The organism is Planosporangium spinosum, assembly GCF_049999945.1.
Classification (GTDB): domain Bacteria; phylum Actinomycetota; class Actinomycetes; order Mycobacteriales; family Micromonosporaceae; genus Planosporangium; species Planosporangium spinosum.
The window spans coordinates 1-56,024 of sequence record NZ_JBLYUB010000011.1; the positions used below are offsets into that span (position 1 = coordinate 1).

53 protein-coding genes, 1 tRNA gene and 1 pseudogene (1 of these 55 running past the window's edge) are annotated in these 56,024 nt (G+C 71.4%); 25 read left to right on the forward strand and 30 right to left on the reverse strand.

Going from position 1 to position 56,024, the window contains the following annotated elements; translation table 11 throughout:
• Positions 1-30: 30 nt before the first annotated feature.
• The 4 genes from ACNTMW_RS16250 to ACNTMW_RS16265 all read right to left on the reverse strand — a co-directional run bounded on the left by ACNTMW_RS16250 (position 31) and on the right by ACNTMW_RS16265 (position 4,894).
• Positions 31-1,698: a substrate-binding and VWA domain-containing protein gene (locus tag ACNTMW_RS16250; RefSeq protein WP_426634460.1), complete on the reverse strand. Its 1,668-nt coding sequence runs from the start codon at positions 1,696-1,698 to the stop codon at positions 31-33.
• A gap of 420 nt (positions 1,699-2,118) precedes the next feature.
• Positions 2,119-2,850, reverse strand: a complete 732-nt coding sequence (locus ACNTMW_RS16255) for a M50 family metallopeptidase (protein ID WP_426634461.1) — start codon at positions 2,848-2,850, stop codon at positions 2,119-2,121.
• Between the two features lie 57 nt (positions 2,851-2,907).
• Positions 2,908-3,840, reverse strand: a complete 933-nt coding sequence (locus ACNTMW_RS16260) for an anti-sigma factor RsbA family regulatory protein (protein ID WP_426634462.1) — start codon at positions 3,838-3,840, stop codon at positions 2,908-2,910.
• 103 nt (positions 3,841-3,943) lie between these two features.
• A complete protein-coding gene (locus ACNTMW_RS16265) occupies positions 3,944-4,894 on the reverse strand; it encodes a cation diffusion facilitator family transporter (RefSeq protein WP_426634463.1) in 951 nt (316 codons plus the stop codon).
• Between the two features lie 234 nt (positions 4,895-5,128).
• On the opposite strand from ACNTMW_RS16265, the gene ACNTMW_RS16270 reads away from it, so the two are divergent.
• Positions 5,129-5,803, forward strand: a complete 675-nt coding sequence (locus ACNTMW_RS16270) for a glycoside hydrolase family 75 protein (protein WP_426634464.1) — start codon at positions 5,129-5,131, stop codon at positions 5,801-5,803.
• A 150-nt stretch (positions 5,804-5,953) separates the two neighbouring features.
• Here the strand turns inward: ACNTMW_RS16270 and ACNTMW_RS16275 are convergent, their stop codons facing one another.
• From ACNTMW_RS16275 to ACNTMW_RS16310, 8 genes are all read right to left on the reverse strand, one after another.
• Positions 5,954-6,997: an NAD(P)H-dependent flavin oxidoreductase gene (locus ACNTMW_RS16275; RefSeq protein ID WP_426634465.1), complete on the reverse strand. Its 1,044-nt coding sequence runs from the start codon at positions 6,995-6,997 to the stop codon at positions 5,954-5,956.
• On the reverse strand, positions 6,994-7,836 hold the full coding sequence (locus ACNTMW_RS16280) for an SCO6745 family protein (RefSeq protein ID WP_426634466.1): 843 nt from the start codon (positions 7,834-7,836) through the stop codon (positions 6,994-6,996). The genes ACNTMW_RS16275 and ACNTMW_RS16280 overlap by 4 nt, the downstream gene beginning before the upstream one ends.
• Positions 7,837-7,881: 45 nt before the next feature.
• The gene (locus ACNTMW_RS16285) at positions 7,882-8,418 is read right to left on the reverse strand and encodes a CHRD domain-containing protein (RefSeq protein WP_426634467.1); all 537 of its coding nucleotides are present in this window, start codon (positions 8,416-8,418) and stop codon (positions 7,882-7,884) included.
• A gap of 114 nt (positions 8,419-8,532) precedes the next feature.
• A complete protein-coding gene (locus ACNTMW_RS16290; RefSeq protein WP_426634468.1) occupies positions 8,533-9,366 on the reverse strand; it encodes an ABC transporter permease in 834 nt (277 codons plus the stop codon).
• Positions 9,326-10,123, reverse strand: coding sequence for an ABC transporter ATP-binding protein (locus ACNTMW_RS16295; protein ID WP_426634469.1), 798 nt, complete (start codon positions 10,121-10,123; stop codon positions 9,326-9,328). Before ACNTMW_RS16295 ends, ACNTMW_RS16290 begins: the two co-directional genes overlap by 41 nt.
• On the reverse strand, positions 10,120-10,536 hold the full coding sequence (locus tag ACNTMW_RS16300; protein WP_426634470.1) for a MarR family winged helix-turn-helix transcriptional regulator: 417 nt from the start codon (positions 10,534-10,536) through the stop codon (positions 10,120-10,122). The genes ACNTMW_RS16295 and ACNTMW_RS16300 overlap by 4 nt, the downstream gene beginning before the upstream one ends.
• Positions 10,537-10,963: 427 nt before the next feature.
• Positions 10,964-11,863 (reverse strand): sulfite exporter TauE/SafE family protein, encoded by a 900-nt coding sequence (locus ACNTMW_RS16305; protein WP_426634471.1) that lies wholly within the window; start codon positions 11,861-11,863, stop codon positions 10,964-10,966.
• Between the two features lie 233 nt (positions 11,864-12,096).
• Complete coding sequence (locus ACNTMW_RS16310; RefSeq protein WP_426634472.1) at positions 12,097-12,897, reverse strand: hypothetical protein; 801 nt, start codon at positions 12,895-12,897, stop codon at positions 12,097-12,099.
• A gap of 255 nt (positions 12,898-13,152) precedes the next feature.
• Between ACNTMW_RS16310 and ACNTMW_RS16315 the strand changes: the two genes are divergently transcribed.
• On the forward strand, positions 13,153-14,106 hold the full coding sequence (locus ACNTMW_RS16315) for a hypothetical protein (RefSeq protein ID WP_426634473.1): 954 nt from the start codon (positions 13,153-13,155) through the stop codon (positions 14,104-14,106).
• On the opposite strand, the gene ACNTMW_RS16320 is transcribed toward ACNTMW_RS16315, so the two are convergent.
• The 6 genes from ACNTMW_RS16320 to ACNTMW_RS16345 all read right to left on the reverse strand — a co-directional run bounded on the left by ACNTMW_RS16320 (position 14,103) and on the right by ACNTMW_RS16345 (position 22,283).
• Positions 14,103-15,566 carry an MFS transporter gene (locus tag ACNTMW_RS16320; RefSeq protein WP_426634474.1) on the reverse strand — a complete coding sequence of 488 codons (1,464 nt, stop codon included), beginning with the start codon at positions 15,564-15,566 and terminating at the stop codon, positions 14,103-14,105. The genes ACNTMW_RS16315 and ACNTMW_RS16320 overlap by 4 nt on opposite strands.
• Before the next feature lie 148 nt (positions 15,567-15,714).
• The gene (locus ACNTMW_RS16325; protein WP_426634475.1) at positions 15,715-16,050 is read right to left on the reverse strand and encodes a GNAT family N-acetyltransferase; all 336 of its coding nucleotides are present in this window, start codon (positions 16,048-16,050) and stop codon (positions 15,715-15,717) included.
• A gap of 31 nt (positions 16,051-16,081) precedes the next feature.
• Positions 16,082-16,945 (reverse strand): NAD(+)/NADH kinase, encoded by an 864-nt coding sequence (locus tag ACNTMW_RS16330; protein WP_426634476.1) that lies wholly within the window; start codon positions 16,943-16,945, stop codon positions 16,082-16,084.
• A gap of 171 nt (positions 16,946-17,116) precedes the next feature.
• Entirely contained in the window at positions 17,117-20,338 is a 3,222-nt protein-coding gene (locus tag ACNTMW_RS16335) for an efflux RND transporter permease subunit (RefSeq protein ID WP_426634478.1), read from the reverse strand.
• Positions 20,339-20,427: 89 nt separating this feature from the next.
• The gene (locus ACNTMW_RS16340; protein WP_426634479.1) at positions 20,428-21,105 is read right to left on the reverse strand and encodes a response regulator; all 678 of its coding nucleotides are present in this window, start codon (positions 21,103-21,105) and stop codon (positions 20,428-20,430) included.
• Positions 21,102-22,283, reverse strand: coding sequence for a sensor histidine kinase (locus tag ACNTMW_RS16345; protein ID WP_426634480.1), 1,182 nt, complete (start codon positions 22,281-22,283; stop codon positions 21,102-21,104). The genes ACNTMW_RS16340 and ACNTMW_RS16345 overlap by 4 nt, the downstream gene beginning before the upstream one ends.
• A gap of 204 nt (positions 22,284-22,487) precedes the next feature.
• Here ACNTMW_RS16345 and ACNTMW_RS16350 point away from each other — a divergent pair, with 204 nt between their 5' ends.
• A complete protein-coding gene (locus ACNTMW_RS16350) occupies positions 22,488-23,258 on the forward strand; it encodes an exodeoxyribonuclease III (RefSeq protein WP_426634481.1) in 771 nt (256 codons plus the stop codon).
• A 170-nt stretch (positions 23,259-23,428) separates the two neighbouring features.
• On the opposite strand, the gene ACNTMW_RS16355 is transcribed toward ACNTMW_RS16350, so the two are convergent.
• Positions 23,429-24,730 carry an MFS transporter gene (locus ACNTMW_RS16355; protein WP_426634482.1) on the reverse strand — a complete coding sequence of 434 codons (1,302 nt, stop codon included), beginning with the start codon at positions 24,728-24,730 and terminating at the stop codon, positions 23,429-23,431.
• Positions 24,731-24,784: 54 nt separating this feature from the next.
• Between ACNTMW_RS16355 and ACNTMW_RS16360 the strand changes: the two genes are divergently transcribed.
• The 5 genes from ACNTMW_RS16360 to trxA all read left to right on the forward strand — a co-directional run bounded on the left by ACNTMW_RS16360 (position 24,785) and on the right by trxA (position 29,164).
• The gene (locus ACNTMW_RS16360) at positions 24,785-25,783 is read left to right on the forward strand and encodes a GlxA family transcriptional regulator (protein WP_426634483.1); all 999 of its coding nucleotides are present in this window, start codon (positions 24,785-24,787) and stop codon (positions 25,781-25,783) included.
• Positions 25,784-26,124: 341 nt separating this feature from the next.
• The gene (locus ACNTMW_RS16365) at positions 26,125-27,336 is read left to right on the forward strand and encodes an LCP family protein (protein ID WP_426634484.1); all 1,212 of its coding nucleotides are present in this window, start codon (positions 26,125-26,127) and stop codon (positions 27,334-27,336) included.
• A gap of 156 nt (positions 27,337-27,492) precedes the next feature.
• A complete protein-coding gene (locus ACNTMW_RS16370; protein ID WP_426634485.1) occupies positions 27,493-28,272 on the forward strand; it encodes a hypothetical protein in 780 nt (259 codons plus the stop codon).
• A gap of 72 nt (positions 28,273-28,344) precedes the next feature.
• Positions 28,345-28,563 carry a hypothetical protein gene (locus ACNTMW_RS16375; RefSeq protein ID WP_426634486.1) on the forward strand — a complete coding sequence of 73 codons (219 nt, stop codon included), beginning with the start codon at positions 28,345-28,347 and terminating at the stop codon, positions 28,561-28,563.
• 166 nt (positions 28,564-28,729) lie between these two features.
• The gene (gene trxA / locus ACNTMW_RS16380; protein WP_426634637.1) at positions 28,730-29,164 is read left to right on the forward strand and encodes a thioredoxin; all 435 of its coding nucleotides are present in this window, start codon (positions 28,730-28,732) and stop codon (positions 29,162-29,164) included.
• Between the two features lie 36 nt (positions 29,165-29,200).
• Here the strand turns inward: trxA and rho are convergent.
• Positions 29,201-30,373, reverse strand: a pseudogene (gene rho, locus ACNTMW_RS16385) (transcription termination factor Rho); the annotation flags it as partial.
• Positions 30,374-31,021: 648 nt separating this feature from the next.
• Between rho and ACNTMW_RS16390 the strand changes: the two are divergent.
• On the forward strand, positions 31,022-32,062 hold the full coding sequence (locus ACNTMW_RS16390; RefSeq protein WP_426634487.1) for an ROK family protein: 1,041 nt from the start codon (positions 31,022-31,024) through the stop codon (positions 32,060-32,062).
• A gap of 59 nt (positions 32,063-32,121) precedes the next feature.
• Positions 32,122-32,982, forward strand: coding sequence for a spermidine synthase (locus tag ACNTMW_RS16395; RefSeq protein WP_426634488.1), 861 nt, complete (start codon positions 32,122-32,124; stop codon positions 32,980-32,982).
• On the opposite strand, the gene ACNTMW_RS16400 is transcribed toward ACNTMW_RS16395, so the two are convergent.
• A complete protein-coding gene (locus tag ACNTMW_RS16400) occupies positions 32,943-33,929 on the reverse strand; it encodes a lytic polysaccharide monooxygenase auxiliary activity family 9 protein (RefSeq protein WP_426634490.1) in 987 nt (328 codons plus the stop codon). The two genes, ACNTMW_RS16395 and ACNTMW_RS16400, sit on opposite strands and share 40 nt — an antisense overlap.
• Positions 33,930-34,065: 136 nt before the next feature.
• Between ACNTMW_RS16400 and ACNTMW_RS16405 the strand changes: the two genes are divergently transcribed.
• A complete protein-coding gene (locus tag ACNTMW_RS16405) occupies positions 34,066-34,653 on the forward strand; it encodes a TM2 domain-containing protein (RefSeq protein ID WP_426634491.1) in 588 nt (195 codons plus the stop codon).
• A gap of 109 nt (positions 34,654-34,762) precedes the next feature.
• Here ACNTMW_RS16405 and ACNTMW_RS16410 read toward each other — a convergent pair whose 3' ends face one another.
• On the reverse strand, positions 34,763-35,530 hold the full coding sequence (locus tag ACNTMW_RS16410; protein WP_426634492.1) for a hypothetical protein: 768 nt from the start codon (positions 35,528-35,530) through the stop codon (positions 34,763-34,765).
• A 265-nt stretch (positions 35,531-35,795) separates the two neighbouring features.
• Here ACNTMW_RS16410 and ACNTMW_RS16415 point away from each other — a divergent pair, with 265 nt between their 5' ends.
• Positions 35,796-36,143, forward strand: a complete 348-nt coding sequence (locus tag ACNTMW_RS16415) for a hypothetical protein (protein WP_426634493.1) — start codon at positions 35,796-35,798, stop codon at positions 36,141-36,143.
• Positions 36,144-36,242: 99 nt separating this feature from the next.
• Here ACNTMW_RS16415 and ACNTMW_RS16420 read toward each other — a convergent pair whose 3' ends face one another.
• Positions 36,243-39,491, reverse strand: coding sequence for a S8 family serine peptidase (locus tag ACNTMW_RS16420; protein ID WP_426634494.1), 3,249 nt, complete (start codon positions 39,489-39,491; stop codon positions 36,243-36,245).
• A 398-nt stretch (positions 39,492-39,889) separates the two neighbouring features.
• Here ACNTMW_RS16420 and ACNTMW_RS16425 point away from each other — a divergent pair, with 398 nt between their 5' ends.
• On the forward strand, positions 39,890-40,765 hold the full coding sequence (locus tag ACNTMW_RS16425; RefSeq protein ID WP_426634495.1) for a diacylglycerol/lipid kinase family protein: 876 nt from the start codon (positions 39,890-39,892) through the stop codon (positions 40,763-40,765).
• A 236-nt stretch (positions 40,766-41,001) separates the two neighbouring features.
• Here the strand turns inward: ACNTMW_RS16425 and ACNTMW_RS16430 are convergent, their stop codons facing one another.
• A complete protein-coding gene (locus ACNTMW_RS16430) occupies positions 41,002-41,232 on the reverse strand; it encodes a winged helix-turn-helix domain-containing protein (protein ID WP_426634496.1) in 231 nt (76 codons plus the stop codon).
• Between the two features lie 334 nt (positions 41,233-41,566).
• Here ACNTMW_RS16430 and ACNTMW_RS16435 point away from each other — a divergent pair, with 334 nt between their 5' ends.
• Both ACNTMW_RS16435 and ACNTMW_RS16440 read left to right on the forward strand, forming a co-directional pair.
• Complete coding sequence (locus tag ACNTMW_RS16435) at positions 41,567-41,728, forward strand: hypothetical protein (protein WP_426634497.1); 162 nt, start codon at positions 41,567-41,569, stop codon at positions 41,726-41,728.
• Positions 41,729-41,991: 263 nt separating this feature from the next.
• Complete coding sequence (locus tag ACNTMW_RS16440) at positions 41,992-42,936, forward strand: threonine/serine dehydratase (RefSeq protein ID WP_426634498.1); 945 nt, start codon at positions 41,992-41,994, stop codon at positions 42,934-42,936.
• Positions 42,937-42,970: 34 nt separating this feature from the next.
• Here ACNTMW_RS16440 and ACNTMW_RS16445 read toward each other — a convergent pair whose 3' ends face one another.
• A complete protein-coding gene (locus ACNTMW_RS16445) occupies positions 42,971-43,648 on the reverse strand; it encodes a hemerythrin domain-containing protein (RefSeq protein WP_426634499.1) in 678 nt (225 codons plus the stop codon).
• Positions 43,649-43,697: 49 nt separating this feature from the next.
• Here ACNTMW_RS16445 and ACNTMW_RS16450 point away from each other — a divergent pair, with 49 nt between their 5' ends.
• Genes ACNTMW_RS16450 through ACNTMW_RS16460 form a run of 3 tightly spaced genes read left to right on the forward strand, consistent with a single transcriptional unit; the run spans position 43,698 to position 45,434 of the window.
• Complete coding sequence (locus tag ACNTMW_RS16450) at positions 43,698-44,465, forward strand: helix-turn-helix transcriptional regulator (RefSeq protein ID WP_426634500.1); 768 nt, start codon at positions 43,698-43,700, stop codon at positions 44,463-44,465.
• On the forward strand, positions 44,462-44,650 hold the full coding sequence (locus tag ACNTMW_RS16455; protein ID WP_426634501.1) for a cupredoxin domain-containing protein: 189 nt from the start codon (positions 44,462-44,464) through the stop codon (positions 44,648-44,650). The genes ACNTMW_RS16450 and ACNTMW_RS16455 overlap by 4 nt, the downstream gene beginning before the upstream one ends.
• A gap of 25 nt (positions 44,651-44,675) precedes the next feature.
• Positions 44,676-45,434, forward strand: coding sequence for a YwiC-like family protein (locus ACNTMW_RS16460; RefSeq protein WP_426634502.1), 759 nt, complete (start codon positions 44,676-44,678; stop codon positions 45,432-45,434).
• A 921-nt stretch (positions 45,435-46,355) separates the two neighbouring features.
• On the opposite strand, the gene ACNTMW_RS16465 is transcribed toward ACNTMW_RS16460, so the two are convergent.
• Positions 46,356-46,874: a SigE family RNA polymerase sigma factor gene (locus tag ACNTMW_RS16465; RefSeq protein ID WP_426634503.1), complete on the reverse strand. Its 519-nt coding sequence runs from the start codon at positions 46,872-46,874 to the stop codon at positions 46,356-46,358.
• 341 nt (positions 46,875-47,215) lie between these two features.
• On the opposite strand from ACNTMW_RS16465, the gene ACNTMW_RS16470 reads away from it, so the two are divergent.
• Both ACNTMW_RS16470 and ACNTMW_RS16475 read left to right on the forward strand, forming a co-directional pair.
• Positions 47,216-48,151, forward strand: a complete 936-nt coding sequence (locus tag ACNTMW_RS16470; protein ID WP_426634504.1) for a class I SAM-dependent methyltransferase — start codon at positions 47,216-47,218, stop codon at positions 48,149-48,151.
• Entirely contained in the window at positions 48,148-48,663 is a 516-nt protein-coding gene (locus ACNTMW_RS16475) for a hypothetical protein (protein ID WP_426634505.1), read from the forward strand. The genes ACNTMW_RS16470 and ACNTMW_RS16475 overlap by 4 nt, the downstream gene beginning before the upstream one ends.
• A gap of 619 nt (positions 48,664-49,282) precedes the next feature.
• Here the strand turns inward: ACNTMW_RS16475 and map are convergent.
• Entirely contained in the window at positions 49,283-50,101 is an 819-nt protein-coding gene (map, locus tag ACNTMW_RS16480; protein ID WP_426634638.1) for a type I methionyl aminopeptidase, read from the reverse strand.
• Between the two features lie 75 nt (positions 50,102-50,176).
• On the opposite strand from map, the gene ACNTMW_RS16485 reads away from it, so the two are divergent.
• From ACNTMW_RS16485 to ACNTMW_RS16495, 3 genes are all read left to right on the forward strand, one after another.
• A complete protein-coding gene (locus ACNTMW_RS16485; RefSeq protein ID WP_426634506.1) occupies positions 50,177-50,443 on the forward strand; it encodes a helix-turn-helix domain-containing protein in 267 nt (88 codons plus the stop codon).
• A 114-nt stretch (positions 50,444-50,557) separates the two neighbouring features.
• Complete coding sequence (locus tag ACNTMW_RS16490) at positions 50,558-50,836, forward strand: hypothetical protein (protein ID WP_426634507.1); 279 nt, start codon at positions 50,558-50,560, stop codon at positions 50,834-50,836.
• 369 nt (positions 50,837-51,205) lie between these two features.
• Positions 51,206-52,000 (forward strand): DUF4184 family protein, encoded by a 795-nt coding sequence (locus tag ACNTMW_RS16495; protein WP_426634508.1) that lies wholly within the window; start codon positions 51,206-51,208, stop codon positions 51,998-52,000.
• A gap of 138 nt (positions 52,001-52,138) precedes the next feature.
• On the opposite strand, the gene ACNTMW_RS16500 is transcribed toward ACNTMW_RS16495, so the two are convergent.
• Positions 52,139-52,211 (reverse strand) — tRNA-Thr (locus tag ACNTMW_RS16500).
• A 277-nt stretch (positions 52,212-52,488) separates the two neighbouring features.
• Between ACNTMW_RS16500 and ACNTMW_RS16505 the strand changes: the two genes are divergently transcribed.
• Positions 52,489-53,580 (forward strand): ABC transporter ATP-binding protein, encoded by a 1,092-nt coding sequence (locus ACNTMW_RS16505; protein WP_426634509.1) that lies wholly within the window; start codon positions 52,489-52,491, stop codon positions 53,578-53,580.
• Between the two features lie 70 nt (positions 53,581-53,650).
• A complete protein-coding gene (locus tag ACNTMW_RS16510) occupies positions 53,651-54,244 on the forward strand; it encodes a LysE family translocator (protein ID WP_426634510.1) in 594 nt (197 codons plus the stop codon).
• A gap of 63 nt (positions 54,245-54,307) precedes the next feature.
• On the opposite strand, the gene ACNTMW_RS16515 is transcribed toward ACNTMW_RS16510, so the two are convergent.
• Positions 54,308-55,504, reverse strand: a complete 1,197-nt coding sequence (locus ACNTMW_RS16515; RefSeq protein WP_426634511.1) for a mechanosensitive ion channel family protein — start codon at positions 55,502-55,504, stop codon at positions 54,308-54,310.
• A 293-nt stretch (positions 55,505-55,797) separates the two neighbouring features.
• Positions 55,798-56,024, reverse strand: partial view of a 23S rRNA (guanosine(2251)-2'-O)-methyltransferase RlmB gene (rlmB, locus tag ACNTMW_RS16520; protein WP_426634512.1) — the final stretch only. The gene runs 874 nt beyond the window's last position; 227 of the gene's 1,101 nt are visible here — the last part of the coding sequence; the start codon falls outside the window, past its right edge; its stop codon occupies positions 55,798-55,800.

Sequence of the window (56,024 nt, forward strand, 5' to 3'; positions counted from 1 at the left end):
GCCCCCCCGCCGTGGGGTTCTACCCGATGGTCACTTCGCGCTCGACCGCAGCGCGATGCCCTTCAGGAAGGTGTCACCGATCTTCGACGGGTCGGGGACGAGGAACGTACCGCCACCGGTGGTGTCGGTGATCCGCTTCAGCGCCGGCTCACCCACGCTGGTACCGATACCCATCATGATGACCTGGATGGGCCGGTTCGGGTCCATCGTCTTCTTCAGCTCGTCGATGAGCTGGTCGAGGTTCAGGCCACCGGCCGGGTCGTCGTTCTCACCGTCGGTCATGATCAGCAGCGAGTTGACCCGGCTGGGGTCCCAGTTGGTCTGGACCGCCTTGTACCCGGCGAGCACCGTGTCGTAGAGACCGGTGGAGCCGTTCTTGTTGGGCTGGATGCCGCTGAGCGCGGCCAGGGTCTGCTGGCGCTGGTTGGCCAGCAGGCCGATCGGTACGAGCTCCTTGTAGTCGTTTGGCCCGTCCATCAGCGTCGAGAACGTCCAGATGCCGAGCGCCCAGGAGTCGTCGAACAGGGCGACGCCCCGCTTGGCGGACTCCACCGTCACCTGCTCTCGGGTCGCGTTACCGGCGGTCGGCACCGGCTCGGCCATCGAGCCCGACACGTCGATGACCGCGAGCATCCGGCCGGGCAGCGTGACGGCCGACCATGTGGACAGCACCTTGTCGACGGACTGCGGGTCGGGAAGCTCGGGCGCCGGCGACGGCGTCAGCGGTGCGCCCTTGGTAGCGGCGAACCCGTTGCCCGCGCTGCCGTCGGCGGCCCGCAGGCCGGCCTGGGCCAGCCGGTCCCGGTACGCGTCACCGGCCAGCGTGACCAGCAGAGCCCGCGCGGCCTCCGACTGGCCGGGCGACACGCCGGGCATCACCGCGAACGGGTAGTCCATCGGCATCGGGGCCGGCTCGATGTACAGCGCGGCCAGCGGTACCGGCGGCTGCCCGCTGTTGTAGTTGATGACCGCCTGCTCCGACAGCGGGGCGGCACCGAGGCTGCTGGTCAGCGACGCGGCGTCGGTCGCCCGGGGGAACTTCGCCACCAGGTCTTCACGCAGCGCCGACCGGCCGGTGGCCAGGGCCCGCAGCGCGGCAACCGTCGTGGCCTGGCCGTTGGCGCCACCGGCGCTGCCGGCCGCGCCGGCGAGCGCGAGCAGGCCGTTCGTGCCGGACGCGTCGCGGGCCGGATCGACGATCCCGGTCCGCATCTTGGCGTCGGCGGTCAGCTTCGGCAGCAGGTCCGCCCAGGTGAGCTTCTTGTTCGGCCAGCCGAGCGTCGCCGCGAGCGGCTGCGGCATCGCGAGCACGACGGGGCTGCGACCGACGGACTGCGCGTCGGCCGGCACCCAGTCCTGACCGCCGCTGGCACGCAGCCGCTGCAGCCAGACACTCGAGTCGGGGATCCAGACGTCGGGGACCCTCGTCTTGCCGCTGGCCTGTCCGACGCCGCCGAGGATGGACTTGTGCTGCCCGGCGATCGCCGCTGCGACGTCGGCGGGCTCCATGGCGGCCACGTCGACCGCCACGCACTTGCCGTTGACCGTCGGCTTGGTCTCAAGCCACTGGTTGGCGGTGCTCTGCACCACCGGGGCGATTTCGCGCGCGGCCCCGACCGACAGGCGCACCGTGTCGGAACAGGACGGCGACGCGAACAGGCGATATCCGCCCCAGCTCGCCACGATGATGGCCAGCACGGAGGCGGCAGCGGCTACGGTCCGCAGTCCGCCGGATGTACGTCGACCGCCAGCATTCGGCATTGGCGCGCCGATGCGGCTCGGGTTTCTATGGCGACCTCCCACGGCTACCCAATGTCCCCGAGTAGACGTGGCGCGCACCATGTACGTTCAGTCAAAGTTACCGCCGAGAAACAGAGGGGTGGGCGGCCCAGTCTACGCACAGAAATGGCTCAATAGGCCAATTGCAATGCGTTACCGTATCAATACGATTACGCAGAGCAACCAGCACTCAGTCTGCACCGCGGCCCGGTTCACCCATTTTTGTCACGCGATGAAAAGTACTCGAGAGTCTTCCCGCCCACCGGAACCGCCCGCATACCGACACACCCGGCCACGGTAGTGATCTATGTCACTACCAATCTGACGCCGATAGGCCGGTCACCACCAGCCGCCGGTCATCTCCCGTACCAACAACCAGCCACCGAAAAGCAGCGCCGCGACCGCACCGAGCCAGAAGAAGGCCACCCAGAACAGGCCGGGTAGCCGGGTCAGACGGGCCAACTGGTCGGCGTCGGAGTTGGGCAGCCGACCACGGCGGCGCATCCGCTGGAGCTCGACGACCGGCCGAACCCCGCCGACCAGCAGCAGCCACACCGCGAAGTACGCGAACGCCGCCTGGGTCTGGGCCGAGCCGAACCACGACACCGCGAAGACGACACCGATCGTGGTGACGACCGAGACGACCCCGAACACGTTGCGGATCATCAGCAGCATCGCCGCCAGTACCACCAGCGCCGCCCACAGCATCAGCGTGATCCGGCCGCCGCTGAGCAGGCCGGCGCCCACCAGCCCCAGCATCGACGGGGCCAGATAGCCGGCCATTCCGGTGGCGACCATGCCGGGCCCGGTCGGCCGCCCCGCGGACACGGTCAGCCCCGAGGTGTCGGAGTGCAACCGGATGCCGGCCAGCCGCCGGCCGGTGAGCAGCGCCGTCAGCGCGTGGCCGCCCTCATGGGCGATCGTGACGACGTGGCGCGAGACCCGCCAGATCCGATACGGACCGACGGCGGCCAGTGCCAGCACGGCGGCGCCCACCACGACGAGGCGCGGCGGTGCCGGTTGCGAGCCGACCAGCCGGTTCCACAGATCGGTCAACGACGACACAGGCACGCCGTAGCTAACCACGTCCGGACAACCGGGGAGGACGGCGGAGGTCCGGTGGTGACCTCAGACGCGCATGTGCAGGCGGACCGTCGTGCTCGCCGCGTCGGTGTGCACCCGCACCAGGTCACACAGGAGATTGACCAGCAGCAGGCCGCGGCCGTGCTCGGCGTCCGGATCCGGCGGGATCCGGCCGGCCAGCGGGTCGGTGAGGTGCCCCGGGTCGGACACCTCGCAGACGACCTGGCCGCGCTCCTGCCAGATCCGCAGCGTGCCCGGACCGCCGCCGTGGATGACGGCGTTCGTGGCGACCTCGTTGACCGACACCTCCAGATCCGCGATCCGGTTGCCCGCCAGTCCCGCCCGGCCGGCGTGCTCGCCGATGAACCGGCGGACCGCCGGCAGGTCGTCGGCGTCGAAGACGAGCGTCGCCGGTACCCCACCGGGGTCGGGCAGCGGCCGGTTGAACGCGGCGACGACGGCGTGCGGGTTCGCGTACGCCGTACTGGGACGTTGTCCGTCCACGGACGCGATCACCGGATGGGTACGTTCGGCGTCGGCGAAGACCGTCGCGGCCAGCCGGCGGGCGTCGTACGGGCACAGGATCATCGCGTCCGTCTCGGCGAACGCCAGGTTGATCAGGGCTTCGTGCAGGACGCAGGCCGGGTACTCGGCGGCCGAGCGGCCGGCCCAGATCGGCTCCCCGACGATGCGGACCCGCCCGGGCGCGTGCCGGCTGACGAACGCGTGCAGCACGCCGGGGATGATGCGGCCGGGGTTGCGGCCGGCGTCGGTCATGTCCAGGAACCGGACCCGCTCGGCGGCCGGGCCGAGCGCCGACCGGAGCGGCCCGGTGGTGGCCGGCGGCGCGGCGACGAGGACCGGCTCGTCCGCGTTCAGCCCGTCCTGCACGAAGGGAACGGTGCAGGTGAGCAGCTCATCTGACGAGCGGTAGACCAACGCCTGGTGCCACAGCGACGGTGGCGTGGCGGCGCTCATGCCGTATCCACGTCACGGATGCGCCCGTCATGGCTCAACACCGCTCGAGACCCCCCTCGGCGAGGAGATTACGCCGACGGGAGGCCATCGACTACCTCTGCGGTCAGGTTGAGGAATGTCGGTCGGATTCCGGCACGAGAGTGATCTCGACGTCACCGATCGCCTCGGCGGCACACAGGTCCGCCCGCAGCGCGTACGCGCGCTCCACGACGACCTCGGCTGGCAGCCGGCTCATCTCGGCGACCGGCAGCAGCTGGGCCGTGACCAGCAACCGGCCTGGTCCGATGTAGACGGCGGTCAGCTTCTCGATCCGGCGCACCCAGGTCTCCTCCCCGATCCGGGCGCGCAGCCGGTCCAGCACGTCCGGCGGGGCGGACTGGTCGATGAGCAGGGTCGCCGACCGGTGGACGATCAGGTAGGCCACGGCGACGAGCAGTACACCGATGAGGATGCCGGCCCCGGCGTCCCAGACCGCCCATCCGGTGAGCCAGTGCAGGGCGATCGCGGCCAGCGCGAGCGCGATCCCGACGAGCGCGGCGCTGTCCTCCAGCAGGACCGTCGCGGCGGTGGGATCGGAGGCCCGGCGCAGGTGCTCGCCGATGGAGCGCCGGCGCGCCCGCGCCTCCTCACGCAGTTGTGCCCGCGCGGTACGCCAGGACACGGCCTCGAGCACGAACGACACCACGAGAACGGCGATCCCGACGGGTACGTCCGTCAGTGGCTTCGGGTGCAGCAGGGCTTCGACGCCCTCGACGATCGAGAAGAGGCCGCCGATGACGAAGATGCCGATGGCCGCCAGCAGCGTCCAGAACCAGCGCTCCTGCCCGTACCCGTAGGGATGGCGGTCGTCGGCCGGCCGTCCGGACCGCCGCAGTCCCACGTACAGCAGGATCTCGTTGCCGGTGTCGGCGAGCGAGTGCGCGGTCTCGGCCCACAGCGCCACCGAGCCGGTGAACGCCGCCGCGACGCCTTTCGCCACCGCGATCGCGAGGTTGACCAGGACGGCGACGACGACCGTGCGCGTGCTCGACTCCGCGGTGCCCGGTTCGGACATGATCGGAGTCTTTCACGCCGATGGTCACCGTGACCACGTACGAACCCGGGCGAGGGTGGACCGGCGTTCGCTCAGGGCGCCGGGCACACGTCATTGCCGCTGACGACCCGCCCGAACTTCCGAGCACCTCCGTGGGAACAGCGGTTGACGTGGGCTTATCGACAGTCGTAAATTGACCTGCGCCGGCAATAGGAAATCATCTTAACAATCCCTGAGGCGCATCTGGAGGTCCACATGCGACGACTGCGACTGGCGCTCGCAACGCTCGGCGTACTGGCGCTGCCGTTGATCGCCACCACCGCACACGCGTCGGTCACCCCGCAGGCCGCACCCACCGCCGCCCAACTGCTGGCCAAGGCCAACTCCTGCTCGGTCGTCTCGAAGAGCAAGTACAAGACCGACAGCGACGTCAGTTCGGCAACGGTCAACATCTGCAAGTCCGGCACGGCGTACTTCTGGAAGGCCGACATGGACATCGACTGCGACGGGATCACCACGAGCAACTGCAACAAGAGCAAGGATCCCTGGTACCAGCCCCAGACGTCGTTCCAGACCTCGAAGGGCAAGTCCTTCCAGGCGGACAAGACGCACTACTTCGTGATCCCGCTGCCCAGTTCCCGGTTCAGCTACTCCAGCGCCGGCATCAAGCCCGGCACCGTCGCCGCGGTGATCTACAACAACAAGGTCGTCTACGCCGTCTTCGCCGACGAGGGACCCAACGACATCATCGGCGAGGCGTCCTACGCCACCGCTCGGGACCTGGGCATCAACCCCGACCCGGCGAACGGCGGCGTCGACTCCGGGGTGACGTACATCGTCTTCACGGGCAACGTCCCCAGCCCGGTCGAGGACAACAACGCCATCACCGCCAAGGGCGAAGCCGCCGCGACCGCCTGGCTCAACGGCTGAGCGATCGATACCCGACCATGATCGTGGCAACTTCCGGGAAGTTGTGGTCTCCAACGCTGCTGAGACGACAACTTCCCGGAAGTTGTGCCGACCTTGGACGGCCGCGCCGGACTCTCGGGTGAACCGGCGTTCTCGAGTGAACCGGCGTTCTCACGTGAACCGGCGGGCCAGCTCCCCGATCGTGGCGGCCGCCCCGGTGGTGATCCATTCGACCAGTTCCGCCGCCGGCAGCTCCCGGGAGAGCGCGTGCGCCTGCCCGGCCCACAGGTTCAGCACCGAGGGATCGCCGGCGGCACGGGCCGCCGCCCGTAGCGGCGCGGTCACGTAGTGGACATGCGGGTACGCGCTCGGGGCGGCGCTGTCGTGGGTGCGCATGAACTCGTTGACCACGCCGCGGGCGCGCCGACCGGTGAACGCCCGGGTCAGCGCGGTGTCGCCGGCACCCGCCACCGCCGCCCGGTGCGCGTCCGAGGTACCCGCTTCGGGGCTGCGCAGGAACGCGGTGCCGAGCGCCGCGGCCGAGGCCCCGGCGGCGAGGACCGCGGCGAGCGCCGGCCCGTCGGCGACCCCGCCCGCGGCGACCATGGGCAGCCGGGTGCGCTCGGCCACCAGTCGCAGCAGCGGCAGGAGCGCGTACTCGTCGGTGTCGTCGACGCCGCCGCGGTGCGCCCCCGCCTCCATACCCTGCACCACGAGCGCGTCGACGCTGACCTCGTCGGCGGCGGTCGCGGCGACCGGGTGCGAGACCGTCACCCAGACCTCGCTGCCCCGGGCGTGCAGCGCGTCGACCACGTCGGCCGTGGGTACCCCGAAGGCGAAGGACACCACCGGTACGGGGTCGGCCAGCAGCAGGTCCAGCTTCTCCGCGTACCGGTCGTCCCCACCGACCGGGGCGCCGAGCACCACGCCCCACCTGCGGGCGATCGGGGCGAGGCGCTCGGAGTACGCGGCGACGGCGGCGAGGTCGGCCGGCGGCGCCACCGGGGCGAACAGGTTCACGCCGAACGGTCGCCCGGTCAGCCGCCGGGTCTCGGCGATGTCCTCGGCCAGCCGCTGCGGCGTCAGGTACGCGCCGGCCAGGAAGCCGAACCCGCCGGCTTCGGACACGGCGGCGGCGAGCGCCGGGGTGGACGGGCCGCCGCCCATCGGCGCGGCGATGACCGGACGGCGCAGGCCGGCGAGGACGGCGCTCATGCCGCCGTACCCGTCGTGGGCAGCCCGATCGGGGTGTCGGCCGGCAGCGCGGCCCGGCACGCCGCCGCGATCGGTTCGAGCAGGACCCGTACCCGGTCGACGTCGACGGCTTCCCACGGCGCGGCCGCGGCCCGGTCGGTGGCCGCCTCGATGTCGCGGTGGGCGGCGAGCGCGGTCGGTGTCGGCCGGCCGTCGGCGTCGAGCCAGCCCCGCTCGGTCAGGCGCCGGGCCGCGGCGTCCCACTCCTCGTCGGTCCAGCCCCGGGCGGGCTGGACCACCGCCCGCGACATGTCGTACGCCGCCCGCCACGCGAGTGCCTCGCGCGGCCCCACCCCGGCGGCGACGAGCGCGGCCACGTGCCCGTCGCCGCGGTGCTCACGCAGGGTGGTGGCGGCCTGCCAGAGTCGGGCGAGCGGCTGCCCGGGTACGGGTAGCGCCGCGTTCGCCGCGCCCAGCACCCGCCCGGCGGGCTCCACCCGGGCGGCGGCGGCCGCCAGCAGGTCGGCGGCCTCGGCGACGGCGTCGGCCGGCTGGTCGGCCAGCAGCCGGGCCAGCGCCGCGGTGGAGCCGTCGATGCGGGCCCGGAGCACCCGCTCGGGGGTGGCCCGCCGCCACACGTCGGGTAGCGCACGGGTCACCATCGCGGGCGCGAAGGTGTAGAAGGCGGCGATCACCGGCGCGGCGCCGACCTCGCCCAGCGGCGCCGCCCGGCCGGCGAAGTACCCGCGCCAGAAGCCCTTCAGTCCGGCCTCCTGGAACGCCGCCAGCGACTCCGGGGTGAAGTACGTGACGGCGTGGATCGGCTCGTACAGCGTCCACATCAGCCGGGCATCGTTCATCTCCGCAGCGTAGCCACGATCACGGAGGTTGTTCGGTGACCCGGGTCACGAAAGGGCGTCCGCGAGCGCGGGGCGGCCGGTCGCCTTGCGTAGCTGGCCGCGCAGCGCCCCGCCGGGGAACTCGGCATTGTGCAGATTGGTGTAGAAGGCGCCGGGATCGGCGGTCAACGAGTCGAGCAGCGCCGGGTCGTCCACGGTCACGGTGCCCGCGACCGCATTCAGCGTGGCGGGCAGCGGCCCGAACATCAGCACCTTCAGCGGGCCGTTGACGCCGGCCGCACCGAGGTGGAGGTGGCCCGCGGTCGGTGCGCCGATCCCGGTCCACCTGATGGCGAACGAGATCTGGTTTCCCTCGATCCGCAGGACCTCGACGGCCCGGCCGTCCGGGTCACCCACCGCCGGGGTGCCGGGCGCCCCGGGTACTTCACTGCTGCCGTCGAGGGTGGCGACGAGGTACGTCACCTCGCTCGTCGGCCGCTGGGAACGAGGGCCATGTGCCGAGGCGGCGGCCGGGACGGCAAGACCGGCCGCGGTGGTGACGGCGAGAGCCAGGGCGAGACGGGAACGTACGGTACGAGACATGCGAGCACTCCCGGTGTGGCCGGCGCCTCGTGCGCCGTGGACGCCTGACACGGTCACCACTGCCGGGCGGTTCAAACACCGACCGTTTCCACTGTGGATTAACGGATTGACCGACTAGCGGGTCAGGCGACCCAGCAGCGCCGAGGACGCCGCGATGCCGGCGATCGCGCAACCGGCCAGGACGACCAGGTCGAGGCCGACGTGGGACCGGGTACCGACGAGCAGCCCGCGCAGGGCGTCGACCTCGTACGACAGCGGGTTGACCCGGCTGAGCGCGCGCAGCCAGCCGGGCATGACGTCCACGGGGTACAGCGCGTTCGAGCCGAAGAACAGCGGCATCGTGATGGCCTGGCCGATACCCATGAGCCGTTCGCGGGACAGGACGAGGCCGGCGATCGTCATCGACAGGCAGGAGAAGAACGCCGCGCCGAGCAGCACGGTGACGAACACGCCGAGCAGGTGCAACGGGTTGGCCGACAGGCCCACCCCGAGCGCTGCCGCGAGCACCAGGATGATCAGCGCCTGGGCGAGCGCCCGGACGCCCGCCGCGAACGCCTTCCCGGTGATCAGTGCCGCCCGGGGCGTGGGGGTCACCAGCAGCTTGGTGAGCACGCCGGCGTCGCGTTCCCAGATGATCTGGATGCCGTAGAAGATGGCGATGAACAGCGCCGACTGGGCGAGGATCCCGGGGGCCAGGTAGTCCAGGTACGGCACATGGCCGGTGGGGATGGCCCGGATCCGGGTGAACGTCTCACCGAAGATGAGCAGCCACAGCGCCGGCTGGATGGCCCGGGTCACCAGCTCGGTGCGGTCGTGGCGCAGCTTCTGCAGCTCGACCAGGCACAGCGCGTACACCCGCGAGGGCAGCATCCGCCACGCCCCGCGGCCATCGGGCAGTTCATCGCGGTCAGCCGAGGCGACGGGCTGTTCGACGGGTGCTGCGGACATCACGGAAACCTCCCTGGGTTTCGGCGAAAGTGTCGCCGGTGTGGTGGCGGAACACGTCCTCCAGCGTGGAGTCCGGTCCGAGCGCCGCCTTCAACTCGTCGGGCGTGCCGAGCGCGCGGATCCGGCCCTGGTGCATCAGGGCCACCCGGTCGCAGTACTGATCGGCCTCGTCCATGTAGTGCGTGGTCACCAGCACCGTCGCGCCGGTCGTGGCGCGCAGTTCGGTGACCTTGTCCCACAGCGCGCCCCGGGCCACCGGGTCCAGCCCGATGGTCGGCTCGTCGAGGATGAGCAGGCGTGGCCGGTTGACCAGCGCCTGGGCCAGTTCCAGCCGCCGCACCATGCCACCCGAGTACGTCCCGACCATCCGGTCGGCGGCCTCGGCCAGGCCCATCGCGCGCACAGCCTCGTCGACCCGGCCGACCCGCTCCCGGCGCGGCACGTCGAACAGCCGGGCAAAGAGGCTGACGTTCTCGCGCCCGGTCAGCGAGCCGTCGGCCGAGAGCATCTGCGGCACGTAGCCGATGGCGCGCCGCACGGCGAACGGCCGCACGGCGGGGTCGGCACCGAAGACGGAGACCATCCCGGGCCGTACCGGCAGCAGCGTGGTGATGAGCCGGATCGTGGTCGTCTTGCCGGCGCCGTTCGGGCCGAGCAGGCCGAAGATCTCACCGCGCAGGACGCTCAGGTCGAGATCGTCGACGGCGACGTGGTCGCCGAAAGCGTGGCGCAGCCCGGTGCAGGCGACCGCGGTCATGATTCTTCCTCCAACTCGCGCAGCAGGCGACGCAGGGCCGGCAGGGCCGTCTCGATGGTGCGGACGTCCTCGGCAGGCAGGCGGGACAGCGCGGTGCCGACGATGCGGTCCCGGCCGCTGCGCCACTGCCGCAGCCGCTGGCGTGCGGCGTCGGTGGGCGCCAGCCGGGCTGCCCGGCGGTCGGCCGGGTCGACCTCCCGCTGCAGCAGCCCCGCGCTGACCAGTTGGTTGACCAGCGTGCTGACCGAGTTGTCGGCCAGGTGCAGCACCCGCGCGGCCGCCTTGACTCCGATGCCCGGCTGGTCGTTGACGACGCGTAGCAGTTCGATGTGCGCGCCGCGCAGGGCCGGGCCGGGCATCGTGGGCCGCAACCGGCGGCGCACCAGTCGGCGCAGTCCGGATGCCGTGTCCATCAACTCGGAGGCCGTGTCCCGCCATCCGGAGGTGCGGTCCGCCGGTGTGGACCCGGCGTCCGCCAGCCCGGCCGCGGGGTCCGCGAGGCGCCCGGACGTGGAGTCCGCGAGGTGCCCGGACGTGGTGCCCACCCGGGGCGCGGCCGCGGGGTCCGCAGCGGGTGGTGGGTTCGGTTGGCCGGACCCGGGGGTCCCGGGTCCGGCGGCAGGCCATTCGGTCACACCGCCAGACTACCTCTTAGTCAGAGGTATTCGCATGCGGAGGCGCACGGTCGCCCGTCACCGTCATCCGGAAGGCCGCTCGCACCCGGGAGGCCGCCCGCCGCGCCATGGAACGCTGCCCCCCGCCCGGACGACCGGGCCCCGGCCCCCGATCGGCCAGCGGGGCCGGGCCCTGGCCACGAGGCCGGGCGCCGTCAGGGCGCCGTCAGCGGGAACTCGTCCCCGCGTAGGTGCGTGAGCCGTCCCGGGATCCGGCGCCGGCGCGGCGCACCGCGAAGGCGGCCGCACCCGCCAGCGCCACGCCCAGCAACGTCACCACGACGACCAGGTTCGGCACGCCGAACAGCTTCAGCGCGCTCGCCAGCAGGACGAACACCAGCGCCGCCCGGACCACACCCGCCGGCGCCCGGGAGGACAGCCGGGCACCGAGCAGCACGCCGGGAATGGAACCGACGAGGATCGCCGCCGAGAGGTCGAGGTGGAAGTCACCGAAGAGCACGTGCCCCAGGGCGGCCGCGGCGACCAGCGGTACCGCCTGGACCAGGTCGGTGCCGACCAGGTCGTTGGCGCGCAGCATCGGGTACAGCACGAGCAGCACGACGATGATCAGTGAACCGGAGCCGACCGAGGTCAGCCCGACGACGAGCCCGCCCAGCGCACCGAGCAGCACGGTGGGTACCGGACGTACCCGCAACGCGGCGGTCGCCCCATCGGACGCCGGCGCACCGCTCGACCGGTACGCCTTCACCACGATCCCCACGACGGCCAGCAGCAGGGCGACCCCCAGCGCCGACTGGATGGCGTGCTGGACCCCGCCGTCCCCGCCGATGGCCCGCAGCAGCAGCACGCCCGCGAACGCGGACGGCACGCTGCCGGCGCACAGCCACCCGACGAGCGACCAGTTCACGGTGCCGCGGCGGATGTGCACGAGGCTGCCGAACGGCTTCATCACCGCACTCGCGACGAGGTCGCTGGAGACCGCGGTGAGCGGCGGAATACCGAAGAACAGCACCAGCACCGGGGTCATCAGCGCGCCACCACCCATACCGGTGAGCCCGACGATGGTGCCGACGCCGAATCCGGCGAGCGCGAGGACCGGGGACATCCGTCGAGTGTTACCGCACCCGGCAACCTTGTCCACCAAACCTGCCTAATTGGTCGGGATTTGGCTGTCAGATCACACGGGCGGACCACCGCCGGTCCCACACCGGGTGGAACGACACCCACAACCGGACACCAACGTCCGCCAAGTGGACGCCGATCGCACGGTGCGCACCCCGGGGGGGGACGCCGCCGACGCCCAGGTCGGGATCCGCTCCGGGCGCCGCCCGCGGCAGGTCAGCCCCGGTATCCGCGCATGTTGCGCAGGAGCAGGTAGCAGTCGTGCAACTGCTTCGAGTCGTCCAGTGAGCGGTAGATGCCCCACTTCGGGCGAATCCGGTCGCCGAGCCAGAGGTCGATACCGCTGCGACTGTCGTCCGCGAGGGTCCTGCCGCCCTCCGTGCATACGAAGTGAGCCGTTCCCTTGTCCCCGATCAGGAACGTCATCTCGATCGAGATCCACCGGTTCCAGGCCGCGCTCAGCGGGACGCGGCCGATCTCACCCCCGGACACGAAGGGCCGCAGCGTCAGGTACTCGGCACTGCCGTTGCGCCGCAGGCCGATCGTGGCGAGCGGTCCGGTGCCGTTCCCCGGCCGCTTGAGCTGGAAGATGTGGGTGAAGCTGGTCGTACCGCGGAGCGCGTCGGGGATGAACAGGTCGTACGTCAGCCGCCACGTCTCCCCGTTTCCCCAGGTGAGCACGGTGCCGTTCTGCTTCATCCCCTTGACCTCGTTACGCTGCCGGTCACTGCCGTCGCGGTCGCGGGTGTGCATGTCGACGCGATAGGTGTCGCCCTGGGGGTAGATGTGCGTGACGCCGGGGTGCGAACCGGATCGGTCGTCCTCCACCCCCTCGAAAGCGTTCAACCCGTCGCGGCTGGGCACCGGGCTCCACACCAGCGCGGCGGCGGCCGACACGTCGGCAGCCTGGGCGTTGGCCAGCCCGCGCAGCAGAACGGGCCCACCCACGGCCGCGGCGGCGAGCGTACCGAGGACCGCGCGGCGGGCATGCTTGCGTGGGACGCCAGAACTTGTCATGGCCGCCTCCTACTGGAAAGTGTCTTGCCTGATCGGTGAGCGTCGATGAAATCACCGATCTGACCTGCCGGTCAACGAATCATGGCGACAATGCCGCGACATTCCGTCGAATGGGAAGAAGCGGCGAAGGAACCCGGGCAAACAACGCACCGATCACGACGGTCGCCGGCAATCGCGTGGCGGGCGCGGACGACACCCGCGTGGCGGGCGCCGGCAACTGGAAGAATGAGCGCGTCCACGACCCGGGGAGAAATCATGTCCGAGCCGTCCCCGCCACCGCCGGAACACGAGCCTGCGCCGCCGGGATACGGGCCGCCGCCGGGATACGGGCCCGCACCTGCGACCCGGATACCTCTGGCGCATCCGGCCGGCGACCCGTCCGATCCGCTGATCAGCGGCGACTACGCCGGCTGGTGGCGGCGCAACGTCGCGATCCTGAGGGCGTACTGGCGACCGCTGCTGGCGCTGCAACTGCTCGGGGCGGCCGTGGCGCTGGTCCTGCGGCTGCCGGCCGACATCGTGATGGCGCTCTGGAGCCCCGACCTGCAGATCATGTCGACCGACGACCGCGCCGAAATCCTCCGTACCCTCACCGCGGCGCTGCCCTCCTTCGGCCTCGGCGGGCTCGGCTCGTTCCTCGAGGCACTGGCCACCACCGTGGCGCTGCTCGCGGGGATTCGCCTGGTCACGGTGGCGGTGACCGGTGGCCGACCGGAGGTCGGTGCCGCCCTGCGCGGTGCCGTACGCCGACTGTTTCCGCTCGTCGGCTGGGGGCTGCTGGCCGGCCTGATCGTGCTCGCCGGCATCTGCGCGTGCTTCTTCCCTGGCCTGTACTTCGTCGCCGTGTTCACCGTGCTCCCCGGGGTGGTGCTGTTCGAACGCGGCGGCGCCGTCCGGCGCTGTTTCATGCTCTTCCACGCCGACCTGGTCGCCGCACTGGCCCGGGTCGCGACCGTCGTGGCGCTCGTCACCGCCGGCTCGCTGCTGACCACGGTGGTCGGCGGGGTGGTCGACGTCGCCGCGGACACCGCCGGGACCACCGGGCCGCTGGTGGCCGCCACGATCGTGGTCACCCTGTTCGACGTCCTGGTCGGCGTCGCCCTGGGGATGCTGCTCACGCCGCTGGTCCTCACCACGTACGCCGACGAGCGGGCCCGCCGGGAAGTGCTGCACAGCGGCATGCTCGCGGCCGAGCTCAGGATGGACTAGTCACCGGTACGCAGCGGCGGCGCCTCCAGCCCGCACTGGTACTCCTCGCACGGGGCACCGGCCGCGGGCCGGCCCGGCTCGCGGCGCCCGACCGTCACGGCGGCGAGCAGCCCGCCGACCACGCAGGCCGCGGCGGCGACGTGACAGGCGACCCGGAACCCGGCGTCGAACGCGGCGGGGTACAGGTACGTCAGCTGGCCGATCCCGGCGACCGCGGGTAGGACCGCGATCGCGATGAGCGCGCCCGCGCGTGCCACGTCGTTGTTGATCGCCGAGGCGATCCCGGAGCGGCCGGGCGGGACCGCGGTGAGCGCCGTCGCGGTGAGCGGTGCGACGGTGGTGGCGAGGCCCAGCCCGAACAGCACGACCGCGGGCAGCACCCGGGTGACGTACCCGGAGTCGGTGCCCACCCGGGTCAGCAGGACCACGCCGGCGGCGACGAGCAGCGGCCCCACCGTCATCTGGGGTCGGGGACCGATGCGGTTCGCCAACGCCCCCGAACGCGCCGACAGCAGCAGCATGATCACGGTCACCGGTAGCAACGCCACGCCGGACTCCAGCGCGCTGTACCCGCCGACCTGCTGCAACTGGATCGGAAGCAGGAACAGCACCGCGCCGAGGGCGCCGTACACGATGAACGTGACCGCGTTGGTCCCGCTGAACCGGCGGTTGGCGAACATGTCCAGTGGCAACAGGGGCTGCCGGACCCGGCGCTCCCACCACCCGAACGCCACCAGCAGGGCGGCGCCGCCGACGAGGGCGCCGACGACCGGGGACGCGCGCCACCCGAGCCGGCCCGCCTCGGTCAGACCGAAGCACAACCCGAGCAGGGACGCCGTGACCAGCAGCGCACCGACGACATCGATGCGGTCGGGCGCGGCCGGGTCGCGGCTGTCGGGTACGTGCCGCAGGCAGACCCACACGACCACCGCCGCCAGCGGCAGGTTGATGAAGAAGATGTACCGCCAGGAGACGGCGGCGACGAGCCAACCGCCGAGGAACGGCCCGATCGCGGTCGCGATGCCACCCAGCCCCGACCAGGCCCCGATGGCGCGCGAACGGTCGTCGGGGACGTACGTGGACTCGATGATGGCCAGGCTGCCCGGCGTCGACAGGGCGGCACCGACGCCCTGGAGGGCCCGGGCGACGATGAGCGTCGTCGGGTCGGGCGCCGTCCCGCACAGCAGCGACGCGAGGGCGAACCAGATCACGCCGACGACGAAGATCCGGCGTCGCCCGTACCGGTCGCCGAGCGCACCGCCGAGCAGCAGGAAGCCGGCGAGCGTCAGGGTGTAGCCGGTCACGATCCACTGGAGTCGGTCCAGACCGACGTGGAAGTCACGCCCGATGGTCGGCAGCGCGACGCCGACGGCGGTCGCGTCGATCGCCGCCAGGCCGGACCCGAGGACCGTCGCGAGCAGCACCCAGCGCCCCCGCGTGCTGGTGTACCGGATCGCCATCAGGTCGCCGACGGCGAACAGTCACCGGCGGCGACCCGGCCGTGGTACGGGCCACGGAAGCCCGTCCGTGCCCCGGCCCGGGGCGCCGCCAGCACTGATCGTCCCGTCGTGTTCCCGCCGTCCGCGTCAGCCGACCGATGTGGCGCGGTCAGCCGGCGGACGGTACGCGTTCACCACTGCGGGCGGTACCCGACCCTGCCGTCCGGTCGGGTCCGGCCACCAGGTCGGCGTACTCCGGGTGGCGCTTGATGTAGGTGGAGATGAAAGGGCAACTGGCGACGGCCCGATCGCCGCCGGCACGCACCGCGTCGAGGGCGCCGGCCGCGAGCTTGCTGCCCAGCCCCTGCCCTTCGTACTCGGGGTAGACCTCGGTGTGGGTGAAGTCGACGGTTCTGGGAGCCCGCCGGTACTGGGTGAAGCCGGCCACCCGGCCGTCGATACGCACTTCGTAACGCGACAGTTCGGGATTGTGGACGATTGACATGTCGGACACGTTGCCGCCTTTCGCGAAGGGCCTACTCGACTTCGGCGCTGCCGTTGACCCGCAGCTTGCGTCGGGCGCGTTCGTAGAACGTGGTCCTGCCGAGCCGGACCACCCGCGCGGCTGCCGGCAGCGGCTGGATCAACAGGCTGTCGCCGGCCGTCACGTACCCCCGCACGGCGCCGTCAACCTCCACCGCGAGCCGGCCGCTCGTGGACAGCACCTCGAGGACCAGTTTCTCGTCCAGGGACAGCAGTAGCGGCCGGTTGAACGACGAGTGCGCCGAGGACGCGCCGACGAGCAGTCCCTCCACATTGGGCGAGACGATGGGCCCGCCGGCGGAGAAGCTGTACGCGGTGGAGCCGGTCGGCGTGGAGACGATGACCGCGTCGGCGGCGTACTTCACGAACCGGTGGTCCTCGACGTCGATGCCCACCGCCGCCATGCGTTCGCCCGGTATCCGTGCCAGCGCGATGTCGTTGAACCCGGTGACCGGGTCGCCTCCGGGCAGCGTGGTGGAGACCGCCAGCCGGGGCTCGACCGTGTACTCGTGCTCGTCGATGGCGGTCAGGGCGGCCGGCAGCTCCGGCACGTCGATCTCGGCCAGGAAGCCCAGCCGGCCGACGTTGACGCCGAGGATCGGCGTCTTCCGCCCCTCGGCCAGGCGCATCGTGCGCAGCATCGTGCCGTCGCCGCCGAGGCTGACCAGCAACTGGGAGCGATCGGCCAGCTCGGTGGCGGCGACGGCGACCGCGCTGCAGCCGATGCGGTCGACCTCGTCGCGCAGGCCGAGCACGGTCACGTCCCGCTCCCGGGCCCAGCGGATGATCGTGTCGATGGCGGCGACCGAGTCCCGGCGCGGATGCAGCACCAGCCCCACCGTCTGCACCAGCCCCATTCCGTCACTCTACGTCCGGGCCGGTTCAGGCGCGGATGTACGAGGGTGCGTTCTCACCGTCGAAGCCACACGGTTCTGGGCGCGGCGGCACGGTCGCCACCTCCCAATGATCACGGAGAGCCGGGTGCCCCGTGGCTACCCGAACTCTCCGTGATCACTGGCAGGGACCGGTCAGTTCGTGAGGACGAGCTCCCGTTCGGGTTCCCCCGTCGTCTGCCGGCGCTCGCGGCGGCGGTCGGCGCGGAGTTCGACGGCGGTGTACAGGGTCGGTACCAGGACCAGCGTGAGCAGCGTCGAACTGAACAGGCCACCGATCACCACGATGGCGAGCGGCTTGGAGATGAAGCCGCCCTCGCCGGTGAGGCCGAGCGCCATCGGTACCAGCGCGAAGATCGTGGCGAACGCGGTCATCAGGATCGGCCGCAGCCGGCGCCGGCCGCCCTCGATCACGGCGTCCTGGACGCTCATCCCCTGCCGCCGGTACTGGTTGATCAGGTCCATCAGCACGATCGCGTTGGTGACCACGATCCCGACCAGCATGAGCATGCCGATCAGCGCGGCGACGCCGAGGGCGGTGCCGGTGACGAGCAGCAGCACCAGCGCGCCGGTGGCGGCGAACGGGATGGAGACCAGCAGCAGCAGCGGTTGGACCAGGCTCCGGAACGTGGCGACCATGATGAGGAAGACGATCGCGATCGCGGCGACGAGCGCGAGCCCCAGGTCGGCGAAGGCGCTGGACTGGTTCGCCGACACGCCGCCGATCGTGTACGTCGCGCCGGCCGGCAGGGTGAGCTTGGCCAGCCGGGTGCGCAGTTCGCTACTGGCGGCGCCGGTGTTGTTGCCGGTCGCCGTGCCGCTCACGGTGGCGCTGCGGGCGCCGTCGGTCCGGCTGATCTGCACCGGGCCCGGCTCCTGCGTGACCTCGGCGACCTGGTCGAGGCGGACCGCACCGGCCGCGGTCGGGACGGTCAGCGCCTTGATCGCGTCCAGGTCGGCCGGCGCGGAACCGCCGCGCAGCACGACGTCACGGGCGGCGCCGTCGATGGTGACCTGGGTGACCGTGCTGCCCCGGAGGGCCTGTCCCACCAACTGCCCGATGGCGGCCTGGTTCAGCCCGTACCGCGCCGCCTGGTCGGATCTGACCGTGACCTGGATGCGCGGGGTGCTCTCGCTCAGGTCGCTGCTGACGTCGACGACATGCGGGATGCCGGCCATCGCCGTGCGGACCTGCTCCGCGGCGCGTGAGAGTACCTGCGGGTCGGTGGCCTGCACGGTCACCTCGAGGCCGCCTGCGTTGAACCCGCCCCCGCCGGAGCCGACGCTGATCTTGCCGACCCCGGTGAGCCCGCCCACCTTGTCCCGGACGGCGTTCTCCAGCTTCGTGATGTCGGTGCCGTCCTTGGCCATGATCGAGTAGCTGGCCGTGTTCGCGGCGGCCGCGCCGCCGAAGCTGAACGTGCCGCGGCCACCGATGCTGACCTGGTAGGAGGCGATCTCCGGGAACCCGGCGAGCACGCCTTCGACCCGCTTCGCCGCGGCGTCGGTCGCCTCCAGGCTGGTGCTGACCGGCATGGTCTGGGTCAGGTTGAAGGTGTTCTGACCGGACCGGTCCAGGAAGTTCGTCTTCAGGGCGGGTACCAGGGCGAACGTGCCGACCAGCAACACCACCGCGAGCGCGACGGTCGACCAGCGGTGCCCGGTGGCCCAGCGGATCACCGGCACGTACGCGCGCTGCAGGGCGCCGTTGCGCTCGCGGGCCTCGGCTTCCGCCCGGAACGCCTCCGCGTCGCCGGAGTGCTTCGGCGGCTTCAGGAACCAGTACGCGAGCACCGGGATCACGGTCAACGCGACGAGCAGCGAGGCGAGCAGGGCCACCACGACCGTGATCGCGAACGAGCTGAACAGCTGCCCGATGAGGCCGCTGACGAAGGCGATCGGCGCGAAGACCGCGACCGTGGTCAGGGTGGAGGCGGTGACCGCGCCGGCCACCTCGCGGACCGCGGTGATGACCGCGGTCGTCTTGTCCTCGCCGTACCCGAGGTGACGTTTGATGTTCTCCAGCACCACGATCGAGTCGTCGACGACCCGGCCGATCGCGATGGTCAGCGCGCCGAGGGTAAGGATGTTCAGCGAGTACCCGCCGGTGGACAGCCCGATCAGCGCGATCACCACCGACAGCGGGATCGACACGGCGGTGACCAGCGTCGAGCGCACCGACAGCAGGAACACCAGGATCACGATTACGGCCATCGCCAGACCGAGCAGCCCCTCGGTGGTCAGCCCCCGGATCGACCGCTCCACGTAGGGCGCCTGGTCGTAGACCACGGTGAGCTGGGTGTCGCCCCCGAGTGTGCGGGTCAGCGCGGGCAGCTTGTCACGCACCGCGTGGGAGATCGACACCGCGTTGCCGTCGGACTTCTGGGTGATGGAGATGCCCAGACTCGGCTTGCCGTTGGTACGGGTCAGCGACGTCGCCGGGGCGTACTCGTCGGTGACGGTGGCGACGTCACCGAGGCGTACCGGTGTCGGGGCCGCTGTCGGGGCCGCCTGGCCACCGCCCGGGCCGGCCGCCGTCGCGCCGGTGCGGCTCTGGGCGCCGGCCCCGCTCGTCCCGGCTCCGGCCCCGGTCGCGCCGGCTCCGGCGGACCCTGTGGACGGCATGAGGTACAGGTTGCGGATGTCGTCGAGCGCGGTGATCCGGCTGCCGACCTGTACGGTCAGGGTCTTGTCGCCGCTGGTCACCGAGCCGGCCGGGACCGGCGTGCTGCTGGCCGTCAGCGCCGAGGTGATGGCTGTCGCGCTCAGCCCCGCGGCCGCCAGCTTCGCCTGGTCGGGCCGGATCGTGACGACCTTGTCCCGGGTGCCCTGCAGGGTCACCCGGTTGACACCGTCGATACCGGTGAGCTCCGGCAGCACCGACTTGTTGATCTTTTCGGCGAGCTGCTGCTGGTCGCCGGTCGAGCCGACCGCGAGCTGTACCACCGGGATGTCGTCGGTGCTGCCGGCGACCACCTGCGGGGTGACCGTCGACGGCAGCTGCCGGGAGACCTGGTTGACCGCGTCCTGGATCTTGGAGACGGCACCGGCGACGTCCGTGCCGTACTCGAACTGGACCTGGACGCTCGCGGAGCCCTCCCGCGACGTCGAGACCACGTCGGTGACGCCGGAGATGCCGCGCACCCGCTCCTCGATCGGCACCGTGACCTGCTGCTCCACCACGTCCGGCGCGGCTCCCGGATAGGTCGCCACGACCGACGCCGCCGGGAACTCCAACGAGGGGAACAGCTGCTGCTTCAACCGGGGAACGGTGAAGACACCGAACGCGGTCACGATGATCGCCATCAACGCGACGATTCCGCGGTTGGCGAGGCTGAGTCTGGCCAGGAAAGTCACCCGTCAACAATGGCGGCAGTTCCGGCCGTCGGCATCCGCCGCCGGAGGCAATGCGACATACCGCACCCGCGGTATGCCGCCGTCGACGGCTACTGCGTCGGGTCGCCCGCCCGCACCAGGCCGCTCTGGTACGCGATGACGACGAGCTGCGCCCGGTCTCGCGCACCGAGCTTCATCATCGCCCGGTTGACGTGGGTCTTCGCGGTCAGCGGCGACACGTACAGCCGCTCGGCGATCTCGTCGTTGGACAGTCCGGCCGCGACGAGCGACAGAACCTCGCGCTCGCGGTCGGTCAGCGCCTGCAACCGCTCCGGTGCGGCCAGCGCGGTCTGGTCGGGCTGGGCCAGGAACCGGGCGATGAGCGACTTCGTCGCCCGCGGTGAGAGCAGCGCGTCCCCGCCGGCCACGGTGCGGATCGCGGCGAGCAGTTCCGCCGGCTCCACGCCCTTGCCCACGAAGCCGCTGGCGCCCGCGCGCAGCGCCCGCACCACGTACTCGTCGATCTCGAACGTCGTCAGGATCAGCACCCGGACACCGGCCAGGTCCTCGTCGGCCGTGATCGCCTCGGTCGCCGCCAGCCCGTCCATGTCCGGCATGCGGATGTCCATCAGTACCACGTCGGCGCGGGTACGGCGGGCCAGGTCGACCGCCTCGCGCCCGTTCGAGGCGTCACCGACGACCTCCAGGTCCTCGGCCGAGCCGATGAGGACCCGGAACCCGGCCCGGATCAGCGCCTGGTCGTCGGCGAGCAGTACCCGGATCGTCACGCCGGCTCCTCGGGCGGCAGCGGCAACACCGCGTGTACCCGGAAATCCCCCGCGCCGGTCGGCCCGGCCGTGAGCGTACCGCCGACCGCGGTGGCCCGCTCGCGCATGCCGAGCAGCCCGTGCCCGGTACCGGTGGCCGCCTTCGCGGCCGCCCCACCCACGTTGCGGATATCGATGCGCAACCGGTCCGGCGCGAAACCGACCGCCAGCCGCGCCGCCGCGCCGCCGCCGTGTTTGTGCACGTTGGTCAGCGACTCCTGCACCACCCGGTACGCGGCGAGGTCGACCGTCGGCGGCAGCGGCCGGGGCCGGCCGGACAGCTCGAGTTCGACGGCGAGCCCGGCGGCGTGGAACGTGCCGACCAGTTCGTCGAGCCGGGCCAGGCTGGGCGCGGGTTCGGTCGGGGCCGTGGAGTCACCGGACTGGCGCATGACGCTCAGCATGACGGACAACTCCTCCAGCACGGTCCGGCTGGCCTGCCGGATGTGGCCGAGCGCCTGCTCGGCGACCTCCGGCTGCGCGCGCAGCACGTGCGTGGCCACCCCTGCCTGCACGTTGATCATGGCGATGTGGTGGGCCACCACGTCGTGCAGTTCCCGCGCGATCCGCAGCCGCTCCTCCACCACCCGGCGGCGCGCCTCCTCCTCCCGGCTCTCCTCGGCCCGCCGGGCGCGCTCCTCCACGGCCGCCACGTACGCCCGCCGGCTGCGCACCGCGTCGCCGGCTGCGGCCGCGAGGCAGACCCAGGCGATCATCCCGGCGACCGCCGGGCTCAGCCAGGACTTCTCGGTAAAGACCATCTGTGCGCCGGCCAGCATCACGGCGGTGACGGACGCCGCTATCCAGGTCGTGGCCCGGTCGGTGGCCAGCGCGAGCGTGTAGATCGCGATCAACGTGGCCAGCACGAACGCGGGGCGGGCCTGGCCGCGCGCGACGGACACCACCGCCACGACACCGGCGACCACGAGCACCTGCAGCGGCCAGCGGCGCCGCCCGACGAGGATCGCGCCCGCCAGCAGACTGAGCACGACGGTGGTCACGGTGAGGTGGCCGCGCTCCTCGGGCGGGCCGGCCACCTGCACCACGATCGTCAGCGCGGCGACGGCGACGGCCACGGCGAGGTCGACGCCGGAGGGGTGCGACCGGACAGCACGGCGCCACCCGACGAAACGGGACATGACGCCACGGTACGGCAGCCGTACCGTGGTCAACGTCGTGCCGCGACGGTACGCGCGCCTACTACCGGCGCAGTACACACCGCCCGCTCCCCCATGATCACGAATACTTCTCCGCCCCGTGACACGGAAGAATTTCCGTGATCAATGGGGGGAGATCGGCAGGGCAGTGGTCACGGCCGGCCGGGCGTACGGCACGCTGGACGGATGCGCCTCGCCACGTGGAACGTCAACTCGGTACGGGCCCGGCTGCCGCGCCTGCTGGAGTGGCTCGCCACGACCAAGCCGGACGTCGTCTGCCTACAGGAGACCAAGTGCCCGGCCGACGGCTTCCCGGCGGACGAGGTCGCCGAGCTCGGGTACGCCACCGCCGCGCACGGCCTCGGCCGGTGGAACGGCGTGGCCTTGCTGTCCCGGGTCGGGCTCGACGACGTCACGCGGGGCTTCGCCGGCGAGCCGGGCTTCCCCGACCCGGAGGCGCGGGCGATCGCGGCGACGTGCGAGGGCGTACGGGTCTGGTCGGTGTACGTGCCCAACGGCCGCACGCCGGACGACCCGCACTACACGTACAAGCTGGCCTGGCTGGCCGGGCTGCGCGACTCGCTCGCGGCCGACGTCGCCGCCGGCCGCCCGGTCGCCGTCTGCGGTGACTTCAACGTCGCCCCGACCGACGCCGACGTGTGGGACCCGGCCCTGTTCGTCGGCTCGACGCACGTCACCGCGCCGGAGCGGCAGGCGCTGGCCGACATCCGAGCGGTCGGGTTCCACGACGTGGTGCCCCGGCCCATGAAGGGCGACAACCCGTTCACCTACTGGGACTACCGCGCCGGCATGTTCCACCAGGACAAGGGCATGCGCATCGACCTGGTCCACCTCACCGGCGACCTGGCGGGCGGGGTGCGGTCGGCGTACATCGACCGGGAGGCCCGCAAGGGCAAGGGCCCGTCCGACCACGCACCGGTCGTCGTCGACCTGTGACCGCCGGCGGCTCCCGAACGCCATGCCGTCGTCCGCCAGGTCTGACCGTCAAGACCGTCACAACTTCCGAGAAGTTGTGGTCTCCAGGCACTCCGATGACCACAACTTCCGGCACGTTGTGACGATCTTGGCGTTGGCCCGCCGTGGGCCGGCCACCCCGGGGCCGCGGGTCAGCCGGCCGTAGCCGGGGCCGGCTCGGACACCGTGGCCGGGGCCGGCCCGGACGTCGTGGCCGGCGTGCCCCGGCGGCGCAGCAGCAGTGACAGCGCGGCGGCGGCCAGGGCGAGCCCGCCGGCCACGTACCAGGCGAGGGTGTAGGTGCCGAGCCGGTCGCGGACGAGTCCCGCGGCCGCGGCCGCGAACGCGGCACCGACCTGGTGGGAGGCGAACACCCAGCCGAAGACCACGGGCGCGCCGGCGCCGAAGTACTCCCGGCACAGCGCGACGGTCGGTGGCACGGTCGCCACCCAGTCCAGCCCGTAGAACAGGATGAACACCAGCATGCTCGGGTGTGCCGTGGCACCGAACAGGCTGGGCAGGACCAGCAGCGAGCCGCCGCGCAACGCGTAGTAGACGCCGAGCAGCAGCCGGCTGTCCACCCGGTCGGTCAGCCAGCCGGACGCGACCGTACCCGCGATGTCGAAGATGCCGATCAGGGCGAGCAGGCTCGCCGCGGCGGTCTCCGGCATGCCGTGGTCGTGCGCGGCCGGAATGAAATGCGTGCCGACCAGGCCGTTCGTGGTCGCGCCGCAGATCGCGAAGCCCCCGGCGAGCAGCCAGAACGCCCGGGTACGGGCGGCTGACCCGAGTGCGCCGAGCGCCCGTCGCGCCGCGCCGGACGCCACGGGCGCGGTCGCGGCGTCGTCGCCGGTGGCGCCGTAGGCGCGCACACCGAGGTCGCGGGGGTGGTCGCGCAGGCGCCAGAGCACCAGCGGCACGACGGCCAGCGCCGAGCCGGCGACCGTCAGCGCCGCCGCCCGCCAGCCGTGGCGCTGCACCAGGTACGCCAGCAGCGGCAGGAACACCAGTTGGCCGGCCGCGCCGCCGGCGGTGAGCACGCCGGTCACCAGGCCGCGTCGGCGCACGAACCACCGGCCGGTGATCGTCGCGACGAACGACAGCGCCATCGAGCCGGTGCCGAGTCCGACGAGGACACCCCAGAGCAGGATCAGCTCGATGCTCGACTTCATGAACACGGTCAGGCCGCTGCCGGCGGCCACCAGGACCAGAGCGCACGCCACCACCGCGCGGATGCCGAACCGCTCCATCAGCGCGGCGGCGAACGGCGCGGTCAGCCCGTACAGGACGAGGTTGATCGAGACCGCGGCCGAGATGACGGCGAGCGGCCAGCCGAACTCGTCGTGCAGCGGGTGCAGCATGACGCCGGGCGTGGCCCGGAAGCCGGCGGCGCCGACTCCGGCGACGAACGCGACGGTGGCGACGATCCAGGCGGGATGGGGGCGGCGGGTCACGCCGACCAGTGTCGACCAGGCCGGTAGCGGTCGGCGACTGGCCGGTTGGCCATCATGCGCAAGAATCGGGCCATGGCCACCCGTCACCGCGTCGCCGTCCTCGCGCTCGACCAGGTCGTCGCCTTCGACCTGGGGGTGCCGTCCCAGGTGTTCGGCGCCGCCCGCACCTCGTCCGGCGAGCGGCTGTACACGGTCGTCACCTGTACTCCGGACGGCGGCCCGGTCAGCAGCACCGGCGGGTTCGCGGTCGTACCGGAAGCGGACCTTTCGGCCACCGAGACCGCGGACACCGTGGTCGTGCCCGGCATCCGCGGCGGTCCGCCGCTGACCGACGGCACCGTCGACGCGAAGGTGGCCGCCGCGCTCGTCGCGGCCCGCGACCGGGGCGCCCGGGTCATGTCGATCTGCACCGCCGCCTCGGTGCTCGCCGCCGCGGGCCTGCTCGACGACCGGCCGGCCACGACCCACTGGTACTACGCCGACCTGTTCCGGCGCCTGTACCCGCGGGTCCGGCTCGACCCGTCGGTGCTGTTCGTCGACGACGGCGAGGTGCTCACCTCGGCCGGCGTCGCCGCCGGGGTGGACCTCTGCCTGCACGTCGTCCGCCGCGACCACGGCAGCGAGGTCGCCAACCGGTCGGCTCGCCGGTGCGTCGTACCGCCGTGGCGCGACGGTGGCCAGGCGCAGTACATCGAGCATCCGCTGCCGCGTGACACGGAGGCCACGACCGCCCCGGCGCGCGGCTGGGCCCTGGCGCACCTGGGTGACCCACTCACCCTTGCGGTGCTGGCCGAACGGACGAACATGAGCGTCCGGACGTTCACCCGTCGGTTCCGCGCGGAGACCGGCATGAGCCCCACTCGTTGGCTGCTCCAGCAACGAATCGATCGAGCCCGGTCGCTACTGGAGACCACCGATCTGAGCGTGGAGCGGATCGCCCGGCAGGCCGGCCTGGGCACGGCAACCTCGCTGCGCCAACACTTACGCGCGACGATCGGGGTGTCGCCGACGGCATACCGGCGCACCTTCACCCGCGACGGCGCGTCGCGATGACACGACGGCGCGTCGCGATGACGCACCGACCGCATCGGCGCCTACATTACGGGTGGTAGTCGGCACCGTATGCAGCCGTGATGGCAGCCACGGGACTCCCTCGACCTGGCGAACAGCCGCTACCGTGTACCGAGGTTCGCTCAGTGCCGACAGATGGGAGCGCGATGCCCGCCGGTCCACATCCCCCGGGTCGTGGCCGCGCCGACGCCGGACAGCGTTCCGGCGCCGTGTTCGCGTCGGGGTCCGTCTTCACGCCGGCATCCACCAGCGGGACCGGCCAACGCGCCGGATCCGCCCGGGTGGCCGCACCCGGCGGGCCGGTGCCCCCCGGTCCACGGCCGGTGGCGGCCGGCAGCGCGGTACCGCCGATCGACCGGCCGCGATCCGCGGCCGGCGGTGCGCCGCCGGCACCGGGCACCCCGCCGCCGGCGAAGAAGAAGCGCCGCAACGACCCATGGTGGGCGAAGGTACTCGTGATCTCCGGCGCGCTGCTGATGCTGCTGAGCGGCACCTCGATCGCCGGCGTCACCGTCCTGCTCGACCGGTACGCCGGTTCGGTGCATCAGCAGAGCCTGCTCGGCTCGGAGGCGATGGCGGCCGGCACCTCGATCAACGGCCCGCTGACCATGCTGCTGATCGGCATCGACGAGCGACCCGACTCCAACGAGGGCGCGCGCTCGGACTCGATCATCCTGGTGCACATCGACGCCAACCACGACTCCGCCTACCTGGTCTCCATCCCGCGCGACTCGCGCGTCGCGATCCCGGCGTTCCCGAAGAGCCGCTACGCCGGCGGGGTCGACAAGATCAACGCCGCGTTCTTCTACGGCAGCCAGAACGGCGGCGGGCGCGCCGGCGGGTTCGAACTGCTCGCCCTGACCATCAAGAAGATGACCGGCATCACCTTCAACGCCGGCGCGATTGTGAACTTCGAAGGATTCAAGGCCATCACCCAGGCCCTCGGCGGGGTCTACATGTGCGTGGACGAGAAGGTGACCTCGATCCACATCGGCCACGACGCGAAGGGCGAATACGCGCGCCCGTACAAGATCACACCGGACCTGCGCCTGATCCCGATCGCCGGCGTGAAGCCGCAGGTGTACGAGCCCGGCTGCCGGGACATGACCGACTGGGAGGCGCTGGACTACGTGCGCCAGCGTGACCTGCTCCCGGACGGCGACTACGGTCGCCAGCGCCACCAGCAGCAGTTCGTCAAGGCCCTGGCGAAGAAGACGATGAGCGCGGGGGTCGTGACCAACCCCAAGAAGCTCGACAGCGTCCTGCGCGCCGCCGGTCAGGCGCTGACCGTGGACGGCGGCAGGTTCAAGCTGACCGACTGGCTGTTCACACTCAAGGACATCAACCCGTCCAACGTCACCATGATCAAGACGAACGGCGGGACCTTCCACTCGGAGACGATCAACGGTCAGTCGTTCGAGACGCTCGACCCCACCAGTCTGGATCTGTTCAAGGCGATCCGCGACGACGACGTCCCCTCGTTCATCACCGCCAATCCGAGCTGGGTCAGCGCCGACGGCGGTCCGGTCGGCTGAACCGCCACCGACCGCCCCGGCGGCGAACGACGATCTGGTCGCCACAGGTCCGGCGGATACCGCCGCCGGACAGCGGAGCGTAAACGCTTCCATACGCGGAATCGACGACGCCCGGCCCCCTTTGTCAAACTCACGTATCTGCATCAGTATGTGCGGGTGCGCGCTGCCCGTCTCGCCTCCGCCGTCCTGATCGGCGTCGCCGCCGTCCCGTTCGCCGCCGCACCGGCGCTCGCCGACGGCACCGTGTCGTTACGGCTGGCCGCCAGCCACGGCCCGGCCGGCAAGTCGGTGACCGCCTTCATCTCGTACTCTGCCCGATCCTGTGGCGGCGGTGGCGTCACCGTCCAGTGGGACGGCCAGCCGGTCGGCCCGCCGGACGTGAAGGGGTACAACGGGACGTGCTTCGCGGTACAGCCCATCACCCCGTCCGGGGCGCCCGGGCCGCACACCGTGAAGGCGTCGGTGCCCGGCCGGGACCCCGCGACCGCCACCTTCACCATCGACGCACCGCCCGCCGCGCCGAAGACCACCCCGCCGGCGCCGGGGGCACCCGCGCCGGCACCGGGCACGCCGCAGAACCCCTCCTCGACCCGCGCGGCGCAGGCGGCCCAGCCGTCACGCTCGGCCTCGCCGTCACGCCCGGACCAGCCGACGCCGTCCGGCTCGTCGCCCGCCGTCATGCTGCCGGACCTGCTGGGCTTCGCCGCACCGACCGGCTCGGCGGCGGCCGGGATCGACGGCGCGGGCGTGGCGGTCCGGTACCCGGCCGGCACCCCGTTCGCGACCTGGATCATCGCGGTCAGCGGAGCGCTGATCCTGATCGGCGCGGCGCTTCTGGGAGCCCTGGTGATCCGGCGGCGCCGTCCGGCTGGCGGCGACGTCAGCGCGGTACCGGCCGTCGGTCGGGTCCGCGTTACAGACGTTACGTTTCAATAAGTTACCGATGTCACGTTTCGATAACCGATGAACTGGAAATGATTCCCGTCGACAACATGACGGGAGTGAGGCGTGACAGCGATACCGTCCTGGGACCTCGGCGTCGGTATGCGGATCGACCTGGAGTGCGACGACTGCGGTTTCGTCATCTCGCATCCGGGGACCGGACACGCGGACTGGCGGGCGATGTGGACCGCGGCGCGTGACCACGGTTGGCATGGGGCGGCGCAGGCCGTTGGACGGCACAGCTGCCCGGACTGTGTGACCAGCTTCCAGCCAGCCGCCGCCTGAGCCACCCGGCGTTCCGCCCGCTGCGGGAAGGACGCGTTTGCCCTGGTCGTTACCGGGAAGGGCCGATCAAGGGAGACTCCGCCCGAACCGCCGGAGACGCTGATGACCACGGCATGACGGGGCCGCAGCCACGCAACGTGCTCTCAAGGAGCGCACCGTGAAGACCATGGCGAGCACTGTCGTCCAGTGCAAGCACTGCGGAACGAAGAACCGGGTACCCGCCGCGTCGGAGGGCGTGCCGCGCTGCGGCAGGTGCCACCATCCACTGCCGTGGCTGGCCGACGCGGACGACGACACGTTCGCCGAGGTCGTGGAGCAGGCGTCCATCCCGGTGATCGTCGACATGTGGGCCGTCTGGTGCGGCCCGTGCCGGATGGTCACCCCCGCTCTCGAGCAGGTGGCCACCGAGCTTGCGGGTCGGGTGAAGCTTGTCAAGGTCGACGTCGACAAGGCACCGCGCCTGGCTCAGCGCTTCACGATCCAGGCCGTACCGACGCTCATCCTGATGAAGGACGGCCAGGTGGTCGCGCACAAGTCCGGCGCGGCTCCGGCGGCCGTGCTGCGCACCTGGGTCGAGAACACCCTGGCCACGTCTGGTTGACGCCGTCGGGTCGACGCCGGGCGGACCGGCCGACACCTAGGCGGCCCGATGGAAGCTCGAGCGGGCGATGTGCGTCAGGAACTCGATGTTGGTACGGGTCCGACGGAGCTGGTCGAGGAGGTGCTCGGTCGCCTGCACCGGATCGAGCGGGTGCAGGGCCTTCCGCAGCTTCCGCACGATGGCCAGCTCCTCGGGGGCGAGGAGGACCTCTTCCTTGCGGGTACCGGACGGGTCGATGTCGATCGCCGGGAACACCCGCTTGTCAGCGATCTTTCGATCGAGCCGCAGCTCCGCGTTGCCGGTGCCCTTGAACTCCTCGAAGATCAGCGTGTCACCCGCCGAGCCGGTCTCGACCAGGGCACTGGCGATGATCGTGAGCGAGCCACCGTTCTCGATGTTGCGGGCCGCGCCGAGGAACTGCTTGGGCGGGTACAGGGCGGTGGAGTCGATGCCGCCGGAGAGCGTACGGCCGCTGACCTTGGCACCGAGGTTGTACGCGCGGCCCAGCCGGGTGATCGAGTCGAGCAGTACGACCACGTCGTGGCCCAGCTCGACCAGGCGCTTGGCCCGCTCGATCGCCAACTCCGCCACGCTCATGTGGTCGGTCGGCGGCCGGTCGAACGTCGACGCGATGACCTCGCCCTTCACCGACCGCTGCATGTCGGTGACCTCTTCGGGCCGCTCGTCGACCAGCACCACCATCAGGTGGCACTCCGGGTTGTTGCGCGTGATCGCGTTCGCGATCGACTGCAACACCATCGTCTTACCGGCCTTCGGCGGCGACACGATGAGCGCCCGCTGCCCTTTGCCGATCGGCATGACCAGGTCGATGACGCGCGTGGTCAGGATGTGCGGCTCGGTCTCCAACCGCAGCCGCTCCTGCGGGTACAGCGGCGTCAGCTTGTAGAACTCCGGCCGCCGACGGGCCTCCTCGGGCCCCATACCGTTGATCGTGTCCAGCCGCACCAGCGAGCCGTGATCGTCCCGACGGCCGGCGTGGCGGCCGCGGCCACCCTGGCGGTTGCGGCCGCCCTGGTGGCCTCCGCCCTGCCGGTTGCCGGCGGGCGCGCCGTCGGTCGGATCCGCCTCGTCGGCCGGCCGCACCATCCCGGTGACCTCGTCACCGCGGCGCAGCCCGTACCGCTTGACCAGCGCCGGTGAGACGTGGACGTCACCGGCCTCGGGCAGGTAGCCGGAGGTACGGATGAACGTGCGGTGGTCGACCACGTCGACGATGCCCGCGACGGGCAGATCGGGATGACTGTCCGCCGGAACCGGGCCCGACGGCCGCCGTCGCGAAGATTGGGTACTGCTCATGCCGGTCCTCCTGAAGATGTGGCCGAGCTGGAGATGTGGTGTAGCGCCTGGTCGGATGTGGCGTAGCGCCTGGTCGGATCGGTGCGCGCCCGATCGGGTGGGTGTAGCGGCCGGTCGACCCGGCGTCCGGCGGAACGTCGGTGAGATCCGGCGCCGCCGGAACCTGGACGGTGAGCCCGCTGGTGGACCGGGTGAGACCGGTCGGTGCTGGAGCGGCCGATGCGTGAGTGCTGCTCAGCTGTCAACGATCGCCACCGCTACCGGGTGCCGGCATGATCACCGTTGCGAGAGGCGTCGCGCCGTAGCGGTGACCGGAAGAACCCCTGGGGCAGCACGATCAGCCGGCATCCACAGGGACCACCTAACCGTAGCTCGGCCTACCGCCCGGAGCAACATCTTCTCGCCGATGCCGGGCGCCATGCTCCCCGGCGGGGCAGTCTGTAGCAGAACCCGTGGGTCACGCTGTCACAGATCCCGTGGCGCGCGCCCCCAGCACCGGTACGATGCGACTCCCGTCGATTTTCTGCCGAAGGAATAGCGATGAGTACCTTGGACGGCCGGGTCGTCGTCGGCCTCGACAACGGCGGTACCTGCAACAATGCCACGGTGCTCGACGTCAACGGGCGGTTCCTGGTGGACCGGCTGGTCGAGACGCCGAGCCAGGTGCGGTCCGGCCCGGAGGCGGCCGTGCAGGCGCTCGTCGACGCCCTGGACAACGTCCTGGAAATCACCGGAGTGCCCCGGACGGCCGTGGCGGCCGTCGGCCTGGACACACCCGGCCCGGCGAGCGCGACCGGCGTCATCTCCTCGAAGGGGTCGACCAACTTCTCGCAGCCGGCCTGGCACGGGTTCGACATCCGCGGCGCGCTCGAGGCCCGCCTGGGCCTGCCGGTGATCTACAACAACGACGGCAACGCCGCCGCGCTGTACGCCCACCACGCGTACTTCGGCGACCGGGCGGCCCTGCACTCCTCGGTCTCGGCCATCGTCGGCACCGGTCTCGGCGGAGGTGTGATCGAGTCCGGGCGGGTCGTCAAGGGCGCCGCCGGCATGGCCGGCGAACTCGGTCACGTCCAGATCCCGCTGCACGGCCTGCTCGACGCCGACCAGCCGCTGCCCACCTGCAACTGCGGCTTCGTCGGTGACGTGGAGAGCATCGCGTCGCTGACCGGTATCGAACTGAACCTCCTGCCCTACTGGCTGACCCGTTTCGAGGGCCATACGCTGGGCGAGGAGGCGTCGCTGGCGAAGGCGGCGAAGCGGGTACGCGGCTACGGCGAGGCCGGGGACCCGCTCGCGCTGAAGATCTTCGAGCAGCAGGCGATGGCGCTCGGCCGGCTGTTCACCATCGCGGCCAACTTCACCGACCCCGGCGCGTACTTCGTCGGCGGCGGCGTCGTCGAGGCGGCACCGGCGTTCCGGGACTGGTTCCTGGGCAGGGTGCGGGAACACACACTGCTGCGGACCGAGCAGGCGGCGGTGGCGACCTTCGCGCTCGTACCGGATCTGGACATGGCGGGCGCGCGGGGTGCGGCGATCGCCGCGCTGGAGACGCTCGCCGCTCCCGCGGTGCCGGTCTGACGCCTGTGACCAGGGTGTCTGACACCTGCGGCTAGCGTGGGTGCCGTGGTGAGACGATCGTGGTGAAGACCTCCCGGCGCGGCCCGGCCAGCATCATCGAACCGGTGGACCTCGGCACCGCCGCCCTGGTACCCGACCGGGACCGGCCCGACGGCTGGACGCTCCTGGTGGACGGGGTGGCGCAGTCGCACGTCGACCTCGCCGACCCGACGTACCTCGAGTTCGAGTACATGCGCAAGCTCGCGTCGGTCGTCGACGCCGCCGCGCCGTCCGGCGCCCCGCTGCGGGTGCTGCACCTCGGCGGCGGCGCGCTCAGCCTGCCCCGCTACGTCGCCGCGACGCGGCCGGGGTCACGGCAGCGGGTGGTCGAACGCGACGCCGCGCTCACCGCCCTCGTGCGGCGGGTCCTGCCCCTGCCCCGCGGCGCCGACCTGCGGGTACGCACCGCCGACGCGCGGGCGGCCGTGGAGGGTACCCGCGCCGGCGTCTTCGACCTGGTGGTCGCCGACGTCTACCGGGGTGCCCAGATGCCCCGGACCGTCTCCAGTACCGAGTTCGTCGGGCACGTCGCCCGGATCCTGCGCCCGGACGGCCTGTACGCGGTCAACGTCGCAGACCTGCCGCCGCTGGCGTTCTCCCGGATCCAGGCGGCCACACTGCGGGCGGTGTTCCCCGACGTCTGCGTCGTCGCCGAGGCGGGCACGCTGCGCGGCCGGCGGTACGGCAACGTCATCCTGGTCGCCGCCCTCCGGCCGGGCGGCCTGCCGGTCGACCGGCTGAGCGACGCCGCCCGGCGGGATGCGTTCCCGGCCCGCCTGCTGCACGGCGCCGATCTCGACCGGTTCATCTCCGGGGCGCAGCCGATGACCGACGAGGCGGCTCAGGACTCGCCCAAACCGCCGCCGGGCCTGCTGACCTGAGCACTGTGCGTACGCCGTCGGCGGAGCACGAATCCGCCGGTGAGGGCGGTGACGAGCCCCACCGCACCCGCCCCGATCAACCAGGGGGCGGAGCTCGTGGCACCGGCTCCGGTCAGGGCCACCGGACGGGTGGAGCCGTCACCACCCGCGGCGGTCGCCGTCGCGGAGCCGGACACCGCGACGGCCGTCGGCGTCGCCGCGGGCGTCCCGCCAGCGACCACGCCACCTCCGGGACCGGCGCTCGCAACGGTGTTCGTGGGTGCGGTGTTCGTCGGTGCGGTGTTCGGCTGCCCGGCCGCACCGGCGCCGCCGGTGAAGACCACGTCCGAGCACGAGTAGTACGTGTCCGGGGTGCTTGAGTTCTGCCAGATGGTGTAGATGAGATGGCGCCCGGCCTTGCCGGCGGGAAGAGTGCCGCGCATCTGGTACGCGCCGCCGGTCAACGGCGGGTCGGTGACGGTGAGGAACGGCTTCGACTCCAGGTCGGCCCAGGTCAGCGGGCGGGTCGGGGAATAGCCGTCGGTGGTGACGTACATCCGGAAGGTTCCCTTGTGCGGGATCGTCTCCCGGTACGTGAACGTGAAGGCTGACCCGGCCGCCAGCCGGGTCGCCGGCCAGTCCGCGCGCGGCAGGTCCAGTCCCCGGTACGCGGCAAGCCCACCGCTACACAGCTTGCCGTCCGGGATCACCTGCCGGTCCCGGCCGCCGACGTTGGCCACACGCAGGTTGTCCCACTGCGCGAACGGCTGGGTACCACTGACCGCGATGGCCGCCTTGCAGGCGGCCGACCCGGCGTTGCTGCCGCCCTCCGGACCGCACGCCACCGCCCGGCTGATCGGGTTGTCCGGTGCGCCGTGTGCCTGGGCCGGCGCCGCCGCCAGCCCGATGAACAGCAGTGGGGCCGCGACGGCGAGGACGGTCCCGGCGAGCATGCGGTGTGCAATCATGACAGGTCTCCCTCGACGTCCGGTCCGGTGGGCCGCACCGGCCGGCCCGCCCGCCTGGTTACACGCACCGCGGCGCGGGACCGTTCACGGTCGCGAGGTGATCCCTCGGTTCGATCGACTGTCGTACCCTCTGGGCATGTCCGAGACACCCACCAGCCCGGGTGAACCCGACCCCACGCTGCGCTTCGACCCCGCCGGTCCGTCCCCCGCCCCGGCGGACCCGACGGCGGACCTGACGGGCCTCGATCCCACCCAGCGGCTGGCACCGGACGCACCGGTCCCGGGCCAGCCGCCCGCACCGCCGGTTCCTCCGGCTCCCCCGGCTCCCCCGGTTCCCCCGGCTCCTCCGGTTCCTCCGGCTCCCCCGACACCGCCGGTGCCGGGGGCTGGCGGTTGGGGGCCGCAGCCGGGTTACCCGCCGCCGTACGGGCCGCCGTACGGGCCGCCGTACGGGCCACCAGGCGTACCCGGCTACGCCGTGGCGTACGACGCGCAGGGCCGTCCCCTGTCGGACAAGAGCAAGGTCGTGGCCGGTGTCCTCGGCATCGTGCTGGGTGGATTAGGCGCGGGACGCTTCTACACCGGACACATCAGCCTCGGCGTCGCCCAGCTCCTCGTGTCCCTGCTGACCTGCGGGCTGGGGCACTTGTGGGGCGTGGTGGACGGGATCCTGATCCTCGTCAACGGCGGTACCGACGCCGAGGGGCGCGTCCTGCGCGACTGAGCCGGTTCGCGGTCGGTTGCCGTCCCGCGGGTCGGCAGCCGGCGGCGAACCTCGCCGCCAGCCGGCTCACTGCCCTCGGCCGGCCCGCTACGTCCAGCGGATCGGCGAATCAGAAGATCGCGTCGACGATCTTCTCGGCCTGCGACCGATGCTTGTCGTACGCGTCCGGGAACGCCGACCGCTGCACCGCCTGGGCGGCGGCGCCGACGGTCTTCGTCTCCCACCCGGAGACGGTGACCAGGCGGGCGTAGAACAGCCCGGCGGCGGTCGCGGGGTTCATCAACTGGGCGGGCGTGCCCCAGCCCTGGCTCGGTCGCTGCTGGAACAGGCCGACGGAGTCGAAGTTGGAGCCCACCCCCTGATGCGGCAGCTTGAGCGACTGCGACACCTTGCTGTTGGCGAGGTTGCGCAGGTGGGTCTCCTGCAACGCGGTCACGATCGCCACCACGGCCGCCCGCTCGGGTAGCCCGCGCCGCTTCGCCTCCTCGACGATGGCGACGGCGTTGTCCATCTCGATCTGGATCAGACCGGCCACCGGCGTGCGCCTGGTGGGTGACGGCGACGCGGCCGGCACGGAGGGTGCGGGCGTCACTGACGGCACCGGAGCCGCCGACGGGTCGGGGCGGTCCAGGTCACGCGAGGCCCGGTCGTCCACGACCCGGGCCGGGTCGGCCACCGAGAGCAGGCCGGGATCCGCGGAAGCGGGCTCGACCGGGCGACCGACGGCGTCGATCGACACCACCCCGATCGTCAACACCGCGAACGCCGGCACGAGTACCGAGCCCCAGCGCCGCGCCTTCGATCGACGGGCGTGCCGACCCCGGTGTGACCGACGACGGGTGGGTATGGGCTGGTCGTCGTCGCATTCCTGGGGCACCCGGCCAACCTAGGCAGTGATCAGGCCGGACGGCCACCACGACGGTATAGGTACGGTTGAAATCGATCCTAAATTCTGCTTTAGGTGACGCAGAGTAACCGTCCACCACCGGGTGATCACCCGGAACGTTCCCGCCGTCCACTACGTCATACCGGGCGTGAAAAGAATGCGATTCGTCCTGTCCGTCGTGCTCGCGTGCGGGTCGCTCGCCGGCTGTGCGGGTGGCGGGATGTCAACACTCCCCAGTGAGTCCGGAGGTCCGTCGGTGTCGAGTCCATCCGCCCAGCCCAGCCCGTCCTTCCCGGAGGACCTGCCGGTGCCGACGCCGAGCGGCGGGGCCACCGGTGGCCCCGGCCAGCCCGGCGCCACCGGCGGAGCCGGCCAGCCCGGCGCCACCGGAAAGCCCGCCGCGCCCACGACGCTCACCGGTACCGTCACGGCCGGCGTCGAGCCCAACTGCCTGCTGCTGAGCGGCTACCTGCTGGTCGGCGGCCCCCGTGAGCAGTTGCGCGACGGCGCCCGGGTGACCGTGACCGGACGGGTCCAGGCCGGCCTGATGACCACCTGCCAGCAGGGCACCCCGTTCGTCGTGGAGTCCGTACAGCCCGCCTGACCGGCGAACAGACGGAGAACTCCGTAGAACGTCCAAAAGAGACGGAGAGCCCGCCCCCGCTACCGGGGACGGGCTCTCCGCTGTGAGCGGTGTGTCAGGTCAGCTGACGGCGCCGATCGAGACGTTGCCGCGGCCGACGACCGCGCCCTCGTCCGTCACGACCGTCATCTCACCGAACAACTGCCGGCCGGCGGCGGGCGCCGACTGGGCGGTCACCGTGCCGCTGATGCTGCCGGTGGCACCGTTGGCGAGGCTGATGACGGTGTTCGGCACCGCGACCGAACCGAGCGCCGGCGAGTAGAACACGTCGCGGTACTCGTACGTCGTCGTTCCGGCCGGAACGGCGTAGCCGTCGACCTCGACCTCGTAGGTGCCCGGAGCCGGGTTCACCAGCGAGACCGACTCCTCCGAGTCACCGTCGGCGGACTGGCCGACGACGGCGCCGTTCAGGCGGACATACAGGTCGAGGTCCGCGGCCGGGTCGGTGGTCTTGCCGATCGAGACGTCGAGCCGGGTCGCGCCCGCCGGGACGACGATCTGGTACGTGTGCTTCTCACCGGCCTTGATGCTCGGCCGCGCGCTGAACGAGCTACCGAGCGGGCCGCCCTTGCCGGAGACCTTGACCGGGCCGAAGGTGTTCTTGACGGTCCAGTTGACGGTGCTCGGCTGGCCGGCGGTGACGTTCGGCAGGGTCACCACGGCCGGGTCGACCGTGACGCCCTGGACCCGGGCGGTCAGCTGGAACGGGTTGTTCAGCGCCGGCGAGGTACGCCGGGCCTCGACCTCGAACTCCCAGACACCCGGCATCGGGTTGGAGTAGTCCCGCTCCTGCGGCTTGCAGGCCGCCGCGTCCGAGAAGTTGGTGTAGCAGGCGGTGCTCGCGGTGTCCTCGACCGGCAGGCCCCACGGGTTGATCGCGATGAACCGCGTCTGCGACCCGGTCGCGATGCCCGACAGGTTCACCTGCAGCGCCTTCGCGCCCTCCGGCACGGTGACGAAGAAGGACTTGTACGAGTTGCGGTCGACCGACCCCTCGGTGCTGAAGGAGTAGGCCGGCGCCTTGGTGGTGCCGTCGTTCGACACGATCACCGTGTTGAGGACCTCGAAGTCCACCACGGAGGTCTTCGGGTCGTCGACCTCCAGGATCGCGCTGTGCACGCCCACGCCGGCCTTGGCCTCGACCGTGACCTTGACGGGCTTGTTCAGCGGCAGGTCGACGCTGCGGTCGGCCTTGAAGGTGCCGTCGTTGCCGACGAACCGGAGGTCGTGCTTGACGGTCTTGCTCGGGCCGCTGGTACGGGTGATCGTGACGGTGTACTTCTTGGACTCGCCGGCCTTCTGGCCGCCGCTGCCCGCGGCGCACCGGTTGTAGACGCCCTGACCGCGGTCGGCCGGCTTCAGGAAGGCCGAGATCGGCGTGCAGACCGGCGCGTCGGCCGTGTAGCCACGGGTCTCGACGCCGCCCTTGAGCAGGTTCCACGCGCCGTTGACGTCGAACATGCCGTAGCCCTGCTCGTACACCTGGACGCCGTCGATCGGCTTGGCCGAGCTGTAGATCGCCCGGCGCAGTGCCGCAGGGGTCACGCCCTTGTCGGTGGCCTTGGCCGCCGACAGCAGCAGCGCGGCCGCGCCGGTGGCCTGCGGAGAGGCCATCGAGGTGCCGTTGGCCATCGCGTAGCCCGCCGGCAGCGGGTAACCGGCCTGCGCGACCGGGGAGCCCGCCTGCCACATCGGGGTCGTCGAGATCGCCGAACCCGGAGCCGCGATGTTCGGCTTGAAGCCGCCGTCCTCACGCGGGCCGCGCGACGAGAAGTTGAACAGGTTGTTCTTCTTGCTGACGACCGAGCCGTAGTTGGCCAGCCAGGTGTCCTTGCTGACCGAGGCCGCGACGCTGACGACGTTGTCGGCCACGGACGGGTCGCCGACGGTGTTCACGCCCGGCCCGGAGTTGCCGGCCGAGATGAACATCTGCACGCCGTAGTCGTTGATCAGGTTGTTGTAGAGGACGGCGCGCGCGTTGTTGCCGTCGTTGAGGGCCGGCAGGCCACCGATCGACATGTTGATGACATCGACGTGGTGGTTGACGACCAGGTCGACCATGCCGTCCATCAGCGCGGCCGCGGTGCAGCCGCCGCCCCACGAGCAGGCCCGGGCTGAGACGATCTTGGCACCGGGGGCCGCACCGTTGAAGTTCGGGTTGCCGAGCATGTTGTACGCCGACGTGATGCCCGCGACGTGCGAACCGTGCATCGCCTCGACGATGCCGATGTTGACGAAGTCGGTGTTGCCGGGGATGCCGGCGGCGGTGGTGTCCACCGTGCGCCACTCGACCACGAACGGCATCTGCTCGCGCACGTCGGTGGCCGGGTTGTCGGTGCCGAAGTGGCCGACGTCGAACTTTTCCTTGTACGGCCGCATCACGGCGTCGTCGGTGAAGTCGTTGTTCTGGTTGGTGTCGACGCGGATGTCGTGGGTCACCGGGTCGTACAGGATGCCGAACCGGTCGGTGGTGTCACCGTCGCGGTTGACATCGCTGCCGACCTCGCCGACCGCGATCGACTCGGAGAACCGGTTGATCCGGTAGTTGCCGGCCGGGGCCTTCCAGGTCTCGCCCGCGTACGTGAACGTCGGGCCGCTGACGCTGGTCAGCATCGCGCGCCAGGTGCCGTCGTTGTCGTAGATCGGGTCGGTCGCGGTGAACCAGTCGACGATCTTGCGCTCACCCGTGGAGGTGGTCTGCAGGGCTGGGTTGTCCAGGTCGACACCGGAGTCCATGATGCCGATCGTCACGCCGCGACCGTCCCAGGTGGGGTGCGCCTTCGTGAAGGCGACCGCGCCGGTCTCGTTGGTCGGCATGTACGGATTGGCGGCGGGCGTGTCCTTGCCCGGCCCGGCCGTGGTGCCCTGCGCCGCGCCGTCCGCCTTCGCGAGGGGCTCGGGCTTGGGCAGCGGGATCGCCTCGTTGAGGTCCATGGCCGCGACGCCCGGCACCTTGGCGGCCTTTCCGACGTTGGCCGTCGGCACCTGGGCACGGACGTAGCCGACCTGGTCCACCTGCTTGGCGACGGTACCGCCGAGCTTCTTCAGCTCGTTCGCGACGTCCTTGGCCTTGCCCTTCTGCGTCGCCACGATGACCGTGACGCTCTGCTCGCCCTTGGCCTCGGCCTCGGCGAGCAGTTCCTTGTCGTGTGAGCCCAACGTGTCGCTGTTGGCCTTGGGCACGTCGGATCCGGTCGACGGTTCGGCGTTCGCGGTGGCGACGCCGGTCAGTGAGATGGCTCCGGTGGCCAGCACTGACGCGAAGAGTCCGGCGGAGAACCGCCGGCCCCACATGCGAGTTCTACTCACGTTTCCTCCGGGAACCGGCCCTGGGGACAGGGCGCGTTGTCCGCATCATTCGCACGGGCCGCCTTCGCTGTCACTAGCCACACCGACGTTGTGATCCGGTCGTGACATTCACATTCAGCGATGACCCGATCGAACATTTCACACCACAGTGCACTGTGGCTTCAGGAGAGTCGGGTACGGCCCGGAACCGGGCAGTACCACCTGTCCTCCATTCAGGTGAGCCTGCTGGTCGGGCACCCTTTTTGGAAAGTCCTCGGACCCTACCGGTGACCCAATGGCCATTGACGGCGGCCCGGAGCCCGGGTAGCGCGGCAAAAAAACGCAATTACGTGACCAACATGAATATCGATACCTAGGGTAATAGCCATTGTGGCCATTGCCGACGACGGGGAGGCGCCATGCTGGTCGTGACCAACGAGCGTGCGGGACGCACCGAGGCGGCGGCCGTCGCGGAGGTGATCGCGGAGCTCGGTGGCCCGACCGTGGCCGAACTGGTCACCTGCCACCGGGACGCCGACCTGGAGGCCATGCTCGACCGACGGGCCGGCCGCCCGGTCGTCGTCATCGGCGGGGACGGCTCGCTGCACACCATGCTCCGGCACCTGTGGCGCCGCGGCGAGGCCGCCGACTGCGCCGTCGGGCTGATCCCCCTCGGTACCGGCAACGACTTCGCCCGCGGCGTCGGCATCCCACTCGACCACCGCGAGGCGGCCCGACTGGTACGCGACGGCAAGCCGTGCCCGGTCGACCTCATCGTGGACGACACGGACGGCGTGGTCGTGAACGCCGTCCACGTCGGAGCGGGAGCGGAAGCCGCGATGCGGGCCCGCCCGCTCAAGCGGCGCCTGCGCCAGGTCGCCTTCCCGGTGGGCGCGGTGGCCGCCGGGTTCTCGGTCCGGGGCTGGCGGCTGCGCGTGGAGGTCGACGGCGCGGTCGTCACCAGCGGCCGGCGCAGGGTACTGATGGCGGGCCTGTCCAACGCGCCGACGATCGCTGGCGGAACGGCGGAACTGGGCCCAGGCGCCAGCCCCACCGACGGGTGGGCGGAGGTGACCGTGTCGCTGGCGACCGGCTGGCTGGCACGGATCGGCTACGCGCTGGCGCTCGTACGCGGCCGCCACCCGGACCGCTCCGACGTCATCCACCTGTCGGGTACGACCGTGACCATCAGCGGCAGCCCGTTCCACACGAACGCGGACGGGGAGCTGAGCGGCCCGGTACGGCGGCGCACCTGGCGGGTCGTACCCGGCGCCTGGCGGTGCATCCTTCCCTGACCGCACCGGTCGCGGCTGTGGCCGCGGCTCGTGGCGACATGATCGTCGCTACTTCCCGGAAGTTGTGGTCAAACGGGGTACCGGAGAGCGCAACTTGCCGGAAGTTGTGCCCGGTCGCTCCGGTCGCTCCGGTCGCTCCGGTCGCTCCGGTCGCTCCGGTCGCTCCGGTCGCTCCGGTCGCTCCGGTCGCCCCGGTCGCTCGACGAAGCGAGCGGGCACGCGCTTCGGCGGGGTGACTACGGCTGCGGCTCGCCGGCGACGAACACGCCGACACCCGCTACGCCCTCAACAAGGCCCCGCTCGCGCAGGATCATCATCGCCTGGCGGATCACCATCTCCGACACCGCGTACTGCTCCCGAAGCTGCCGGGTCGACGGCAACCGGTCCCCCGGTTTGAGTTGGCCAGTGCGGATCTTCTCGCCGATCTCGTCGGCGATGCGCCGGTAGGCGGGCACGTATGAAGGCATGTCGGATCTCCCTGGGCTGCAAGGAGATTCAACCACGCCAGCGTGATCCGGCGATATGCAACGATCGCCAGTGGTTGCCTACGATAACTAGTTATCGTAGGCTCTCCCTCGCGGAGGCCCCGCTCCCTGGGCTGCAACCGAGGACACGGGCGCCCGCCGGGTCCGAGGTCGGCCCTCCTTTGCACATCGCACCCGCCCTGCCCCACCACTGGAGTCCACCGACCCGGACCCGACCTGCTCGAACTCGACCCCCGGCGCACCGGGAAGGCCCTGGCATGGACCAGCGCGACATCAACGACATGCTCCGTCGGCACCGCCGCCAGGCGTGGCGGCCGTGGCGATGCCGCTGCGGATCCGCCATCCCTGCCCGCCAAGCCAACTCGCCAGGGAGGAACAGGTGAAGCTCGACACGAGAGCCCGCATGGAGATCGTCATGGAGCAGTTGCGCCGGCAGGCCGACGCAGAACGCGGCCATATCCGACGAAACGAACGCTAGTGAGTACCTGACGGCCCGGCCTTCATAGATCTTGGAGACTTCGGCACCAATGTTGGTGCCGAAGTCTCCAAGATCCGGAGCAACCGGGCGCGGGCCGGGCGCCGGTAGCCGTCCCGCCAGCGCCGGAACGGCCAATGTTCGATGGGATCGGGCCCGACCGGCCGGCCCGGCCGAACCGGGTGCCAGGATCGGATGCGGTGCCCGACTGACGGACATTCCACCGTTCCCCTCGCAAGCGTTCTCCTCGGAAGGCAACCGCACGAATGATCACCCGGAGCGACGTCGAAGCCGCCGCGCGCCGCATCGCCGGTCGGGTACTGCGTACCCCGGTCGCCGAGATCGACCCGGGCATCTTCGCCCCGGCCGGTCAGGTGTGGCTGAAGCTGGAATTCATGCAGCACACGGGTTCGTTCAAGGCCCGTGGCGCGTACAACCGGATCCTGGCCGCCGAGGAGAACGGCGAGCTGCCGCCGGCGGGAGTGATCGCGGCGTCCGGCGGCAACGCCGGCCTGGCGGTCGCGTACGCGGCTCACACCCTCGGCGTACCGGCCGAGGTGTACGTGCCGACCACCGCACCGGCCGTCAAGGTGGCCAAGCTGCGCAAGCTCGGCGCCTCCGTCGTGCAGCGCGGCAGCGAGTACGCCGAGGCGTACGAGGCGGCCACCAAGCGGGCGACCGACTCCGGGGCGCTGTTCTGCCACGCGTACGACCAGCCCGAGATCTGCGCCGGCCAGGGCACGCTCGCCGGGGAACTGCTCGACCAGGTCGGACAGCCGGTCGACACCGTGCTCCTCGCCGTCGGTGGCGGTGGGCTGATGGCCGGCGTCGCCGCCGCCCTGCAGGGCCGGGTACGGGTCGTCGGGGTCGAACCGGAGACCATCCCCACCCTGCACGCCGCGCTCGCCGCCGGCCGGCCGGTCGACGTCGCGGTCTCCGGCGTCGCCGCCGACGCGCTGGGCGCCCGGCGCCTCGGTGACATCGCGTACGACGTCGCCGTCCGTACCGGTGTCCACAGTGTCCTGGTGTCCGACGACGCGATCGTGACCGCCCGCAGGTTGCTGTGGGACCAGCGCCGCGTCGCCGTCGAGCACGGTACGGCCGCCGCCGTGGCCGCGCTGACGACCGGCGCGTACCGTCCGGCCCCCGGCGAACGACTCGTCGTCCTGCTCTGCGGCGCCAACACCGACCCGGCCGACCTGAGCGCCTGACGCCGCCCGATCCGGTCGCCGTGACCGCCTGCGCTCAGTCGTGGTCGGGCACAGCATCTCGGGACCGAACACCTCGTACGCGATGTTCGACGCTGAGCGGTTGAACCGGGGTGGAACCGGCGGCTCGGTCGCCGCCTCCTCCACAGCCGCAGCCGCCGCATCCGCAGCCTCCGCCCTGACCTGCCGGTTCAGGAGCGTCGGCAGCATGCCCGTGCGGAGCGTGCGCGGCGCCGAGCAGGTCGTGCATGCCCGCGAGCAGGTCGGCCAGTGACACTTCGGGCGCGCTGACCAGCAGCGGCAGGATCAGGTCGTTCTCCTTGGCCAGGTGGGTGGCGAACAGCGCGGTGAGAGCGCGCGCGGCGCTCGCCGCCCGGATCAGCGAGCCGCTGGAGGCGACCTCGTCGACGAGCGCGGTGATCGCGTGGTGCTCGCCGAGCATCCCCTCGACCAGCAGCGCACCGGCCGGACGTCCGGCGGCGGCCGGGTAGAGCGTGCCCTCTTCGGCGAGCGCGTGCGGCACAAGGTCGCGCCTCAGGTAGGCCACCAGGTCGTGGCGGGCCTCCTCCGCCTCGGGCAGGAACTGGCTGTCGACCAGCCGTAGCAGGGATTCGGTGCGCTGATCGAGCTCGTGCGCGAGCTGGGCGTGGTGGCGCCGCACGGCCGTGGCGGCAGCCTGATCGCGGTCCATGGCGGCCGAGGTCGGGTGTGACATGGGGCCCTCCCTAGTTTTGATGGCGATAACCGTTATAACCTCGTTTACCATGAGTACGCCACCGCCCGGCCCTTTCAGCGGCCCACCCGACACGTCCCGCCACCGGGCGCTGGCGGCGGCCAGCCGGGTGCGCATGCTGCACCTGGTCCAGCGCTCGCAGGCCGGGCTGACCGCCGCCGAGGTGACCGACGCGACGGGGCTGCACCCGAGCACCGTGCGCGCGCACCTGGACCAGCTCGTCGAGTCCGGGCTGCTGACCCGCAGCCGCCAGTCCGACGGCTCACCCGGCCGGCCCGCCTGGCGTTACCACGCGACACCTCGCGCCGAGGACGAGACGGAGCCCGCGGCCGGCGCCGGCACGGCCTACCGTGGCCTGGCCGCCGCCCTGATCGGGCACCTGGCCCGGGTCGAGGACAACCCGCACACCGCCGGCGTACGTGCCGGCCGCGACTGGGGGCGCGCGCTGGCCGCCCCACTGGGTCGCACCGCGCCCGTCGACGGGCTGGTCCAGGTGCTCGACAGCCTTGGCTTCACCCCGGCGGTGGCGCAGCGGGACGACTCCGACTCGGCCGTACTGCACCTGCACACCTGCCCGTTCCTGGAACTCGCCGAGACCAACCCGGACGTCGTGTGCGGCGTACACCTCGGCGTCATCGGCGGCGCGCTCGGCGCGCTCGGCGCGTCGACCACCGATACCGACCTGGAACCGTTCGCCGCCCCCGGCGCCTGCGTGGTACGGGTCCGGACCGCTGCGGCCGGATCGCGGACGGCCCCGGCCGGAGAAGCCGCCATCCCCGGCGGGCGGCCGGACCGGTGACCGACCGGCGGACCGTCCGGCGGCGCAGCGGCCACCCCGGCGGCGCCCAGGTGCCCGACCTGGCCCCGACCAGCGGCGGGTTCGTCGAGACCGTCTTCACCCAGCCGGGCACCTACCCGCTCCTGATCCACGCGCTGGCCGACGCCGACCGCGGCGCCCGCGGCGCGGTCCAGGTCACGCCGTAGCCGACACCGTCAAGGAGGCCCCGCCATGAGCAACGTCGACGTCCCGGTCCGCCCCGTCCGGCAGCCCGCGCGCCGGCGACGCTTCATCTCGCCCCAGCACGGCGCGTGGGCGATGCTCGCGGTGCCGTACCTCGCCGGACTGATCGCGGCCGGCTACCGCTGGCCCGACGTACCGCTGCTCGTCGCCTGGGTCGCCGGGTACCTGCTGTCCTACTACGTCTTCCAGGCGGTCAAGTCCCGCCGGGTCAGCCGCTACCGCGACCAGTTGGTGCTGTACGCCGCCGTCGCCGCGCCACTGGCGGCGGTCGTGGTCATCGCGCGGCCCCGGGTACTGCTCTACGCGCCCGTCTACGCCGCGCTGTTCGCCGTCAACGCCTGGTACGCCGCCAGGCGCCGGGAACGGGCGTTCGTCAACGACGTCGCCTCGGTGCTGCAGAGCTGCCTGATGGTGTTCGTCGTCGGCGCCGTCGCCGGGGTCGCGCCGACCGCCGTGCTCGGCGCGTTCGTGCTATGCCTGGCGTACTTCCTGGGCACCGTCTACTACGTCAAGACGATCATCCGCGAGCGCGGCAACCCCGCGTATCTTCGCCTGTCCGTCGGCTATCACGTCCTCGCGTTCGCGGTCGCGGCCTGGTTCGGGCCGTGGAGCGCCGCGCTGTTCGCCTGGCTGCTGGCCCGCGCCGCACTCGTCCCCCGGCTCGGCTGGACGCCGAAACGGACCGGCGTGGTGGAGATCGCCAACAGCGCGCTGCTGTTGCTGGTCGTGGCTACGGCGCTGCCGTAGCGCGGCGATCGGAGCCTCACGGCGCAAGGCCACTCCCCTGGACCCTGGCTGGAGGCGGCGCCGTCAGCAGCGCAACCTGGGAGACATCCATCAGACCGGTGAACACGCCGTCCACCGGCAGGCGGGTCCCCGCACCGTGTTCGTACCAGACGTACCGCGAGGCGTTGGTGTGCGTGGTCCGGTGGCGATCACACCGGTCGCGGGGAAGCGACCGCGGTGGCCCCGGCCGGCGCGCGAACGCTGCCGGGGCCACCTACCGCCGTCATTCAGGACTGTCCGCGGCTGTTGCTGTCCGACCTTCTCATCCGTGGCTGTTCGCGGAAGGGTCTCTTGGGGCCGGACGCACGGTCAGCGAGCGCCCCACCTTCCCGCTCGGTCAGGCTCGGTTGCTGGCGCTGCAGTACTTCACTGCGGTACAGACGCAGCCCTAGTGGGACGGGGCCGGGCCTGGCGTGACGAGGACGCCCGGCTGCGCGGGGGTCGACGCGGTCGGGCACGGCGACACGGCAATGCCCCGGTATGCGGGGTCCGTCTGGGCCGGGCACGACGATACGGCCGGGCTCGGGTCCACGGGATGCGACGCGGCCGGGCTCGGCGACACCGCCGGGCTCGGCGACACCGCCGGGCTCGGCGATACGGCGGGGCTGGGCGATACGGCGGGGCTGGGCGACACGGCCGGGCTCGGGTCCACGGGATGTGACGCGGCCGGGCTCGGCGACGCCGGCGGTGCGGGGTTTCCACCGCTGGCGAGCGCGAACGGCGTGGCGACGCCAATCGCCAGCACGGCACCTGCCGCGACTAGCGTGATTTTCACTGAGCGTCGTCGTGCCCCGCGCAATGCCCGGCTGGTGAGATCCACCGGTTGTGCCTCCTCTGCGATATCGGTGAGTGCGGTACGGATCAGATCGGGGATGTCGTGGGTCAACGGAGCACCTCCGTCAGTTGCACGTCGGTGTCGGCCGGCAGTAGCTCCCGCAGTCGGGCGAGCGCCCGGTGGGTACGGCTGCGGACGGTCCCCACCGAACAGCCGAGCACGTCGGCCGCCTGGGTCTCGGTGAGATCCTCGAAGTACCGCAGCACCAGGACAGCCCGCTGCGCAGGTGGCAGCCGCAGCAGGGCCGTCCGTACCGAGAGCCGGAGATCGGTGTTCCCGGTGGTGTCGGCGGCGACCCGGTCCGGCGGCGGGTCGACCGCCACCTCCCGGTGTCGGCCGAGCCGGCGCCACCAGCTCACCTGTTCGCGGTACATAACGGTGCGTACATAGCCTTCGGGGTCCTCGTGCCGCAGCGTGCGCCAGCGCGCCGCGGTCTTGGTCAGCGCGCTCTGCAGGAGGTCCTCCGCCGCGTGCTGGTCGCCGGTCAACATGTACGCAACCCGGATCAGCGTGTGCGTGCGTGCTGCCACGAATTCGCCGAACCGGACCCTGGCCTCGTCGTCCACATCACCCCCGTAATCTGTCCACCTGTACAGACGCCTGCGGGGGCCGGATCTATCCACGTGGGATCAGCTGTACCACCAGAATCTCGCTCGCCTTGACGGCCGCGCCTCGGCCGCCCCGGGTCTGACTTGACTCACAGAGACGCCGCCATCTACCGCACAACCCCGCCTGCGTCGGGCGCCGCCCCACCGATCGACACCCATCCTTCGTCAACTGGCCGGGGCCACGGATGGCCGTAGGACATCGACGTACTGAAGCACAGCGCCCTTGACACCAGGCGGTCCGCCACCACCGAGGGCGACGCCAACCCGCCGGCGACCTCCGACCGTTATGGTCCATCACCGTGCTCCAGCTTGAGATATCAGACCTGCTCACATCGACGGACCCGCGTACCGGTCAGCGCCTTGCCGTCCGCCGCGCGGACGTGATCGGCCAGCTCGAGGCGCACGGCGACCATCGTGCTGCCCGCATCGTCGCCAACCTGCCCACCAATCACGACGACGTCCTAGACCCAGTAGCCGTCGACCGGTTGTTGGTCAGCGTGCACACCGAACTCCAGCGCCTCAGTGAGGAGCTGCGTATCGGCGAACGCCTGGTACACGTGCTTGGCCCGCTGTTCACCGCTGTTCGCGCGACGACCGAGTCCGCTGGACCCTTGCGCCTGGTTGACGTCGGTTGCGGCCTCGGCTACCTGGTTCGTTGGCTCGCCACCACCCATGCGCTCGGCCAGAACGTCGAGCTCATCGGTGTCGACCTCGACGCCGCTCTGGTCAGCGAGGCCGCCCGCCTTGCCCAGGCTGAAGAACTCGACTGCCGCTTCGTCCACGGCAACGCCTTCGACCTGCCCGAGGCCGCAACGGTCTACGTTTCCACCGGCGTGCTGCACCACTTCCGCGGTCCTGCATTGGCGGAGTTCTTTCAGGCTCAGGCCGCATCCCCGGCTCTCGCCTTCTGCCACTACGACATCGCCGCGACCCGACTCGCGCCCCTCGGCGCTTGGGTGTTCCACCACGCCCGAATGCGCCACCCACTCGGCCGCCACGACGGCGTCGTCTCGGCATTGCGTGCCCATAGCGACGAGACGCTCCTTAGGGCCGCCGCAGTCCCAGGCATACGTCCGCTGCTCTACGAACCACGCGGCAGATCCAATCCCTTCTGCACCACGCTGCGCCCCGTCATCGGGATCCGCCCCCATCTGGAGGTTCCGCTGCGTCGGGCCCTGGGACGCGCTTCCCGCAGACTTGTCGGCCGAGAGCACATAGCCGGGGTTGATCGATGACCCCCGCCCTGCCGCTCGTCGCGCTCGGCCTGGTCGACGCGGCGTTCAGCGGCTTTCGCGCCTACGCCGGACGCGACGCCCGCATCCGCAAACGCCGCGCCATCGCCCAATCCGCACTGCGCGGCCTGGCCATCGGCTCCGTCCTGTTCCTTGCCCCCGCAGTGACGGCGGGCGCTGTGCTACTGGCGGCGGACGATCAGACCCGCGCCTACGCTGCCCTCGCCGCCGGCGGCGTCGGTTACCTGCTTCCGCTCGCGGCCTACGCCGCCACCGTTGTGCTGTCATTGGCCGCCTACTTCGTCCTGCCATTCCGCGCCAGCACCCTCGCCATGGTTGTCGGCCTTGGACCGCTGACCCTGTTGCGCCCGCTCGCTATTGCCGCGGCCTGCCTCGGAGCGCTGCTCAACGGTGGAGGGTGGACGTCTCTACTCGTGGGCGCGGTTGCGGGCGGCGCCGTGCTCTGCGTCGAACCGGTGGTCCACCGACGCTGGTACGCCTCAGTGCTCGGCTGAACCTTCTGCGTTCGCTTGATACCGGAGATGACCACGACTCCACCCCCGTTACCTCTTTGATCGTCCCCAGCCGGGGACTGCTCGGTCGCTCGGCCCGGTATGACTGACCGCCCCTGTAGCACCGATGATCCGGGGAGGTGTTGTCGCCGGTCCGGGAAGTGTTGTCGGGCCGGGGGGCGTTGTCGCCGGGCCGGGTGGCGTCGGCGGACCGCTAATAGGGACACGGCCACCCGAGTATCGGGACAGGCCTCTTCGTAACGTGGCTGCTGACAGTCCGACACCCACACCGGTGGCCGGGCCCTGGTGCGCAGCACGGCGTCAAGCTGGCCCAGGTGCTCCGCGGCCTGTCTCGGGCACCGAGGTGGGACTCGAACCCGCAACCTCCCGAGTACAGGTAGTGAGGTCGGTAGCGGTCGGACACAAGGTCAGGCCGCTCCTCTCGGTCTCGTGTGGGCCGGCTCGGTACGGCCGGTTGCTGCACTTCACTGCCGTGTGCGCCACGAGGCGCTGGATCGTCGAGAGGGGTGAGAGTCCTCTCCGTTGGGCCGTCGTAGCGGCCCGGTCGAAGCTGGAGGCAGCCCCGGAACGCCCTGAGCCATGCCGCAGGGCGGGCAGCGGGTCAGGAGGCTGTGGCGGGCTTTTTGGTGGGATCGGCCGAGGTGGCGCCGTGAGTGGGGCGGCGGGTCAGGACCTGGGGGCCGGAAGCCGTGATGGCGATTGTGTGTTCGGAGTGGGCGGTGCGGGAGCCGTCGGCGGAGCGAATCGTCCAGCCGTCGTTGTCGAACGTGATTTTGTCGGTGGAGCGGCAGAACCAGGGCTCGATGGCGATGGTGAGGCCGGGTTCGAGTTTCATGCCGCGGCGGGCGCGGCCGTTGTTGGAAACGTGCGGGGCCTCGTGCATGGTGCGGCCGATGCCGTGGCCGCCGAACTCGGCGTTGACGCCGTAGCCGTAGGAGTGGGCGACCTCGCCGATCGCGGCGGAGATGTCGCCGAGGCGACCGCCGGGCTGGGCGGCGGTGATGCCGGCCTCCAGTGCGACCTCGGTGGCCTCGATCAGCTTCAGGTCGGCCGGGTCGGGGGTGCCGACGATGACGGAGAGCGCGGAGTCGGCGACCCAGCCGTCGATGCCGACCGCCATGTCGATGCTGAGCAGGTCACCGTCCCGCAAAACATAGTCGTGCGGCAGGCCGTGCAGCACCGCGTCGTTGACCGACAGGCAGAGCACGTTGCGGAACGGGCCGCGGCCGAACGAAGGGGCGTAGTCCCAGTAGCAGGATTCGGCGCCGCGTTCGGAGATCCGGCGGCGGGCGTGGTGTTCGAGGTCCATCAGGTTGACGCCGACTGCGGCGACACCGCTCAACTCGGCGAGCAACTCGCCGACGAACTGGCCGGTCACCGCCATCCGGCCGATCTCCTCGGCGGACTTGAGTTCGATCACGACAGCCTCCTTCTCCGAATGCGGTATTTTTATACCATGCCAGGTCGGGGACTCTCGGAGGGATATCCTGCTGGCATGGTTCGCCAACCACTCACCGCCGAACAGATCGCAGCTGGCCAGCGCCTCGGAGCCGCCCTCCGGGCCGCGCGGGGCGGCCGCAGCCTGGTAGGGGTGGCCCTGGCAGCCGGCATCTCCCCGGAGACGCTGCGCAAGATCGAGGCGGGCCGCCTTCCCGCACCGGCGTTCGGCACTGTGGTCTGCCTCAGCCAGGCCCTCGACGTCCCCCTCAGCGACCTGGCCGACGTCTGGCTGGCCGACATGCCCATCCGCCAGGCGTCCTAGAGACCAGCCGCGGGTACGGATTAGCCGCCCGGCGGGCGACGTGGACGATCAGGCACCGGCGGACGCCGACGCTGACCACTCCCCAGCGGACCGGTACCCGCGCTACGGCGCGGTGTGGCTGTCACGCCGCGCGCCCAGCTCACCGCCGGCCGGCACTACCAGGCCCGCGGCTGGAGGCCCTGGCACCGGTTCACCGCCGCGGCCATCCTCGCCCTGGCCGTGCTCGCCGGCTGCGCCGCCCGTGCGACCGAACCCGCCCCGGCCGATCCGACCCGCTACGCCCGAAATCGCGACCCGATCGCGTTGACCATCACCGAAACCCGCCGCCTGATCAACGCCCTCATCATCAGCCCGGTCCACGACCCCGCTCACGCCCTGCACTGGTCGCGTTGACGACGACACCACCAAGCCCGCGCCCGCCAAGCCCACTACCAGCGAAGACTTACCCTGAACCGATAAGTGCCACGGGAGTACCAGACGCCCCGTCGACCCCGCCTCAGACCCCACCCTCAACTGGCGTCGCGCCCCTGCGGCTGTCGCGGGTCGTAACGGCCCTCCAAGTAAGCGATGAACCTCTCCGGGTGCTGGACATACGTACTGATGGTGCTCGGCCGGTGGTTACCTGCGGCAAGCAGCTCCTCGTGGTACCGAGCCAGTTCCGCTCGCACAAGAAGTGGCTTCCGCCGTGCGGGCACAACATCTTCGCAGGACCTGCGCTGGACCGGCACCGACGGTCCGGGAGTCAGCAATACGGTGGCGGTCATGCCGCTGACCCTGCCGACCCACCCGGTCGCCGTCATACCGCTGAAGCTGTGGCGTCCCCGTTGGTTCGACGGCGTAGCCCTGGTCATCGGCGCGATCGCGCCCGACGTCGCCTACGTCGCCGACGGATACGGCGTGACCATTCACAGCCACGCTTGGCACGCGCCGTTGTGGTGGGCCCTGCCGATCACCCTAATCGCCGTCCGGTTGGTCCGCTGGGCGGCGGCAGCGATCGCTGTGCACCTGCCAGCCGGCGGCCCGCTGGCGCTGCGCGACTATGGCATTCTCGCCACGGTGCGCCATCGCTGGCACGTCACCACGATATCGGCGCTGCTCGGTGCGATCAGCCACATCGGGTGGGATGCATTCACCCACCCGGCCGTCGACGGCGGCCGTATCCTCTTCCCCGCGCTGCACCATCAGGTACGGCCGGGCATGCCATGGTGGGGCCTGCTGTCCACGGCGTCAGACCTTGCCGGGTTCGCCGCCGCCACAGCGCTGGCCGTCCACATCGGGCGGGGGCGACTCCTTCGGCGGTGGCACGGACCGCCGCCGCCGACCGTCCGCCGACCGGTCGCGTTCTGGTCGACCGTTGCCCTGGTAGTCACGATCGGACTGGCCTTGCTGCCGGCCCAGCCGGTCCGGCTGTTCCACGACCAGGCAGTCCGAGCCATGCTCATTACCGGCTTGGCGCTGCTTGCCGGTGCCGTGGCTGTCCGACCGCGTGCCGCCAGGACACCACGGCGACCGGACGAGTCGACCGTGCCCACCAACGCATCTGCGACGACCGGTTGAATCTGGGTAGCACCCGTGCCGACGAAAGCGAACCGGAAGCGGCGTGAGACCGCACCCAAGAACAAGACCGGTCTTCAGTTGTGCCCGGCCCGTGCCAGATGACCTTGGATCGGATGCTGCCGGCCAACACGAAAAGAGAGCCGACGGCGGGACTCGAACCCGCAACCTTCCGATTACAAGTCGGGTGCGCTACCAATTGCGCCACGTCGGCAGGCGTACCGGTGACGGTACCCCTGAGATGGTACGCGGCCACCCGACCGGAGCGGCGCGGCCCCGACGGCATGCCGAACCGGCGATGAATCAGTGCCGAACCGGTACGAAACGGTCCTCAAGCCCGGCGGAACCTGCCGCGAACCGAGCTGATCCGGAATCGACGTCTTGGCAGGGGATCAGAACCCATCTAGGTTGTGTGGACTGGCCACCTCCCGGCCAGGTCTTTCACTCGGATCGTCCGGCACGTTCCTGCCGGTGAAAGGGAGTACATCGTCATGGCTACCGTCAAGTACGACAAAGCCACCCGGATCTACCCGGGCACCTCGCGGCCTGCGGTCGACGGTCTCGAACTCGAGATCGGCGACGGGGAGTTCCTGGTCCTCGTCGGCCCCTCCGGCTGCGGCAAGTCCACCAGCCTGCGCATGCTCGCCGGCCTCGAAGACGTCGACCAGGGCGCGATCTACATCGCCGACCGCGACGTCACCAACCTGCCGCCCAAGGCGCGCGACATCGCGATGGTGTTCCAGAACTACGCGCTCTACCCGCACATGACGGTGTACGAGAACATGGCGTTCGCCCTCAAGCTGCGCAAGACGCCCAAGCACGAGATCGACGCCCGGGTGAAGAAGGCCGCCGCGATGCTGCAACTCGAGGAGTTCCTGGGCCGCAAGCCCAAGGCGCTCTCGGGTGGTCAGCGCCAGCGCGTCGCGATGGGCCGCGCGATCGTCCGCGAGCCGCAGGTCTTCCTCATGGACGAGCCGCTGTCCAACCTCGACGCCAAGCTGCGGGTGCAGACCCGTTCGCAGATCGCGACGCTCCAGGCCGACCTGGGCATCACGACGGTGTACGTCACCCACGACCAGGTCGAGGCCATGACGATGGGTCACCGCGTGGCGGTCATGCTCGACGGTGTGCTCCAGCAGGTGGCCAGCCCGCGTGAGCTGTACGACCGTCCGGCGAACGTCTTCGTCGCCGGCTTCATGGGCTCGCCGGCCATGAACATCAAGACCGTTCCGCTGACCGAGGCCGGCGCGAAGTTCGCCGACATGATTCTGCCGCTGGAGCGGGCGCAGGTCGAGGCAGCGGCCGCCGACGGCGGCGACAAGCGCGTACAGGTCGGTTTCCGGCCCGAGGACACCGACCTGGTCGGCCCGAACGACGGCGGCATGCCGATCAACGTCGACCTGGTCGAGGAGCTGGGCTCGGACGCGTACGTCTACGGCACGGTCGCCCTCGAGGGCCAGAACGAGCGGATCATCGTCCGCGCCGACCCGCGTCGCGCCCCGAGCCTCGGCGACACGGTGTACGTGAAGCCGCGCGCCGGCCACCACCACGCGTTCCACACCGTGCACGGCCGCCGCCTCTGACCCTGGGGTCGTCCGGTAACGCCGGAAAAACGAACGACACGACGACGGCCGCCATGGTGGACTGCCCACCATGGCGGCCTTCGTACTCTCCGCGTTCGTCCTGGCGATGCTCCCCGGACCGGCCACGGTCCTACTGATCCGCGAGGTGGCCAGCGGCAACCGGCAGCGCGTCGTGGGCGTGATCGGCGGTATCGAGGTCGGCATCTTCGCCTGGGCGGTGCTGTCCGGCCTGGGGGTCGCGGCCCTGGTCGCGGTGAGCGCCCTGGCGTACACCGGGTTGCGCGTCGCCGGCGCCGCGGTCCTGATCCTGCTCGGCCTCCAGACCCTCTGGTACGCGTGGCGGCGCCGGCCCGAGCCGCCGAAGCCGCTGCTGCGCCTGACCGGGTTCCGCGGTGGCCTGCTGACGAACCTGGCCAACCCGAAGGCGGCGGTCTTCGCGTTCTCGTTCTATCCGCAGTTCATCCCGCACGGGTCGAACGCGCTGGCCTACAGTGTCCTGCTCGGCACCGTGCACGTACTGATCGACGTCTGCTGGTACACGGTGCTGGCCGGCACCCTCGCGAAGACGCGGGACCTGTGGGCCCGGTCGGCGGTGAAGCGGTGGATGGAGCGGATCGTCGGCGCCGTCCTGGTCGCGCTGGGACTGCGCCTGGCGATCGACTGAGCGGCCCGGACGCCACCCGGCGCACCCGTCACCGTGACGCCTGGACGCCGCCCGGCACACCCGTCACCGTGACGCCTGGACCGGCTCCTCCGGGCCCACGAACGTGTCGCTGCGCGCGTCGCCGTCGTCGCTGCCACCGAACACCCGGGAGTCGTCCGGCGCGTGCCCGTCAGCGGTGCCGCGGTCCAGGGTCCGGCGCCGGCCCCACTGCCAGACGTGCGCGTCGTCGCCGTCGCCGACCTCGGCGCGCAGCCGCGGCAGGGCGGTCGGCCGGTGGTCGCGTACCCAGGCCACCAGATGCTCGCGGACCAGGCAGCGCAGGTCCCACAGATTGCCGGAGTTGGCCGCGCTGACCAGCGCCCGCAGCCGCACCATCCCGCCGGTCGCGTCGGTCACCTGGAGCACGCACACCCGGCCGTCCCACAGATCACTGGCCTCGACCATGCGGCGCATCTCCTCGCGTACCGCCTGCACGGGGACCGACCAGTCGACGTCGAACTCGGCCGTACCGAGGACGGCCGACTGGGTACGGGTCCAGTTCTGGAAGGGCTTGGTGGTGAAGTACGAGGTGGGCAGGATCAGCCGGCGGTCGTCCCAGATGTGTACGACCACGTAGCTGAGCGTCATCTCCTCGATCCGGCCCCACTCGCCCTCGACCACGACGACGTCGTCGAGCCGGACCGCGTCGCTGAACGCCAGTTGCAGGCCGGCGAAGACGTTGCCGAGGACGCTCTGGGCGGCCAGGGCGGCGACGGCGCCGATGACGCCGGCGGACGCGAGGACGGTCGCCCCGACGCCCCGCACGCTGGGGAACGTCATCAGCATGACGCCCACCGCGAGCACGGTGACCACGGCGACGGTGATCCGGCGCAGCATGACCACCTGGGTACGGATGCGCCGGGCCTGCCGGTTGTCGGGTACGTCCATCCGGAAGCGGGCCAGCGCCGCGTCCTGGAGTACCAGCAGCAGGGAGGCCACCAGCCAGGCGGTCGCCGCGATCAGGATCAGCCCGAGCACGTGCAGCAGTATCCGGCGCCAGGGCCGGTCCGCCGCGTACGCCGTGGTGGGCTGGACCGCGATCTGGACGGCGAGCAGCGTGGCGGTCAACTGCAACGGCCGGTGTGAGTGCTCGGTCAGGGCGGTGAGCAGCAGGGACCGTCTACCGAGCCGCCGGACGGCTCGGTGCACCACCTCCACCGCGGCCAGTGCGATCACCGCCGCTCCGGCCGTGGCGGCGATCGCCCAGAGCGCGCTCTGCACGTGTGTTACCCCTTCCGGTCGTACGGGGCCGGCACGGACCGGACGGCACGGCCGCATCGGGGCAGCGGCTCTCGGTCGCGCGGTGCCGGCGGCGCACCGGTACGGGCCCGCCAGCGAGGCTGGCGGGCCCGTACCGGTGCGACCTCATGAACATCTGCAATCGCGTACCCACCGGGGTGGTGGCTCAAAACGACCCATAGTGGTCGTACAGCCCACACCGTGGGTGCGTGGCCGGCCGGATCACCCGACCCGGGGACAACGACACCGACCTCCCGGACCGAAGCCGGCCATCGTCACAGCGGCGGGGTGGCCAGTTCCCGGGCGGCGGCGCGGCGGCGGGCCACCTCGGCCATCGAGACGGCCCCGGCGACCGAGGCGTTCAGGGACTCCACCTCCGAGGCCATCGGGATGCTCACCCGCAGGTCACAGGTCTCCCCGACGAGGCGGGACAGCCCGCGCCCCTCCGAGCCGATGACCAGGACGATCGGCTCGACGGCCACCTCGAGGTCGTACAGCTCGA

Bases quoted from the DNA above. Each gene is read 5' to 3' on its own strand.
- ACNTMW_RS16260 (WP_426634462.1), bottom strand. From the start codon at position 3,840: ATGAGCGCCGCCACGCCACCGTCGCTGTGGCACCAGGCGTTGGTCTAC.
- ACNTMW_RS16265 (WP_426634463.1), bottom strand. From the start codon at position 4,894: ATGTCCGAACCGGGCACCGCGGAGTCGAGCACGCGCACGGTCGTCGTC.
- ACNTMW_RS16270 (WP_426634464.1), top strand. From the start codon at position 5,129: ATGCGACGACTGCGACTGGCGCTCGCAACGCTCGGCGTACTGGCGCTG.
- ACNTMW_RS16275 (WP_426634465.1), bottom strand. From the start codon at position 6,997: ATGAGCGCCGTCCTCGCCGGCCTGCGCCGTCCGGTCATCGCCGCGCCG.
- ACNTMW_RS16280 (WP_426634466.1), bottom strand. From the start codon at position 7,836: ATGAACGATGCCCGGCTGATGTGGACGCTGTACGAGCCGATCCACGCC.
- ACNTMW_RS16285 (WP_426634467.1), bottom strand. From the start codon at position 8,418: ATGTCTCGTACCGTACGTTCCCGTCTCGCCCTGGCTCTCGCCGTCACC.
- ACNTMW_RS16290 (WP_426634468.1), bottom strand. From the start codon at position 9,366: ATGTCCGCAGCACCCGTCGAACAGCCCGTCGCCTCGGCTGACCGCGAT.
- ACNTMW_RS16295 (WP_426634469.1), bottom strand. From the start codon at position 10,123: ATGACCGCGGTCGCCTGCACCGGGCTGCGCCACGCTTTCGGCGACCAC.
- ACNTMW_RS16300 (WP_426634470.1), bottom strand. From the start codon at position 10,536: ATGGACACGGCATCCGGACTGCGCCGACTGGTGCGCCGCCGGTTGCGG.
- ACNTMW_RS16305 (WP_426634471.1), bottom strand. From the start codon at position 11,863: ATGTCCCCGGTCCTCGCGCTCGCCGGATTCGGCGTCGGCACCATCGTC.
- ACNTMW_RS16310 (WP_426634472.1), bottom strand. From the start codon at position 12,897: ATGACAAGTTCTGGCGTCCCACGCAAGCATGCCCGCCGCGCGGTCCTC.
- ACNTMW_RS16315 (WP_426634473.1), top strand. From the start codon at position 13,153: ATGTCCGAGCCGTCCCCGCCACCGCCGGAACACGAGCCTGCGCCGCCG.
- ACNTMW_RS16320 (WP_426634474.1), bottom strand. From the start codon at position 15,566: ATGGCGATCCGGTACACCAGCACGCGGGGGCGCTGGGTGCTGCTCGCG.
- ACNTMW_RS16325 (WP_426634475.1), bottom strand. From the start codon at position 16,050: ATGTCAATCGTCCACAATCCCGAACTGTCGCGTTACGAAGTGCGTATC.
- ACNTMW_RS16330 (WP_426634476.1), bottom strand. From the start codon at position 16,945: ATGGGGCTGGTGCAGACGGTGGGGCTGGTGCTGCATCCGCGCCGGGAC.
- ACNTMW_RS16345 (WP_426634480.1), bottom strand. From the start codon at position 22,283: ATGTCCCGTTTCGTCGGGTGGCGCCGTGCTGTCCGGTCGCACCCCTCC.
- ACNTMW_RS16350 (WP_426634481.1), top strand. From the start codon at position 22,488: ATGCGCCTCGCCACGTGGAACGTCAACTCGGTACGGGCCCGGCTGCCG.
- ACNTMW_RS16360 (WP_426634483.1), top strand. From the start codon at position 24,785: ATGCGCAAGAATCGGGCCATGGCCACCCGTCACCGCGTCGCCGTCCTC.
- trxA (WP_426634637.1), top strand. From the start codon at position 28,730: ATGGCGAGCACTGTCGTCCAGTGCAAGCACTGCGGAACGAAGAACCGG.
- ACNTMW_RS16390 (WP_426634487.1), top strand. From the start codon at position 31,022: ATGAGTACCTTGGACGGCCGGGTCGTCGTCGGCCTCGACAACGGCGGT.
- ACNTMW_RS16400 (WP_426634490.1), bottom strand. From the start codon at position 33,929: ATGATTGCACACCGCATGCTCGCCGGGACCGTCCTCGCCGTCGCGGCC.
- ACNTMW_RS16405 (WP_426634491.1), top strand. From the start codon at position 34,066: ATGTCCGAGACACCCACCAGCCCGGGTGAACCCGACCCCACGCTGCGC.
- ACNTMW_RS16425 (WP_426634495.1), top strand. From the start codon at position 39,890: ATGCTGGTCGTGACCAACGAGCGTGCGGGACGCACCGAGGCGGCGGCC.
- ACNTMW_RS16430 (WP_426634496.1), bottom strand. From the start codon at position 41,232: ATGCCTTCATACGTGCCCGCCTACCGGCGCATCGCCGACGAGATCGGC.
- ACNTMW_RS16440 (WP_426634498.1), top strand. From the start codon at position 41,992: ATGATCACCCGGAGCGACGTCGAAGCCGCCGCGCGCCGCATCGCCGGT.
- ACNTMW_RS16445 (WP_426634499.1), bottom strand. From the start codon at position 43,648: ATGTCACACCCGACCTCGGCCGCCATGGACCGCGATCAGGCTGCCGCC.
- ACNTMW_RS16450 (WP_426634500.1), top strand. From the start codon at position 43,698: ATGAGTACGCCACCGCCCGGCCCTTTCAGCGGCCCACCCGACACGTCC.
- ACNTMW_RS16460 (WP_426634502.1), top strand. From the start codon at position 44,676: ATGAGCAACGTCGACGTCCCGGTCCGCCCCGTCCGGCAGCCCGCGCGC.
- ACNTMW_RS16475 (WP_426634505.1), top strand. From the start codon at position 48,148: ATGACCCCCGCCCTGCCGCTCGTCGCGCTCGGCCTGGTCGACGCGGCG.
- ACNTMW_RS16485 (WP_426634506.1), top strand. From the start codon at position 50,177: ATGGTTCGCCAACCACTCACCGCCGAACAGATCGCAGCTGGCCAGCGC.
- ACNTMW_RS16495 (WP_426634508.1), top strand. From the start codon at position 51,206: ATGCCGCTGACCCTGCCGACCCACCCGGTCGCCGTCATACCGCTGAAG.
- ACNTMW_RS16505 (WP_426634509.1), top strand. From the start codon at position 52,489: ATGGCTACCGTCAAGTACGACAAAGCCACCCGGATCTACCCGGGCACC.
- ACNTMW_RS16510 (WP_426634510.1), top strand. From the start codon at position 53,651: ATGGCGGCCTTCGTACTCTCCGCGTTCGTCCTGGCGATGCTCCCCGGA.